This is a genomic window from Methylobacterium sp. Gmos1, assembly GCF_053764715.1.
Map to the genome: position 1 here is coordinate 168137 of NZ_JBSNCC010000008.1, position 55466 is coordinate 223602.

Below are 55466 nucleotides of genomic sequence, written 5' to 3' on the forward strand. Positions count from 1 at the left end.
ACTGGCTGTCGTTCTCGCCCAGCAGGTGCGGGCCCATCTGGCGCGAGGCGTCACCGCCGGTCGCGGCATTCTCGACCTTGATCACCTCGGCGCCGAGATCGGCCAGGAACATCGAGCCGTAGGGGCCGGCGCCGAACTGCTCGAAGGTGAGCACCCGGAGCCCGGAGAGCAGGCCCTCGCCGGGCGGCTCCGTTGGATCCGCCTTCGACGCGGAATGGCGGGCATCTGGCACCGCGCTCCTCCCTATTTGTATGTATGTCCGTACAAAGTTGCATCGGTGATGTAGGTTGTCAATCGATGATGGGACCGGTTGGTGACGGAACGACGCCGACCCGGCGTGCCGGCTGCCGCATGCGCGGAGCGAACGGGGGCCGCGTTCCGGCCGCGATTGACAGGCCAGGGCGGCTCGCGAAGCCTCCCGGTGCGGGGTGGCGCACGGCGACCGGCCCGCGTCCCGGAGCGGGGGCGATCCCGCCGATATGAGGACGGGCGAGACGATGCGAGCCACTGAGACCCTGAAGTCGATCCTGGCGCGCCGCGAGGCGGTGAGCGTGCCGGGCGCCGCCAACGCGCTGTTTGCCCGCGTCATCGAGGATCTCGGCTTCGAGGCAGTCTACGTGACCGGCGCCGGCGTCGCGAACATGCATCTCGGCGCCCCGGATATCGGGCTCACCACCGTCACCGAGGTGGCGAGCGCCGTCGCGGCGGTGGCGGACGCCGTGACCCTGCCGATCATCGTCGATGCCGACACCGGCTTCGGCAACGCCGTCAACATGGTGCGCACCGTGCGCCTGCTCGAGCGGGCGGGCGCCGCCGGCATCCAGATCGAGGACCAGGTCTTCCCGAAGAAATGCGGCCACTTCACCGGCAAGGACGTGATCCCGCCCGGCGAGATGGTGCAGAAGATCAAGGCTGCGGTCGATGCGCGGCGCGACGGCGACCTCCAGATCATCGCCCGTACCGACGCGAGGGCGGTGGAGGACCTGGACCGGGCGATCGCGCGGGCGCAGGCCTATGTCGAGGCCGGGGCCGACGCGACCTTCGTCGAGGCGCCGGTCTCGGTCGAGGAGTTGGCGCGCATCGCCCGCGACCTGCCGGTGCCGCAGGTCGCCAACATCGTGTTCGGCGGGCGCACGCCCGATCCCGGGCGCGAGCGGCTAGCCGGGATGGGCTTCTCGATCGTCCTCTACGCCAATGCGGCGCTCCAGGCGGCGCTCAAGGCCTCCTTCGACGTGCTCGGCGCGCTCAAGCGCGACGGCTCGCTCGCCGGCGTGGCCGACCGCCTCGCCTCGTTCGAGGAGCGCCAGAGGGCGGTCGACAAGGAGGCCTGGGACGCCCGGGAGGCGCGCTATCGGGCACCCTGAGCCCTGTTCGACTCGTGAGTCTCGAGCATTTTCCGACGAAGTGGAAACCAGTTCGTCCCGAAAAATGTGACAAATCAAAAATGTTTGAGGTTATCGAACCCATTTTTATCATATTATTATATAAATTGGATCTTTATTTAGAATGCCCGCAGCCGAGTCTGATGTTTTAAATTTTATCCGGTAATAAGTTGCTTTTTTTAGAGTGCTTTGCTGTTCATACCGACAGGCGTATGCTGGAGTGATGGGGATGCCTGAGAACCGCCAGCGGTACGACCGCAGCAAGCTTCGCTATCCCACCTATTCGACGGAAGGAATGGGCGCCTGTTGCTCCCCCTTCTTTCGCCGAACCGACGCGGAGGAAACAAACGGACGGTTGATCTGCGCGAGGTGGTCAATGACTTGATGCATGCCCTTGGCACGGGGTGCCAATGGCGCACCACTCTAAAATATCTTCTGCCTCGTTAGACGGTGAATGGCTTATTTAAATTATGGAATTATAATGGAACTCTCCTGTGCATCCGTCACGCCCTCTACGTCCTCTGCCGCGAACAGGCAGGACGTGAGGCCAGCCCTACCGCAGCGGTCATTGACAGCCAAAGCATCAAGAACGCGCAGACAGGGGGGCGCACGATCGACCCGTCCGCTACGATGCGGGCAAGAAGATCAAGGGCAGGAAGCGCCATCTCCTCGTCGATATGCGAGATCTGCTGATGCACGCTCTGGTGCATCCGGCTGACATGCAGGATCGTGATGGCGAGGTATGGGTCATGGCGACGCTGTTGAGTCTCCACCCGTTCCTACTGAAGCTGTATGCAGATGGTGACGACCAGGGATCGGTGTTCCGGGAGGCTGCGCGGTCGGGCGCTGCGCTCAGACGGCGCGATGGATGAACCGGCGGTCGAGCCACAGCAGCACGCCATTCGCCGCCACCGCGACGATCACCAGCATCAGGATCACCGCGGTCGTCTGCTGCACGTTGTGCAGGCTGATGCCGTTGACGATCAGGAAGCCGAGACCCGTCTGCGAGGCGAACATCTCGCCGACCAGCACCCCGAGGAGCGTCAGCGAGAACCCGACCCGCAGGCCCGTGACGATCTCGGGCAGCACGGCTGGGGCGAGAATCGTGCGGATCGTCGCGGCCTGGCTCAGACGCATCGCCCGGGCGGTGCGGATCAGCACCGGGTTGATGCCCTTCACCGCCGTCAAGGTGAACAGCGTGATCGGGATCACGCCGTGGATCACTCCGAACGCCACCTTGGCGCCGAGGCCGAGGCCGAAGACCAGCAGGATCACCGGGTACAGCGTGACCTTCGGGATCGAGTAGAGGCCGGCCAGGATCGGTTCGGCGACCTCGCCGGCGAAGCGGCGCAGGCCCAAGATCAGCCCGAGCCCGATACCCAGCAGCGCCGAGATCACGAGCGCCCCCGCGAAGGCGGTGAGCGTGGCGCTGGCATGCGACCAGAAGCCGGCACTCGCGAGAAGGCCCGACAGGTGCCGGAAGGCCGCGAGCGGCGACGCGATCGCCGCCTCGCCGGCATAGGCGTGGAGCCCCTGCCACAGGCCGAGCAGCACGACGACGGTGACGAGCCCATCGAGAAGCCACGGGCGGCGCGGGCCAGTGGCGGGGAGCGCGGCGGAGCCGCTCATGCGCGCGCGCGCCGGCGCATCAGGCGGCCCTCCCAGGCGTGCAGGGTCATGTTCAGTCCCGTGACCACCACGAGCACGAACAGCATCAAAGCGTACATCGTGCGGTTCTCGAAGCCGTCATAGGCATAGGCGATAGCGTGGCCGAGCCCGGCATCGGCCAGGATGAACTCGCCCGCGATGATGCCGATGAAGGCGTAGGCGAGTGCCAGCTTCACGCCGGTGAGCAGGTAGGGCAGGGCGCTCGGCATCACCACGTGGGCGAGGGTGGCGAGCCGCCCGAGCCGGTAGGATCGGGCGGTGCGCATGAGCACCCGCGGCACCCGGTCGAGCCCGTTGAGGGTGGCGAGGATCATCGCTGGCACCCCGAACGCCATGCCGAGCACGATCAGCGGCACGCTGTTGAGCCCGAAGATGGCGACGAAGAGCGGGTAGAAGACGAAGGTCGGGATCGAGTAGTACGAGGCCAGCAGCGGATCGAGGCCCTGCCGGACCCGCGGCAGAGCGTGGATCGCGACGCCCAGGGCGAAACCGATCGCCACCGCCAGCACCACGGCGATCGCCACGGTGGAGAAGGTGCGGGCGATGTCGCCGGCGATCTCGCCGGAGGCGAGCATCCCCCAAAGGGTCGTGGCCATTTCGCTCGGCGGGATCAGGGTGAGCGGGTTGACGAGGTGCAGGCGGCACACCGCCTCGAGCAGCACGACGAAGCCGGCGATCCAGGCGATGCGGGTCAGGGTGACGGCGCGCTCTCGCGTCATGGGGCGCTCTTCTTGCCGATCGCCTTCAGCGATTCCTCGCGCAGGTGCGACCACAGCCGGGCTGTGACGTGGCCGAAGCGCTCCTCCGCGACTATGCGGCTGTCGCGCTCGCGCGGCCAGCCGGTCTCGACGATCTCGATGAAGCGGCCGGGCCGCGACGACATCACGCCGATGCGGTCGGACAGCAACGCCGCCTCGTCGAGGGCGTGGGTGATGAGGAGTACCGTGGCGCCGGTCTCGCGCCACAGCCGCAGGAGCTCGTCGCCCATCAGCAGGCGCGTCTGCTGGTCGAGCGCCCCGAACGGCTCGTCGAGCAGGATCAGGCGCGGCTGCGTCACCAGAGTGCGGGCGATGCAGACCCGCTGGCGCATGCCGCCCGAGAGCTGCGCCGGATAGGCGCCCGCGAAGTCGGTCAGCCCCATGAAGCCGAGGGCGTAATCGACCCGGCGGGCGATCTCGGCCGGATCGGTCCCGGCCCGCCTGAGCCCAAAGGCAACGTTGTCGCGGACGGTGAGCCAGGGGAACGAGGCGTCCTCCTGGAACACGATGCCGACCCCGTCAGGCACGCCGGCGACCGGCGCGCCCTCGAAGGTCACGCTGCCGGCATTCGGCCGTCCGAGCCCGGACAGCACGTCGAGCAGGGTGGACTTGCCGCAGCCGGACGGGCCGACGACCGAGAAGAACTCGCCCTTGACGAGGTCGAGGTCGAGGGGGCCGAGGGCAGCGAGCCGGCCGTAGACGCGGGCGACCCCGCGCAGGGCGGCGTGGATCTCGCGGGTCTCGGCGGACATCCCACGGGGATCGGCGCTGAGGGCAACGACGGCCATGACGGCTCCCTACTGCGAGGCCTGGAGGTCTTTCGGCAGGAAGGACGTGTCGACGACCTGGCCCCATTCGACCGGCCCCTTGAGGCGGCCGACGAGCTTCATGCCGTCGAGCATGCGGTTCATGTTGTCGTAGTGCAGCCGGCCGTCGCCAAAATACTCGAAGCCGACGAAGTGCTTGAACACCTCGCGGAACACCTTCTGGTCGCCGCTATAGGCCTTGGCGACGATGTCGGCCGCCTCGTCCGGATGGGCCTTGATGTAGGCGACGCCCTCGCGCCGGGCCTCGATCAGGGCGCGCAGCTTGTCACCGCCGGTCTTGGCGAACTCGGCCGTGGTGATGCCTACGGTCTGGGTGAGCGCCGGATTCATGCAATCCTTGGCCCAGAACGCCGCCTTGACCTTGCCCTGGTTGCCCGACCACAGCGGCTCGCCCGACATCGCGGCGTCGACCGCGCGGTTGAGCACCGCCGACAGGTTGGCCCCGAGATCGCCCGCGGCCACGAGCTGCAGGTCCTTCTGCTCCAGCCCCGCCTTCTGCAGGCAGTTGAGAATGATCATGTTGGTGACGGAACCCGGCGCCGTGTAGGCGACCTTCTTGCCCTTGAGGTCGGCGAGCGAGCCAACCTTGCCGTCGGGCTGCGTGATCCAGAGGATGTCCTCGACGCTCTCGACGCCGCCGCTGATGATCTTGATCGGCTGGCCGGACTGGATCGCCAGGACCGCCGCCGGCAGCGCCACCTCGCCGAACGGCACCTCGCCGGCCAGCGTGTTGCGCACCGAGGTGCCGCCGCCCGCCGAGGTGAGGAAGCCGGTGATGTCGAGGCCGCGCTTCTTGAAGAAGCCCTTCTCGAGCGCCACCGCGTAGGGCGCGCCGTAGAAGGCCGAGCCCCAATGCGTGACCGTGATGGTCTCGGCCCGGGCCGGCGCCCCGGCGAGGCCCGCGCCGGCAAGCAGCAGGCTCAAGGCACCGGCCCGCAAGGTTCTCACGACCATCGCTTCTCTCCCGTCTCGCCAGCTCTATCCCGAAGTCGTCGTCAGGCGGCGGCCCAGATCCACGGCCGTGCGGCGCGGTCGCGCGCCTGCCACGCGGCGATCTCGTCCGCGCGCGTCAGCGTGACGCCGATCTCGTCGAGCCCCTCCCGCAGGGCCTGCCGGCGCTGCGGATCGACCGTGAAGGGAACGACCGCGCCGGACGGCGCGCGCACCTCCTCGGCGACGAGGTCGACCGTGACGGCCGTACCGCCCGTCGCCTCAGCGGCGAGCCGGTCGACCGCGTCCTTCGGCAGCACGACCGGCAGCACGCCGTTCTGGAAGCAGTTGTTGAAGAAGATGTCGCCGAAGCTCTCGGCGATGACGGCCCGCAGTCCCAGTCCCATCAGCGCCCAGACCGCGCCCTCGCGCGACGAGCCGCAGCCGAAATTGCGCCCGGCGATCAGGATCGGCGCGCCCCGGAAGGTCGGCGTGTCGAGGATGAAGGCGGGATCGCCCTCTTGCCCGTGCCGCAGCGCCTCGAAGGCGTAGCGGCCGAGATCCTCCCGCGGCACCCCTGTCAGGCGCTCGATGCGGATGATGACGTCGGTGTTGACGTTCGGCTCGAGGAACGGCGCTGCAGGGCCGGTGATGACGGTGAAGGGCTGCATCAGATACGCCTCACGTCGGTGATCGCGCCGGTGACCGCCGCCGCCACCGCCATGGCGGGGCTGGCGAGGTGGGTGCGCGCGCCCGGGCCCTGGCGCCCGACGAAGTTGCGGTTCGAGGTTGAGACGGCGCGCGCGCCCGGCGGCACCCGCTCGCCGTTCGCCGCAACGCAGAGGCTGCAGCCCGGCTCGCGCCAGGCAAAGCCCGCCTCGCGGAACACCCGGTCGAGCCCCTCGGCCTCGGCGTCGCGCTTCACACGCTCTGAGCCCGGCACCACCCAGGCGGTGACGCCGGGCGCGACGTGGCGCCCGCGGGCGAGGGCGGCGGCCTCGCGCAGGTCCTCGATCCGGGAATTGGTGCAGGAGCCGATGAACACCCAGTCGACCGGGGTACCGGCGAGCGGCCGGCCCGGCTCGAGGCCCATGTAGTCGAGCGCCGCCCGCCAGGCCTCGCGTCGCTCGGGATCCGGCGCTCCCTGCGGATCGGGGATCGCCGCGTCGATGGCGATGGCGTGCTCGGGGCTGGTTCCCCAGGTCACCGTCGGCGTCACCTCGGCGACGTCGATGACGATCTCGCGGTCGAACGCCGCGTCGGCATCGCTCGCGAGGGTGCGCCAATGGGCGACAGCCCGGGCGAGGTCGTCGCCCTTCGGGGCGAAGCGGCGGCCCTCGACGTAGGCGAAGGTGGTATCGTCGGGCGCGACGAAGCCGATCTTGGCGCCGAGCTCGATCGAGAGGTTGCAGACCGTCATCCGGCCGGCGACGCCGAGGCCCCGGATCGCCGAGCCGGCATACTCGACGGCGTAGCCCGTGCCGGCATCGGCACCGAGCCGGCCGATCAGGTGCAGGATCAGGTCCTTGGGGGCGATGCCCTGGCCCATCGCGCCCTCGAACCGCACCCGCAGGCTTTTCGGCTTCTTCTGGCGCAGGGTCTGGGTGGCGAGCGCGTGGGTCAGCTCCGACGAGCCGACGCCGAAGGCGAGCGCGCCGAGCCCGCCATGGGTGCAGGTGTGGCTGTCGCCGCAGATCAGGCTGACGCCCGGCAGGGTGATGCCGAGTTCCGGCCCCATCACGTGGACGATGCCCTGGCCGACTTGCCCGAGGTCGAAATAGTGCAGGCCAGCTTCCGACGCGCGCCTTCGCAGGCCCGCCCAGAGCGGCGCCCCCGGGGCATAGCTCTCGCCGGTCCGGCCGGGGGCGCTCGACACCGCGTGGTCGGCGGTGGCGAAGGCGAGCTCCGGGTTGCTCACCCGCAATCCCCTCGCCGCCAGGGCGTCGAGCCCGGCCGTGCCCGAGAGGTCGTGCAGCAGGTGGCGGTCGATATGGAGGAGCGACCAGCCGTCGCCGAGATCGGCGACGACGTGGGCGTCCCACAGCTTGTCGAGGAGGGTGCGGGCCATATCGGCGCCTACTCGGCCGCGACGGCGGGGGCGTCGCGCTCGCCGTCTCGGAACCGCGTCCGCAACTCCTCCCACTGGTCGGCGCCCAGCCGGCGGAATCGCTCGCGGATCGCCGGCGCCCCGGCCGAGCTCGGCGGGGCGTTGGTCTCCCTCAGCGTCGTCAGGGCCGCGTCGAAGGCCTCCATGGCGGCCCCGAACAGGAGACTCGGCAGGATCGCCAGCCGGTAGCCCATCGCCTGCGCGTCCGGCATGGCGATGTCGGGGGTCTTGCCGCCGCGCACCACGTTGAGAAGGCAGGGACCCTTCACCTGAGCCGGCACCGCCCGCATCTCGTCGAGGCTCTGCGTCGCCTCGACGAAGGCCATGTCGGCGCCGGCGGCAAGCGCGAGGTTGGCGCGCGCCACCGCCTCGTCGAAGCCGGCGACGGCGCGGGAATCGGTCCGGGCGATGACAAGGAAATCCGGGTCGCGCCGGGCCGCCACGGCGGCACGGATCTTCGCCACGAACTCCTCGCGCGGCACGATCTCCTTGCCGTCGAGGTGGCCGCAGCGCTTCGGGCTCACCTGGTCCTCGATGTGCAGGCCGGCGACGCCGCGCATCTCGTATTCCTGGATCGTGCGGGTGACGTTCAGCTCGTTGCCGTAGCCGGTATCGGCGTCGGCGATGACCGGCACATCGACGGCGCGGGCGAGGCTGCCGGCATTGGCCGCCATCTCGCTCATCGTCACGAGGCCGAAATCCGGGTAACCGAGGGCCGCGGCGGTGCCCGCCCCGGTCATGTAGACCGCCGGAAAGCCCGCCTGCGCGATGAACTTCGCGGTGATGCCGTCATAGGCGCCGGGCGCCACGACCATCTCGGGGCGCGCGAGGAGCGCGCGCAGCTTGCGGGCCTGACCCATCCATTCCTCCCTGGCCACCCCGCTGGAGCGAAGGGCTCGGGGCGCCTTTGCGGCGTCCCCATCCTGCATCGGTGCAGTTGTCCAGACAGGTTAGCCTTCGTTTCCGGTCTGTCAATGGCGATGTGGGGTGGCGTCAGGGCACGAGGGCCGGGGGGAGCCCGCGCTTTATCCTCGCACGACCCGCACGATCGGGAGCAGCCTCACGCCCGCCACTCTCCCCGCCGGATCCGCGTCGTGTAGCGGCACTCCTCGCCCGGGTGCCAGTTCACCGAGGTCAGCATGATGCCGCCGCTGACGTCGTAGTAGCGGCGCACGAAGCGCATCGCCGGGCTGCCGCGCGGGCGCTTGAGGGCGCGGGCGACCGGGGGCGGCATCGGGCGGGCGGTGATCTCCTGCAGGGCCTCGGCGATCAGCTCGCCCGAGCGCGCCTCGACGAGGCCGTAGACCGCGCCTCCCACCTCGCGCAGGTCGGCGAGCAGGGGGGCGAAACGGGCATGCACGTAGACGCTGACGAAGCAGATCGCCGCGTCGCGCGCGGCGGTCCAGCGCACGCCCTCCGCCTTGAGCCAGGACGTGCCGACCGGCGCCTGCACGAAGCCGGCGACCTCCGGGTCGATCTGGATCATCCCGAGCGTGGCGACGTCGAAGTGGGTGTCGCGGGCGTACTCGAACATGTCAGCGAGGTCGTCGAAGACCTGGGCGAAGCCCGGCTGCGCGCTCGTCGCGATTACCGTCGAGCCGGCGCCCTGGCGGCGCTCGACCAGCCCCTTCTCGACCAGCTTGCGCAGGGCCTCGCGCACGGTGAAGCGGCTCGCCTCGAAGCGGGCGCACAGGGCCGTCTCGGTCGGCAGGGTCGTGCCGACAGGGTGCAGTCCGGCGCGGATCTCCTCCTGGAGCGCCCGGGCGATCCGCTCGTTGAGCGGGCCCGCCTCCTCGGCGCCCGGCTCCCGTACTCCCATCGCCCTGCCGGACACATTTCCCTCCGAAGCCGGCGCTCACCACTTGTCCAGACAAATTTGCCAGATTAAGGTCTGGCGAACAAGAGGAACGCCCGATGAGCCAGACCACGGAACCTGCCCTTGCGCCAGCCCTCTCCGACCTGCGCGTCCTAGAGATGGGCCAGCTCCTCGCCGGGCCGTTCTGCGGCCAGCTGATGGCCGATTTCGGCGCCGAGGTGATCAAGATCGAGCAGCCGGGTGCCGGCGACCCGATGCGGGAATGGGGCCGCGAGAAGCCGCACGGCCAGTCGCTGTGGTGGCCGGTCATCGCCCGCAACAAGAAGTCGATCGAGATCAACGCCCGCGAATCGGCGGGCCAGGACCTGATCCGGCGCCTCGTCGCGCAGTCGGACATCCTGATCGAGAATTTCCGCCCCGGTACGATGGAGAAATGGGGCCTGGGCTACGACGAACTCTCGGCGATCAACCCGCGGCTCATCATGATCCGCGTCTCCGGCTACGGCCAGAGCGGGCCCTACTCGCAGAAGGCCGGCTACGGCGCAATCGGCGAGGCGATGGGCGGAATGCGCTACGTCGCGGGCGATCCCTCCAACCCGCCCTCGCGGGCTGGCATCTCGATCGGTGACACGCTGGCCGCTACCTTCGCCTGCGTCGGCGGGCTGATGGCTTTGCACGCCCGAACCCGGACCGGCCGCGGCCAGATCGTCGACAGCGCGATCTACGAGGCGGTGCTCGCCGTGATGGAGAACCTCGTCACCGAGTACGACAAGACCGGCTACATCCGCGAGCGTACTGGCGCGATCCTGCCCAACATCGCCCCCTCAAACGTCTACCCGACGAAGAGCGGCGTCTACGTGCTGATCGCCGCCAACCAGGACAGCGTGTTCAAGCGCCTCGCCGCCGCGATGGGCCAACCCGAGCTCGCGGCCGACCCGCGCTACGCCACCCATACCGAGCGCGGCAAGCGCCAGGCTGAGCTCGACGCCCTCATCGCCGCCTGGACGGCGGCCCTCGACCGCGAGGAACTCGGCCGCATCCTCGATGAGGCGGGCGTGCCCCGCGGCGATATCTACCGCGCCCCCGAGATGCTGGAGGACGCGCATTTCAAGGCGCGCAAGACCATCGTCGACGTCGCCCATCCGCTGTTCGGCTCGCTCAAGATGCAGAACGTGGCACCCCGCCTCTCGGCCAATCCCGGTCGGGTCGTCACCGCCGGCCCGGAACTCGGCCAGCACAACGACGAGATTTTCCGCGGGCTCCTCGGCCTCGCGCCGGCCGACCTCGCCCGGCTCGTCGCCGACAAGGTGATCGGCGGGTCGGCGCGGGACGCGGCGTGAGCCCGCGAAAGTGCGAGGGCTTACGTTCCGTCGTCAGCCCCCCCCTGTTCCGGATCTCCTTCCGCTTCGCTCCCGTCGTTCGGGAAAGGGGAGTGTGTGCAAAGGAAAACATGACATGACCGCACAGCGCCCCGCCTCCCTCACCGTCGTCGAGGTCGGTCCCCGTGACGGGCTGCAGAACCAGGACCGGCTGCTCTCGACCGACACCAAGGTCGAGATGATCCGGAGGCTCGCGGCCGCGGGCCTGAAGCGGATCGAGGCGGCGAGCTTCGTCAACCCGAAGCGCGTGCCGCAGATGGCCGATGCCGAGGCGGTGCTGGCGCGGGTCGTCGACCTACCGGGCCTCAGCGTCTCGGGCCTCGTCCTCAACGAGCGCGGCTTCGAGCGCGCGCTGGCCGCCAACCTGCGCGAGATCAGCTTCGTGGCGGTGGCGACCGACACGATGGCCGCCCGCAACCAGGGGACGACGGCCCGCGGCCTCGTCGAGGCCTGGGACCGCCTCGCCGGGCGGGCGAAGGCGGCCGGCCTGTTCCGGTCGGTGACGATCGCGGTCGCCTTCGGCTGCCCGTTCGAGGGCGACGTGCCGCTTTCCCAGGTGATCGAGATCGCCCGGGCGCTCGCCGAGGCTGGCGTCGACGAGATCTCGCTCGCCGACACGATCGGCGTCGCGACGCCCGCCATTGTCGAGGAGCGCTTCGCCGCCCTGGCGCAGGCCGTGCCAAGCCTGCCGATGCGAGCGCATTTCCACAACACCCGCAACACCGGCTACGCCAATGCCGACGCGGCGCTCCGCTCGGGCGTCACGGTCTTGGATGCGAGTCTCGGCGGCCTCGGCGGCTGCCCGTTCGCGCCGGGCGCCACCGGCAACATCGCGACCGAGGACCTCGTCTCGATGCTGGAGCGCGACCGGGTTGCGACCGGGATCGCGCTCGCGCCCTTGCGCGACGCGACCCTCTGGCTCGAGGGCGAGATGGAGCGGCGCCTGCCCGCCCACGGCGCCCATGTCTCGGCCTGGCCCGAGATCCTGGCGGCCTGACCATACGGCCTGACGACGAACGATCCGCCCGCGATGGGCGCCAGCCGGGCGGTAGAGCCCGGCCGGGAGAGGGAAGGGGACCCGACGATGGCGTCAACGATCTCGGCCGGGGCGCGCCTCGACCGCCTGCCGATCTCTGGCTTCCACCGCCGGATCCTGTGGCTGATCGGCGCCGGGATGTTCTTCGACAGCTTCGACATCTACCTCGCGGGCGGCATCCTGGGCGCCCTCGTCAAAGATGGCTGGTCGGACCTCCGGCTCAACGCCGCCTTCCTGTCGGCGACCTTCATCGGGATGGTGGTCGGCAGCTTCTCGGCCGGGATCCTCGGCGACCGGTTCGGGCGCCGGTTCACCTACCAGGCGAACCTGATGATCTTCGGGCTCGCCTCGCTCGCCGCCGTCTTCGCCCCCGACATGTGGACGCTGATCGTCCTGCGCTTCTTCATGGGCGTGGGGCTCGGGGCCGAGATCGTCATTGGCTATGCGACGATCGGCGAGTTCATCCCGCCGGCGCAGCGCGGGCGCTGGGCCGCCTACCTGTCGATCATCACCAACACGGCGCTCTTCGCCGCGACGCTGGTCGGCTACCTGGTGATCCCGACCTTCGGCTGGCGGATGATGTTCGCGATCGCCGGCATCGGCGCGCTTGCCGTCTGGTACGCCCGCAAGAGCATGCCGGAGAGCCCGCGCTGGCTCGAATCCGTCGGCCGGACCGAGGAGGCCGATCAGGTGCTGACGGGGATCGAGGCTTCCTACGGCCGAACCCTGCCGGCGCCGCAGCCGGTCGCGGTGGCAGGGCCGGTGCGGGACCCCGGCCTCGGGGTGCTGTTCGGCCGCCCGGTGATCCGCCGCACGCTGGTGGCGACCGTCATTAATGTGATGATCAACGTGTCGATCTACGGCTTCGTCGCCTGGGTGCCGACTTTCCTGGTCAAGCAGGGCCTCAGCGTCGGCTCGTCGCTCGGCTACACCACCTTCATGTCGCTCGGCGGTCCGGTCGGGGCCTGCCTCGGCGCGGTGATCGCCGAGCGCCTCGGGCGGCGCAACGGCCTTACCGTCGCGTCGGTCGTCGCGGCGCTCCTCGGCATCGCCTACACGCTGGCGCCCTCGATGGCGCTGGCCACCGTCGTCGGCTTCGGGCTGTTTACCTGCATTTACCTGATGGTGGCGCTCGGCATCGCCGCCTACATCCCGGAGCTATTCCCGACCGAGTACCGCCTGCGCGGCACCGGCGTCGCCAGCACGGCGGGGCGGATCGCCGGTATCTTCATCCCGCAAGGCGTCGTCTGGCTCTACGCCGAGGGCGGGGTCGTACCGGTGCTGGCGATGCTGGTCGGCGCCCTGCTGCTCCAGGCCGTCTGCGTCGGGTTGTTCGGCATTGAGACCCGCAACCGCAGCCTCGAGGCGCTGCGGCCCGACGCGGCGAGCCCGGGTCGGGACCTCGCGGCCGCGCCGGCCGAGCGCTGAGGGGCCGCCACCCGACACGATCCGCGCCCAAGCGCAATCCCGCGCCGCCCGGCGGGTTGAGCCCGGCCGGACGAGCAAAGCAGTCCCGAAGGAGACACCCGACATGTCGGCCCAACGCCGCGTCGTCGTCACCGAGTTCGGCCCGCCCCAGGTCATGCGCCTGGAGAGCGGGCCGCTCCCCGCCCCGGCAGCGGGCGAAGCGCAACTGCGCCAGACCGCGATCGGCTTCAACTTCATTGACATCGACTAGCTGTTTGGTAGCGAAACGTTGTTGGCACGCGGCGCGTTGGGCGATTGAGGAGCATGCCTGGCGCTTCGAGCCGACACACCGCTCCTCCGCCCGGAGGGCGCGCTGATGCACGCGATCCACCCCAACGCCCGTACCACTCCCGCCGTGCGCGCCGACATCGCCCGCTCGCGCGAGCCCTCCGGCGTCCTCGCCCGCCGCTATGGCGTCTCCACCGAGACCATCCGCAAGTGGCGCAAGCGCGGACCCGCGGACTGCCAGGACCGCTCGGCCCGGCCCCACACCCTGCCCTGGAAGGCCAGCGAGGAGGAGCGCGCCATCGTCTGCGCCCTGCGTCGCTCAACCGGCTTTCCTCTCGACGACCTCACCTTCGTGGTCACCCACTTCCTGCCCCACCTCAACCGCGACGCCGTCTACCGCATCCTCAAGGCCGCAGGTCTCAACCGCCTCCCGCCCGCAACTCCGTCCCGCAGACCCGACGGCGAGTTCAAGGAGTACGAAGTCGGCTTCCTGCATATGGACGTGAAGCACTTGCCCAAGTTGCACGACAAGGACGGATCAACTCGGAAACCCTACTTGTACGTCGCCATCGATCATGCCTCACGCTTCGTTCATCTTGCGGTCAAGGACGACGAGACGACGGCGTCAGCTGCCACCTTCCTGGATGAGGCCGTCGCGGCTCTGCCGTTCCGGGTCACGCACCTGCTGACTGATCGCGGATCCTGCTTCACGGCCGACGCCTTCGAAGCCGCTTGCCGGCGCCACGCGATCGAGCACCGCAAGACCAGATCCTACACCCCGAAAACCAACGGCATGGTTGAGCGCTTCAACGGTCGCGTGCAACGTGAGGTGCTCGGCATTACCATCTACAGCCATCAGGATCTGGAAATCCTGCTGGCGGGCTTCAACGTGGCCTACAATGGTCGTCGACAGCGTGCCCTGAAAGGTCTCTCGCCCGAGATGGTCCTGCACCAGCGTCTGAAGGACAAGCCTGCCCTGGTTCGCACGGCAGCCAAGATGGCCGATCCCGCCGCTCTGGATCGCGCGCTCAAGGTTGTTGCTGACGCCAAGGAGGTCTCACAACCAGACAGCTAGGGCTCTACGGCGCCTGCCTGATTGCTCGCGTCCCGATCGAGCGGACGGTACGGCCGATTCTGGGCTACCTCGGCCGCCTCTTTGCCTGCCTGCTGCTGATCGCCTTCGTGCCGGTCATTAGCACCGGGCTGCCTCGTCGAGCGCGTGCTCCACGAGGGCGACGTCGCCCTGGACGCAGACTACTTGGTCGCAGCCGCCGCCGGGGTCGACCTTGTCGTCTCCGACCGGCTCACCCGCGGTTGCGACCACCAGGATCCACGTCCTCGCCGACATAGTCCGCCGCCCGGGCGTCATCCGCCTCCCGCCCGGCAACGCCAATGCCGTGAAGACCGCGCCCGCCGTGCTGGCCGGGGCATCGGTGTGGTCATGCCCGGCACCCGCGCCCGCAAGCGCGAGATCCGCCTCGACAAGCGGCGCTATCGTGACCGCCGGCGGTGCGGGGGGTGTTCTGCGACCTCGCGGATTTCAGTCGCATTGCCACCCGCTCCGACAAGCACGACCGCAACTTCGCCTCGGCCCTTGCTCTGGCTGCCGTCATCATTCTTTGGAACTGATTGGGTCTCCTGCCTAAGCCGACGGACGCAGCCTGCATCCACTCACCGACGAGCGGGCCGGCATGAACCGCGGGATGCAGTGCGCGGAAGAGCGCGACCCGGCAGCATCCCTACTCACGCCCGGCACGGCAATCCGGATTGCGCTCCTAAAGACAGCGTACATGCGATGTCCTTGTTTTTTCATGATGCTGAAAACGACGCAAATCACATCCATGGTCGGGAGATCTCGTCAGACTGATTGACACGTGACAGGTCCTCACTCAGGCTCAGAAACAACAAATCATCGAGAAAACGATCCCGGGGAGGATGCAGGATGAAAGCTTTGATCGCGTTTGTCTTGATCGCGACCGGCCTGACGGCGTCGCACGCGCAGGCTCAGACGAGGCCAGTCAAGATCGGCGTGCTGAACGATCAGTCCGGGCAATACGCGGATGCCTCGGGCCCGGCATCGGTCGAGGTCGTCAGGATGGCTATCCAGGATTTCGGCGGAAAGCTGCTCGGCCTGCCGATCGAAATGATCTCGGCCGACCACCAGAACAAGCCGGATATTGGGTCCGGCATTGCCCGCAAATGGTACGATACCGAGAACGTCAACGTTGTTCTGGATCTCTCCAACTCGGCTGTCGCGCTTGCCGTCTCGGAGATCACACGCGAGAAGAACAAGATTATGATCGCGTCCTCGGTTGGGACATCGGCGCTCACCAATGAGAAGTGCTCACCTAACAGCTTCCAATGGTCGTACAATACTTACGCTCTCGCCCGCAGCACGACGAAAGCTCTCGTCGAGCAAGGCGGAAAAGAGTGGTTCTTTCTGGCGGCCGACTACGCCTTCGGCCATGCGCTCGAGAACGACGCTAGGTCTGTGGTGACGCAACTCGGCGGGCATGTGCTCGGCGCCGCCCGGCATCCCTTCGGCACGAACGACTTCTCGTCTTTCCTTATCCAGGCACAGAACTCCGGGGCGGGCGTGCTCGGGCTGGCCAATACCGGCCTCGACGTTTCCACCGCCCTGCGGCAGGCGCATGAATTCGGCGTCCTCGGCAAGAGCAGCAAGATGAAAGCGGCGGCCCTGCTCCTCCAGATCACCGACACGCACGCGGCCGGCCTCGCCAATGCGCAGGGCCTCTACATGTCGGAGGCGTATTACTGGGACCGTGACGACGATTCCCGCCGGTTCGGCAAACGGTTTTTCGAGAAGATCGGACGCATGCCGACCATGGTGCAGGCCGGTCTCTACTCGGCGACGATGCACTACCTGAAGGCCGTCCAAGCTGCCGGCACCTCGGATACCACCAAAGTTCTTGATAAGATCCATTCGTTGCCAGTCAAAGATTTTTTCTCGAAGAATGGGCATGTGCGGGAAGACGGGATGCACATTCATGATTACTATTTGCTTCGGGTGAAGAGCCCTGAAGAGTCGAAGTTTCCCTGGGATTATTATGAAATTATATCAACTATCTCCGGAGAGGATGCAAACATTCCTCGCGCGGAGAGCAAGTGCCCGCTGATGAAGAGGTCGTGATGGATCGGTCCCTCTGCGGTCCTGGATCCGCTTCGAGAGGGCAAGGTCGACACGTGTCATGCTCGCCGCGACGCCCGATCCGCGTTGCCGAAGCACCGTCAGAGAGCCGCGTCATCGTCCCGATCGCGCAGCGCATGCGGGTGCACCGTGCTCCGCACAGGCATGCAGCGCGGCAGCGGGCGACGAGCGCTTCGACACACCCGGGATCCGGCGCGGTCGGTCCGGCTCCCAGGGATCACCAGCAAACCGCCAGGACATCACGATGACCGATACGCAGATCCGTCTCCCCGACGGCAGTTGCGACTGCCACTTCCACATCTACGGACCGTTCGAGCGCTTCCCCGCCGGCTCGGAGGGACGATTCACGCCCGCTCGGCCCTTCACGATCGAGGACGCCTTCGCGCTATGGGACCGGGTCGGCGTGACGCGCGGCGTGATCGTGCATGCGGTCGGAGCGGGGGAGGACAACGCGGTCACGTTCGATGCGCTGCGCCGCTTCCCGGACCGGTTGCGGGCGACCGCCATCCTGCGACCGGACGTCTCCGACCGTCGGCTCGACGAACTGACCGATGCGGGTTTCAAGGCCGTCCGCGTCACCATGATCCGCCAGGACGGCAAGCCCGTCTCGACGCTGGGAACAAGCTTCGACGACCTCGTCGAACTCGCCCCCCGTCTCGCGGAGCGCGGCTGGCACGCGCAGATCTGGATCGAGAGCTCGGACCTGGCGGCAGCCGCCGAGGGCCTGGAGCGACTGCCCCTGACCTACGTGATCGATCACATGTGCCGGACGATGGCCGACAAGGGTCATCGGCATCCCGACTACGTCGCCTTCACGGAGCGGCTGAAGACCGGTCGCTACTGGGTCAAGATCTCCGGTGCCGACCGCAACACCCGCACGGGCCGGCCCTACCGGGATACCGCGCCCTTCATGCAAGCGATCGTGGAGGCGGCGCCGGACCAGGTCGTGTGGGGCAGCGACTGGCCGCATGTCGGACACACGGACGAGTCACGCCCGGACATCCAGGATCTGCTGCGCCTCTTCTGGGACTGTGTTCCCGACGAGGCTGTTCGACGCAAGATCCTAGTCGACAATCCAACCCGCCTTTACGGCTTCTGAGAGAAGCCGAAATCCACATTGCGCAGCAATTCATCAGATTTGGCATGACGGCATCGACGAAGGCGATACCCATGAAGACGCTGCCGCTCGAAGGCATCACGGTCCTGGATCTCGGTCAGGTCTACCAGGGGCCCTATGCGGGATTTCTGCTGGCGCAGGCCGGCGCGACGGTGATCAAGATCGAGCCTCCGCGCGGCGAGCCGGTGCGCCATCGCGCGCTCATCAGCAAGGGCAACGCCGTCCCCTTCGCGATGCTCAACGCCAACAAGCGCAACGTCAGCCTCAACCTGAAGTCGCCGGAGGGTGTAGAGCTCTTGAGGTCGCTCGCCGCGAAGGCGGATGTGCTGCTGGAGAACTATGCCCCCGGGGTGCTCGACCGGCTGGGTGCCGGCTACGACGCGCTGAGCGCGCTCAACCCGCGCCTCATCTACGCGTCGGCGACGGGCTACGGCCTGTCGGGACCGGACCGCGACAACCTCGCCATGGACCTGACGATCCAGGCCGTGTCCGGAATGATGAGCGTCACCGGCTTCCCGGACGGACCGCCCGTAAAGGCCGGTCCCGCCATCTCGGACTTCCTCACGGGCATCCATCTCTACGGTGCGATCATGACGGCGCTCTACAGCCGCGAGAGGAGCGGCCGGGGACAGCTCGTTGAGGTCGCGATGGTCGAGGCCTGCTACCCGGCGATGGCCTCGAACCTCGCGGATGTCTTCAACCGCAAGGCCGCCGCTCCCCGCACCGGCAACCGCCACGGCGGTCTCGCCGAAGCGCCCTACAACGTCTACCCGGCCTCCGACGGCTACGTGGCAATCATCAGCGTCAACGAATCTCACTGGGTCGGGCTGGCAACGGCCATGGGCCGCGAAGATCTCATCGCCGATCCGCGCTTTGCCACCGTGCGCGACCGCCTGCGGCACATCGATCTGACGGACGAGATCATCGGCCGATGGTCCGCCGCACGCACGCGGGAGGAAATCACGCAGGCCTGCCGCCGCAACAAGGTGCCGTGCGCCCCGGTCCGCGACCTCCTGGAGGTGACGCAGGATCGCCATCTCCACGATCGCGGCATGCTGCGCGCGATCGACCACCCCGAATACGGCGAGATCCTCGTCCACCGGACGCCGCTGATCCTGCACGGTGCCGGTGCGCCGGACTACGTCCCCTCCGCCCGCCTCGGCCAGCACAATGCCGAGGTGCTCGGCGAGTATCTCGGGCTGCCCGAGAGCGAGATCAGCGCGCTCCACGATTCCGGCGCGCTCGCCCGTGCCTCCGCGTGACGACGTCCATGCCGGGCGCTCTCCTTGTCTCCTTCGCGCGGCGCCCGCCCCGACACGTCGGCCATCCTCGCGGCTGCAGGCGAGCGCGCTTTGGCGCGCCGCCGGCGGCGGCGATCTCGATGGGCGGGAGGCCGGGTGCCGCCGGGGCCGAGCCCAGGCGCCCCGCTACCCGTCCCCGTCCTCTGGGGCGGCCGGACGCAGGAGGCTTGCGAAGGTTACGCCGAGGCGCGGTCGCGGCGGCGTGAGACGGCCGCTCTCGCTGCGCGTGCGGGATTGTCTGCCAGGCATCGCGCGCTTCGTTCCCAGGCTCGATGACACCGAGGCTCAGATGGTCAAACTGTTCGAGAAGGTCTCCTTGCGAGGTCTTGAGCTCAAGAACCGAATCGTCGTCTCGCCGATGGGCATGTACTCGGCCGAGAACGGCTGCGTGACGCCCTTTCACCTCGTCCATTACGGCAAGTTCGCCATGGGCGGGGCCGGGCTCGTCATTGTCGAGCAGACCTCCGTTAGCCGGCACGGCCGGATCACCAACGGCGATCCGGGTCTATGGCACGATGGCCAGATCGACGGGATGCGGCAGGTCGTGCAAGTGCTCAAGGCGAACGGAGCCGCCGCCGGAATCCAGATCAACCATGGCGGCCGCAAGTCGGGCCAGCAGCGGGCCTTCCGTGGCAACGGGCCCCTGACGGACCGCGACATCGAAATGGGCGAGGAAACCTGGACGCCAACGGGTCCCTCGGACGTGCGGTTCGCCGACGGCTATTCTGATCCGGTCCCGCTCAGCAAGGACGGGCTCATCGGCACCCGAGACGCATTCGTGGCGGCCGCCCGGCGGGCGGTGCTGGCGGGCTTCGACCTCGTCGAACTGCACATGGCCCACGGCTACCTTCTGCAATCCTTCCTCTCACCGCTCGCGAATTTCCGGACGGACGAGTATGGCGGGGCGCGCGAGAACCGAATGCGGTTCCCCCTGGAGGTGACGCGAGCCGTCCGAGCGGCGATCCCGGTCGGGATGCCGCTCTTCGTTCGCATCTCCGCGACGGACTGGATCGAAGGCGGTTGGGAGATCGAGGACAGTGTCGTCTTCGCGCGCGAGCTCAAGGCGCTCGGCGTCGATCTCGTCGATTGCTCGACCGGTGGGAACCTGCGCGTCGGCTCGACCAACGCCAACCTCGCGCGCGGCCCGGGCTACCAGGTTCCCTTCTCCGATCAGATCCGGCGTGAATCGGGCATCGCCACAGGAGCTGTCGGCATGATTCGGACGCCCGACCTCGCCGAACGCATCCTGCAGGACGGCAAGGCGGACCTGATCTTCCTGGCGCGCCAGATGCTGTTCGACCCGTTCTGGGCGCATCACGCGGCCGAGCACTTCGGACTCACGGGAAACTTCGAGGCTTGGCCCGAGCAGTACGGATGGTGGCTCGCAAAGTGGGGACACGCGCTGCGCGCCAACCACGAGAACCTGCACGGCCTCGATCCGCGCGGGGGTGACGAAGGGTGAGCGGCCGTTTCGTCGCGACCGGCGCCGCCGCCGGCGGTCGCGGCGACGTCCCGGCGATCCGGAACCAGGCGACGTAGAGCGCCGGCAGAAAGACCGGCGTCAGCGCCGTCGCGACCGCGCCGCCCATGATCGCGCAGGCCATCGGCCGCCGGAATACCGTCGGGCCGATCGACATCATGCCGGGAACGGCGCCGGCCGCGGTGGAGCAGGATCGCGGACGGAAGCGGTGGCTTGCGGCCTCCGCCACCGCCACCTGGGGCTCAGGCCCCTGTGAAGGCCGGGGCCCGGCGCTCCGCCATCGCGCGCACGCCCTCCTTGAAGTCGGCAGTCGCGAAGTGCTTCTGCTGCTCGGCCAGCTCGTGCTCCGTCGCCGCGGCGATCGCGTCGGCAAGGCCGGCGCGGAGCGTCGCACGGGTCGACTGCACGGCGATCGGCGAGGAGACCGCGATCTCCTCGGCGAGCGCCAGGGCGGCGGGGCGGATCTCGTCGGTCGGGACGAGCAGGTCAACGAGGCCGATGTCGCGGGCCTGCGACCCGATGATCCGCCGCCCGGTGTAGAACAGCAGAGCCGCCTGCTGGGTGCCTACGACGCGCGGCAGCGTCACGCTGAGCCCAAAGCCCGGATGGAAGCCGAGTCGGCTGAAATTGGCCGTGAAGCGCGATTCCTCGGACGCCACCCGGAAATCGCCGACGAGCGACAGGCCGAGCCCGCCCCCAACCGCCGCGCCCTGCACGGCCGCGATCACCGGCAGCGGGCAGCGAAACAGGCGGACGGCCTGGCGGTAGAGGTGATCGGTGCCGCGGTCCTGCGCAGTCCCGACCGTGTCCGAGGCGGGGCGGGAGAAGTTCGCCCCGGCACAGAAGTTCTTGCCGGCGGCGCACAGGACGATCGCCCGCAGGCCGGCGGCCACGAAGCCGTCGAAGGCCTCGGCAAGGTCCCCGATCAGCTCCTTGTCGAAGAAGTTGTTGGGCGGCCGGTCGATCTCCGCGATCCCGACGTGACCCTGTTGCTCGAGACGGACATCGCTCATCGCAGACCCAAACCTCTCGCGATCATACCCCGGAGAATTTCCCGCGTGCCGCCGCGCAGCGAGAACGAGGGCGCGGTCAGGACCAGGTGCGCCAGGACGGAGGGCAGCACCTCGGCCGCCTCGTCCTCCGGCTCGACATCGGCGACGAGGCGGATGACCTCGACGGTCTCCTGCTCCAGCACGTTGCCGAGATCCTTGACCAGGGCGGCCTGGAGCGCCGGGTCCTCGCCCGCCTGGAGCATTCCGGCGACGGAGCGGGAGAGCCGGCGCAAGGCGACGATGTGGCTCGTCAGGCGCCCGAGCGCGACCGCGGCGCGGTCCGGCGCGTCGGGGCCCAGCGCCCGCACCGCCTCGGCGAGAAGCGTGAAGGACGACAGGAAGCGGTCGGGGCCGCTGCGCTCGTAGGCGAGCTCGCCCGTGACCTGCTTCCAGCCGTCGCCCTCCCGGCCGAGAATCGCGTCCTCCGGCAGGAACAGATCCTGGATCGCCACCTCGTTGAAGTGGTGCTCGCCGCGCATGTCGATGATCGGGCGCACCGTCATTCCGGCGCCGCGGGCCTTCGCCATGTCAACGAGGAACTGGCTCGCTCCGGCATGCCGGTCGGCGTCGGACTTGGCCTCGGTGCGGCAGAACAGGATCATGTAGTCGGCCTCGTGCGCCCCCGAGGTCCAGACCTTGGTGCCGTTGACGAGCCAGCCGCCCTGGACGCGCTGCGCCCGCGTGCGGGCCGCCGCGAGGTCGGATCCGGAATCGGGCTCGCTCATGCCGATGCAGAACGAGCACTCGCCGGCGGCGATGCGCGGCAGGATCGCGGCCCGCTGCTCCTCGGTGCCGTTGCGCAGGAGGTTGGGCCCGCTCTGGCGGTCGGCCACCCAGTGGTAGCCGACGGGCGCCCCGGCCGCGAGCATCTCCTCCAGGACGACGTAGCGCTCGAGCGCCGAGCGCTCGTGGCCCCCGTAGCGCCTCGGCCAGGTCATGCCGATCCAGCCCCGCTCCGCCATCTTGCGGCTGAAGGCGCGGTCGCGCCCGCTCCAGGAGGCGGCCCGCTGCTGGGGCGTCCGGTCGCCGAGCTCGGCGGCCACGAAGGCGCGGACCTCGGCGCGAAGCCGCTCCGTCGCCTCGGAGGGCGGGGGCGGGGGCGCGAAGGCGAGGGCGTTCTGCATGGGCGGAGTTCCTAGGGTCGGCGGAGTTCCTGGGGTCGCAGCGGGGGCGGTCCTCGGCGGGGCTTCGCGTCAGGCCGGGGCGACGACAAGGAGGGCGTCGGCGATGGTGCAGCCGCCGCCCTCCGGATGCACGATGACCGGGTTCAGCTCGAGTTCCGCGATCCGGGGCGCCGCGACCGCGAGCCGGGACAGATCGGCGATGAGGCGGGCGAGCGCTGCCGCATCGGCGGGCGGCGCACCGCGAAAGCCCGCGAGCAGGGGCGCGCTCCGCATATCGCCCAGCATCGCCGCCGCCTCGCCCTCATCGATCGGGGCGATCCGGTGGACGGTGTCGCGCCAGATCTCGGCCTGGGTACCGCCGGCTCCGACGGTGACGACGGGGCCGACGGCTGGGTCGCGCACCACGCTGACGATCACCTCCACTCCCCCCGGTGCCATGCGCTCGAGGAGGACGCCCTCGATCACGGCCTCCGGCGCGTACCGCGCCGCGGCCTCCAGGATGCCGCGATAGGCCTCCCGGAGCGCGTCCGGTCCGGCGACCCCGAGTCGGACGCCGCCGGCCTCGGTCTTGTGGGCGATCCCGGGCGAGACGACCTTCACGGCGAGCGGGTAACCGACCGCCTCCGCCGCCCCGTCGAGCTCGGCCTCGGTTCGCACCAGGCGCGACGAGGCGGTCGCGATCCCGCAGGCCGCCAGGACCGCCTTCGCGGCCGGCTCGGTCAGCGGCCCGACGGTGTCGAGGAGGGCGGCGGCCTCTTCCGGCAGGGCGGGGGTCCGCAAGCCTTCGCCCGGCAGGGTCTCGCCCGGCCGGGCTCCGACCGCGCCGATCTGCACCAGGGCACGGGCGGCGCCGGCCAGGAAACTCATTGAACGCATCACCGCGACGCCGGCCCCGGCCATCGTGGCGAGGCCGAGCGGGGAGGGGAGGGTGTAGGAATGGACGAGCACGGGCTTGCGCTGCGCCACGACGAGGGCGCGCAGATCCGCCCCGTCCAGGGGCACGCGGTGCGGGTTCGCCAGCGAGGTCACGATCACGATGATATCGATGTCGTCGTCCTCGAGCAGGAGGTTTGCCGCCCGCAACGTGCCGCCGCCCTGCGCGCCCTGGGCGGTGAGGTCGACCGGGTTGCGGGCCGTGCCGTAGCTCGGGATGAACGCCCGGATCTGCGCCTGCGTCGCCGCCGAGAGAGGCGCCACCCGAAGGCCGGCGAGGCCCAGGCTGTCGGCCGCGAGCGCCCCTGCGCCGCCCGACACGGTCAGGATCGCGACCCGGTCGCCGCGCGCCGGCGGGTTGGTGATCAGCGCGGCCATCACCGAGAGCGCCTCGTCGAGATCGCTCGCCGCGACGATGCCGAGCTGCCGAAACAGCGCCTCGTAGCCCGCCTGCCACCCCGTCATGCTGGCGGTGTGCGAGGCGGCAGCGGCGCTCCCAGCCTCCGTGCCGCCGACCTTGATGGCGACCACAGGCTTGGCCTTCCGGGCCGCCGCCCGGGCGGCGGCCCGGAAGGTCGGAAGGTCGCGGATGCTCTCAATGAACAGGAGGACGGCACCGGTCTCCGGATCCTCGGCCATGTGGCGAAAGAAATCCGCCGCCGATAGGTCGGCCTCGTTCCCGGTGCTCACGATCGACGAGAACGACAGGCCGAGCGCCCGCCCGCGGTTGTAGAGCGCAAAGCCGATGCCGCCGCTCTGCGCCACCACGCCGATGCGCCGGGACGAGACCGACGGACCGCCGACCGTCGGGTCTTCGACCGCAGGGCTGAAGGTCGCCGTCACCCGCCCCGGCTCGTTGTGGAAGCCCTCCGCGTTCGGGCCGCAGATCCGCATCCCGGTCCGCCGCGCCAGCGCGGCGATCCGGCCCTGGAGGTCGGGTGCGGCCGCCGCATCCTCGGCGAAGCCCGACGAGATGACTACGGCGTTGCGGATTCCCGCCGCGGCGCATTGCTCGAGGGCGGTCAGGACGGCCCCGGCCGGGATCGCCACCAGGGCGAGGTCGACGGGAGCGCCGATCGCCGCGACGTCCGGGTAGCAGCGCAAGCCGTCGATCTCGGGGTAGCTCGGATTGATCGGGTAGATCCGGCCAGCGTAGCCGTTGGCGCGCAGGAGATGGAGGAGGGCGCCGCGGATACGGGTGCGCTCGGGCGAGGCGCCGATGATGGCGACCGATTCCGGCGCGAGCAGCGACGTCAGAGAGGCGCTCATGTCAGGCGGCCTCCGTGATCATGGACCAGAGTCCGTCGGCGCCGGCTGCCAGGGCCCTGCGGCCGACGAGGGCGTTCCACTCGGCCTCGTTGCCGAACTCGTCCCGCCACGCCCACAGGCGGCGCGTCAGGTGGTGAAGCTCGTATTCCTGCGTGAAGCCGATCGCGCCGTGGACCTGATGCGCGATGGCCGCAGCGACCGAGGCGGCCTCCCCGGCGCGCGCCTTGGCGGCGCCGACTACGAACGGGTCGAGGCCGGCGGCGAACGCGTCGGCCGCCAGGTCGGCCGCGGCGCCGGCAGCGGCGGCCTGACCGGCGAGCACCGCCATGCTCTGCTGGATCGCCTGGAACTTCCCGATCGGACGCCCGAACTGCACCCGGGTTTGCACGTATGAGACGCAGACGGCGAGGATGCGCGACAGGGCCCCGGCCATCTGCGAGGTCCGCAAGGCGGCTCCGGCCGCCCGGAGCTGCGCGGGCGAGACCGGGGCGCGTCCCACCGTCACCGGAGCGTTGATGGAGACCGCGTCACGAGGTTCTTCGGCGACGTTGCGCCCCTCCGCGACCGTGAAGGCGCCGGCCGGGACGCACGCCACCATAGGACCCTCCGGCCCCTCCGCCACTATGGCGATCGCGGCGGCCCGGCGGCCCCACGGTACCCGCGCCGCCGTCCCGGCGAGGCGCCAGCCCCCGTCCGCCCTCGACAGGGCGAGGCTGTCGCGCCGCACCGGCGCGACCGTCAGGATCCCGGCGGGCACCGGCAGCCCGGCCCGGGCGAGGAGCCATCCCGCCAGCATCGTCTCGGCCAGCGGTACGGGCGCGGCATGGGCCGCCGCGACCCGGACCAGCCCGAAAGCCTCAGCCGCGCTCGCGCCGAACCCGCCGCTCTCCTCCGGGAGGAGGGCCGCCGTGAACCCGGCATCCTCGACCGCCGCCCAGAGCGCCGTCGGCCAGTGTCCGCCATCGGCGGCTTGCAGGACGGTCTTGCTGACCTGGGAGGCGAACAAGCGCTCGGCGCTGTCCGCAAGCTGATCGCTCATGGCGTGGTCTCTGACGTGTCCCCCGGGGCAGACCATCGGCCCGCGGGTGTGTGCCGGGCAAGCGTCGCGGCGCCGGGCCTTGCGCTTTCGCGATCGTGAAAACGCACGCGGACCGGAGAAAAGCCTTGCCTGGGAGAGGGATGAGCGTGCCCGTTCTAGGACAGGGTGGCTCGTCCTCGGCGCCGATTCCGCAGCACCTCAGGGTCGGTTTGAGTTGCGAGACCAGCCTGGCGAGGGAAATTTCAATCCCATCCGTGAACGCATCCTGAGAACCTGTTTAAGTCAATTTGACTACCGAAATCCGACAGTGAGGATGCGATATCTCACCCGCTCACCTCAGGATGAGGTGAGCGGGTGAGATATTCCAGATCATCTCAATTATTTATGATGCAATGCCGATCAAGCAGGCTCCGAGGCGCGAACGAAGTGATCCTCGAAGAAGGGCTCCGAATCGTTTAGAGAGTTTTGGATTTATCCTTCGAGCTTGGACGATTCTTAATTGACTGGTACCTCGGAACGGGATTGCGAAGAGTGTAGAGTGGGTCGAGCAGTCGAACAGGCTCTCAGACTTCGCGTTACCGCGCCCGCAGCCCGTCCCACCACGCGTCGTCGAAGCCGAGGAGCGCGGGCGTGTCGCTCTGCGCCGCTCCCGATAGCCAGCGCTTGCCGCCATCCACCACCATGCAGTCGCCGGTGACGTAGGAGGCGAGATCGGAGACCAGGAAGGCGCAGACCTCGGCCAGCTCCCGGTGCTCGCCGACCCGCGCCAGGGGAATGGTCCGCTCTGGCGTCGGTTTCTCGAGGCCCGGCGGCTGCAGCCCGGCCGCCGCGCCGGGCGTCGGGAAGGCGCCGGGGGCGACCGCGTTCAGCCGGATGCCGTGCCGGCCCCACTCGACCGCGAGGCTGCGCGTCATGGCAAGGACGCCCGCCTTGGCCATGGCCGACGGCGCCGCAAAGGCCGTGCCGCCGAGAGCGGAGAGGGTCAGGATCGACAGGACCGTGCCGGGCCGGCCGGCGTCGATCCAGCGGCGCCCGCAGCCGAGGGTGCAATAGGCGCTGCCGTGCAGGACGATGCCCAGCACCGCGTCGAGCGCGCGGGTGGACAGGCGGTGGCTCTGGGCGAGGAAGTTGGCCGCCGCGTTGTTGACGAGGATGTCGAGCGGGCGCTCCTGCCAGATCGCGTCGAGCATCGCCTCGACCCGGGCCGGGTCGCGCAGGTCGCAAGGAATCGCGTCGACCTGCCGGTCCGGATGGGCGGCCCGCAGGGCCGCCGCCGTCTCGTCGAGCACCTCCTTGCGCCGTCCGCAGATGACGAGGTCGGCGCCGAGCGCGAGGTAGCGCGTCCCGATCGCGCGGCCGAGCCCGGTGCCGCCACCGGTCACGAGGGCGCGCTTGCCGGCGAGGAGATCAGGTGCGAACATAGTGGTCTTGCTCCCGGTCGTCCCGTCCCAGCCCGAAATAGGCGCGGCGCAGGCCGTCGTCGGCCTGGATCTCGGCCGGCGTGCCGCCAAAGCGAATGCGGCCGCCCTCCAGGGTGAAGACCCGGTCGCCGAGTTCGAGGAACTTGACGTTCTGCTCCGCGATCAGCAGCGACAGGCCGCCGGCACGGCACGCCGCGAGGGAGCGGATCACGGTCGCGACGAAGAGCGGCGACAGGCCGGCCGAAGGCTCGTCCATGACCAGCAGCTTCGGGTCGCCCGCGAGCGCCTTAGCGATGCCGAGCATCTTGCGCTGGCCGCCCGAGAGGCCGCCGGCGGCCTGGCGCCGCTTCTCCTTCAGCACCGGAAACAGGTCGTAGAGCTCGGCCGCCCGGGTCCGCGCCCGGGTGCGCGGCGTGAACAGCGCGCCGAGGTCGATGTTCTCCTCTACCGTCAGGTCGGGGAAGACGCCGAGCTCGGACATGAAGGCGAGGCCGCGCTGCACCCGCGCCCGCGTCGGCAGCCGCCCGATCGGCTCGCCCCGGAACAGGATCTCGCCGCCGCGAAGCGGCAGCAGGCCGAGGAGGCATTTCATGAGCGTGGTCTTGCCGGCGCCGTTCGAGCCGAGCAGCACGACGGTCTCGCTCTCGCCGACGTCGATGTCGACGCCCCAGAGCACCTGCATGGTGCCGTAGCCGGTCTCGAGGCCGCGCGTCGCGAGAAGCCCGGTCATGCGGCGGCGGGCTCCGGCGCGCCGAGGAACACCTCGACGACTCGCGGATCGCGCACCGCGTCGCGCAGGCGCCCGCCGAAGATCTCCCGCCCGGCATTCATCACGACCACCCGGTCGGTGATGCTGTCGATGAAGCTCATCAGGTGCTCGACCACCACGAGGCCGATGCCCTCGGCGGCGAGCGCTCGCAGGCGCCCGGCGACCCGGTCGAGCTCGACCGGGTTCAACCCGCAGGCGAGCTCGTCGACGAGGAGCAGGGCAGGGCGGGTCACCAGGGCGCGGGCGAGGTCGAGCAGCTTCTGGCTCACGCTGTTGAGGTCGCTCACCCTCCGCCGCGCGTGAGCGTCGAGCTCGACGCTCGCCAGGACCGCGTCGATGTCGACGCCGTCGCGGGCGGCAACCTCCAGGTTCTCGCGCACGCTGAGTGAGGCGAAGGGCTTGGGCACCTGGAACGTCCGGTTCACGCCGGCCAGGCTGCGCTGATGCGGCGCGAGCCCGACGAGCGAGACCCCGGCGAGGCGGATCGTGCCGGCCTCGGCCGGCAGCAGGCCGCTGATCACGTTGATCAGCGTCGTCTTGCCCGACCCGTTCGGGCCGATCAGCCCGACGATCTCGCCGCGCCGGACCGTGAGGTCGACGCCGTCGAGCGCGGTGAAGCCGCCGAACCGCTTGACGATGCCCGAGGCCTCGAGGAGGGGAGAGGCGTCAGTCATCGCGGCGCCGCCACGGCATCCGGATGCCCGCGAGGCCATCGGGAAAGAACATCACCAGCGCCATGATCAATAGTCCGTAGATGAGCTGGAAGTATTGCGGCGCCGAGACGCCGATCGCCGTGTAGGTGCCGTACAGGACGGCGACCCCAATCACCGGGCCGAGCAGGGTGCCGGCGCCGCCGAACAGCGTGAACACGATCGAGAAGATGCTGAACGAGATGTCGAACACCGCGTCGGGAAAGAAGGTCGGCGCGCTCCAGGCGTAGACGGCGCCGATCAGCCCGGCGGCGGCGGCGCTGACGAGCCAGACGGTCAGGCGCCCGCGCACCACGTCGATCCCCGCGGTCGCGGCCGAGACCGGGTTGTCGCGCGCCGCCCGCAGACGCAGGCCGAAGCGCGAGTGGCGCAGGAAGGCGACCACCCCGAGCGTGAGGGCGAGGATCGCCAGGGCAAGCCCGTAGGTCAGGCGCGGCGCGTAGGGCACGTCGAGGCGCACGCCGTAGGGCCCGCCCGTCAGCGCCTCGAGGTCGGGATTGGCGATGGAGTGCCGCAGCGCCTCGGCGGCCGCCAGGCTGGCGAGGCCGAAATAGGCGCCCTGGAGCCGCAGGAGCGGAGCCAGGAGGAGGCCCGCCAGCCCGGCGGCTAGGCCACCGGCCAGGGCCGCCACCAGCGGCGGCGCCGCGGCATGCATGGTCGCGAGGGCGAAACCGTACGCCCCCGCCCCGAAGAACCCGACATAGCCGAAGGGCAGGTAGCCCGAGAAGCCGTAGGTGAGGTTCAGCCCCTGGGCCAGGATCAGGAACACCACCACGTTGAGCAGGAGCAGCTGGTTGTCGTAGGCGAGCGGCAGGACCGCGAGCAGCGCCAGGAGCGGCACGATCGCGAGGCTGACCTCCCGCACGAAGCCTCTGTGGATCGGACGCTCACGCATGGCGCACGCGCTTTCCGAGGAGGCCGGTCGGCCGCACCAGCAGGACCAGGATCAGGATGAGGTTCGGCAGGAGATCGGCGAAGCTGCTGAGATAGGTCCGCATCAGCATCAGGCAGACGCCGTAGATGGCGCCGCCCAGGATCGTGCCGATCGGGTTGCCGAGGGAGCCGATCACCACGATCGCGAACGAGACGAGGTCGATCGGCACTCCAATCGACGGCGTGAAGCTCCCGAGCATGAAGGGCGCGAACACCCCCGCCACCGCGGCGAGCCCGGTGCCGAGCCCGAAGGCGACGGCCGAGACGCGGTTGACGTCGACGCCGATCGTTACCGCCTCCTCGCGCTGGGCCATGATCGCCCGGGTCTGGCGCCCGAGGCGGGTGTGGTAGAGGTAGAGGTAGGTTGCGCAGAACAGGCCGACCGAGACCGCCGCCGCGCACAGCCAGGGGAACGGGATCGTCTGGCCGAGCACTGGCACGGGCCCCCCGCCGAGGATGCGGCTCGGGATCGACCGCTCGTTGTTGCCGAACAGTAGGCTCATCACCGCCTCGATCACCTGCGACAGGCCGAAGAACAGGATGAGCGACAGCATCTCCGGCTCGCGGGAGCGCTGCAGGCGCGGCACCAGCGCGTAGTAGACCGGGATGCCGACCGCGAAGAACAGCACGAAGCTGCTGATCACGGTCAGGACCGGCGAGACCGCCGCGACTCGCATCAGCCAGAACGCCGTGAAGGCGCCAAGCATCAGGACGTCGCCATGCGCGAGGTTGACGATGCGCATCACGCCGAAGACGAGGTTCATCCCGAGGCCGACGAGCCCGAAATAGAGCCCGAAGATCAGCCCGGTCAGAAGAGCGTAGGTCAGCATCTGCACTACGGCGCCGGATAGACGGGCTTGGCGGTGGCGAGATCCGCCGGCCAGACGATGTTGAGGCCCAGCGCGTCCTTCCCCGCGCCCTTCGCGCCGGCGGCGGGCGGCATGATCTGGCCGAGCGGAGCGATCTCGCCGCTCTGCGACCCGTCCGGGGCGAGGACGAAGGGACCGCACAGGGTCTCGAGGTTGCCCGAGAGCGTGAACACGGCGCGGCGCAGTTCGAGCTGATCAAGGCTCTCGGCCGCCGCGAGCGCCTTCTCGATCACCAGTCCGGCCTGGTAGCCGGCGATGGCGTTGTAGCCGAACTCGACACCCTTGACGCTCTTCTCCTTGAGCCAGTGCTCGTAGGCCTCCTCGAACTCGTGCCGCTTGAGGCCGTAATTGACCTTGAACTCGTACGATCCGGGACCGGCGAGCGCGAAGCTGTAGTGCAGCTGGTCGGCAAGGCCGTTGCTCCTGATCAGGTTCTGCTCGGTCAGGCCGTAGCCAGTGAACAGGAACTTGAACTTCGTCTCGTTGTCGCTGAGCGCGCGTAGGAACGACAGCTCGTTCGCCGGGTAGCCGAATTCTAGCACGGCGTCGGGTTTGGCCGCCGCCATGTTGTTGACGAGGACGGTGTAGTCGCTCGTGGCCTGCGGCACGCCGCGGTCGAAGACGAGCTTGAGCTCCGGCGTCTCCTTCACCGCCTTGCGCACGGCGGTCGCCTGGAAGGCGGTGTAGTCCGCCGTCACGTAGAGCAGGGCGACCGACTTGATGCCGAGCTTTGGCATTTCCTTGACGAAGTCAGCGACGGACTTCGGGTACCGGTCAGTCGCCGCGAGCGCCAACAGCACGATGTAGGGGTTGTCGGGGCTGAAGAAGTTCGGGCTCGATCCGGTGATGTCCCACAGAAGCATCTTGTGGGCGCGGGCGACCGGGACCGAGGCAGCGGTCATGACCGAGGTCGAATCGGCCAGCAGGATGTCGACCTTGTCCTGGGTGATAAGCTGGTTGGTGAGGTTGCCGGCGAGCGCTGGGGAACTCTGGTCGTCGTACGAGACCAGCCGGATCGGGACGCGCTTGTTAAAGCCCTTGACGAAGACGCCGCCTTGCTTGTTGAGCCCGTCGGCCCACCATTCGAGCGCGACGTGAAGCGGCATCGAGGTGCTCGCCATGGCGCCGGAGCCGGCATAGAGCGTGCCGATCCGGATCTCCGCCGGCGCGTCGGCCGCGCGGACCGCCGCGGCCTGGAGCGCGACCGCGGCGAGGCCGAGCGCGCCCGCCGCCAGCCTCCGCCACGCGCCCCTCCGCCCGCTCTCTCGCCTGGTCCACGCCATCGATTCCTCCTCGGCGGACGTTCGTCCTACTGTGTTCGGCCCGCGTAGCCCGGCGGGCTCGTGATCACCAGCCTTGCGCGCTCGCGCCCGCGTCGGTGTGGCCGGCTCCTAATCCGAACTCGGTGTTGTGCTCCCCGAGATGCGGGGCGCGGCGATGCACCGGCGGGCGGACCCGGTCGAAGCTGACGGGCAGCCCGACCGTGCTCAAGCCGACGCCTGGCAGGTGGCGCAGGAGGTCGAGCGCCGCGAGGTGCGGGTCGTCCCGGACCTGGTGCAGGTCGTTGATCGGCGCGCAGGGGATTCCCGCCCGCTCCAGCCGCTCGACCCAGGCCGCGGTGGTGTCGTCGAGGAGGATCCGGGCGATCTGCGGCACGATCGCGGCCTTGTTGGCGACACGCAGCGCGTTCGTCCGGAAGCGCTCGTCCGCGCCCCATTCGGGATGGTCGAGCGCGGCGGCGAGTTTCCCGAACAGCCGGTCGTTCGCCGCCGCAATCACGACTTCGCCGTCGGCTGTGACGAAGGACTGGAACACGACGACGCGCGGGTTGCCGCTGCCGTGGCGGGCAGGGTGCTCGCCAGTCGCGAGGAAGCCGGCGAAGTGGACGCTGAGCCAGCCGAGCGCCGTCTCGTAGAGGGAGGTATCGACGATGCAGCCTCGCCCGGTCCGGCCGCGCTCGATTAGCGCCGCCAGCGTGCCGAGGGCGGCCCACAGCCCGGTGCCGAGATCGAGGACCTGCATGCCGACCCGGGTCGGCGGTCCCCCCTCCTGGCCGTTGACGCTGAACATGCCGGCGGCGGCCTGGATCATCGGCTCGTAGCCGCCCCGGAGCCGCATCGGCCCGGTATGCCCGAAGGCCCAGAGCGAGCAGTAGATCAGCCGCGGATTCTCAGCCCGCAGCGCGTCGGCGCCGAGCCCGAGCTCCTCCAGGCTGCCCGGGCGCATGTTCTGGACCAGCACGTCGCAGTCGGCGAGATGCCGTTTCAGCCAGGCGATGCCGCCCGGATCCTTCAGGTCCAGGGTGACGGCGCGCTTGTTGCGGTTCACCGTGTGGAACGTGGTCGCCATCCCGTCGACGAAGGGCGGGCCCCAGCCGCGGGCATCATCGCCGCCCTGCGGACGCTCGATCTTCAGGACGTCGGCCCCAAGCATGGCGAGGATCTCGCCGGCATAGGGACCGGCGATGTTCTGGGCGATCTCGACCACCTTGATCCCGGCGAGGGGCAGCATGCTGGCGGTTCCCGGAGAGTTCAGGGATGGGGTTCGGCAACAGGTCCACAGATCCTTGCGCGCCGCCCTAGCGGCCGGTGAAGGCGGGCGGCCGCTTCTCGACGAAGTGGGCGACGCCCTCACGAAAATCCTCGGTGTCGCGGCAGCGGCGGATCTCGTCCTCGGAGGCGCGCACCGCCTCGCCGAGGCGCTGCGTCCAGGCTTCCTGCAATTGCCGCTTGATGATCCCGACCGAGCGCGGCGAGGTAAGATTCGCGAGGTCGGACGCGTAACGCTGGATAGCGCCGCGAAATCCATCAGCCGGCAGCTGGCGGGCGAGCCCGATCCGGTCGGCTTCCGCGGCTTCGATCACGCGGCCGGACATCAGCAGATCGGCGGCGTTCATCGGGCCGACGAGGCGTGGCAGCAGCCAGGCGCTGCCGTGCTCGGCCGCGAGCCCGCGCCGCGCGAAGGCCGTGATGAGCTTGGCGCCGGAGGCGACGAACCGCAGGTCGCAGTAGAGCGCGAGGCATAGGCCGACGCCTGCCGCCGCGCCGTTGATCGCTGCGACGATCGGCTTTGGAATGCCGAGGAGGTAGCTGTAGCGCTGCTCGAGGTCGGACAGGCCGCGATTCTCAGGCGTCGCCGCCGCAGCCCTCCCGAGAGAGGAGGCTTTCAGGGCATCCATGTCGGCGCCGGCGCAGAAGGCTCGCCCCTCGCCGGTCAGCACGATCGCCCGCACCTCTGCGTCGGCGGCGGCCGCCTCGAGCGCCGTGCGGAATTCGGTCTCCATGGTCGGCGTCCAGGCGTTCATCCGGTCGGGCCGGTTGAGCGCGATCGTCGCGACCCGCTCGGACCGGCTGACGAGGATCTGCGTGTACTGGCTCAAGCACCCCTCCGCTGCGACCTGCCCCGTGAGCCGTTGTCAGGAGATGTTGTACGGGCTGTGCCCCGGGGCTGCGAGCGAGGTGCGGCATTTTCATGGATGGAAAAAATGCACCGTTGCGCCGTTGGAGCGTAGATATTAGCTCGGATGTTCGCTTAGGATGCCGTCAAGATCGTGGTACAAGCATTCCACTCACGACTCCTCCCTGGGGTGCTGGCGATCCAAGATCGCGCCGCCGTGAGCCTCAAAGGAGAGCTCCCGATCGACCTGAACCTTCTTGAAAACTCTGCTTGAGAGGCTGGTCGATCACTGAGCGACTGACATCTCAGGATGAGGGCGTGGGTGGGGCTGACGGGACTGAGTGGTATCGCTCGGTCAGGCAGCCTCCGAGAAGGCGCCCTTGCACGCCCATCCCGCGACAGACTCAATGGACCGCCGCGCTCGCCTCGCTCCCCGCCGGGAAGGCGGCGCGGAGCTCCGAGACGATCAAGTCCTGCTTCTCCTCCAGCCGCTCGACCGGTGCGTGGACACTCATCGCGAGGCGGCGGCCGTCAGGGGCGTCCGGTATCAGGATGCCGATCATGCCGCCCCCGACGACGACCGTGTGGCGCGAGAACACGTAGCCGTCCGCCCGGACCTTGTTGATCCGCTCCATCAAGTCGGGCAGTCGCACCCGCTCGGAGCGGTCGAGGGTGTCGTAGTTGATCCGCCGGACGAAATGCTCGATGCGGTCGTTCGAGTGGGCGCTGAGCAGCAGCCAGCCGAGGCCGCTGCGGGTCAGCGGGCGCACCGTGAAGGGCTTCTGCCGGTAGGGCGCGGGCCGGTCGGAGCAAAGGCTGTGGACGTACTGGGCATAGAGGTCGCTCTGCGTGCCGAGGCAGACCGTCTCGCCGGTGACCGCGTGGATGCGCTGCATCGCCGGCAGGACGTTGTTGCCCGCGAACCGCGCCGGTTCGATCCAGTCGACCAGATTCGGCATGCGCAACGTCGGCATGTAGACGTGCGTGTCGCGGTCATAGTCGAGGTAGCCGAGCGTGACCATGCTCTTGAGGATGCTCGACGCGCTCGAGGCCGGGTAGCCGAGCCGATCCATGATGTCCTTGAGCGCCAGCCCGTGCCGGGCCTCGGCGAAGCACTCGAAGATCTCGAACACACGTCGGGCGGATTTCACAGTCTGATCGTGCACAGCCCATCCTCCCTGACCCGGTCCGTGGCGAAAGCTGCATCGGACCGTTTTCTTATCAGCCTATTCCAAATCACCGGATCGGCAAGCTGTCGCCGATGCGGCCGGGCTTCACGTCCGCACCAGCGGGCGCCCGACCTGCACGAGCGGCTTGCCGGCGCCCAGTCTTAGGATCTCGGTCACCAGGTTGCAGTCACTCCATCGCGCCCGAATCCTCGTTGACGCGCTGACGGAATACTTCGTCGCTGCCGCTATCGGTCTGTCGAGCGAGAGGCGGGCCTATCGAGAGTCCGACGAGGGTCGGTTGCGTTGGTTCGTGTCAGTGCAGCTGGCTTCTTACGCCGCCTTTACCTGAATTGCCGGGCGTATTGTTTGAATTCGACTTCGAGTGGCCGCTCCAGAATGTGGATTGGTTGTTCCGGCAGCACCAGTCGAACTTCCGGAAGTGGCGCAGTCTGGACCTGGTCACGGCGCATCAGGCGTCGTCTTGAACACCCTGCTGGGAGACCATGCCGTGCGAGGCGGCGCATCCGGCAAAGGCCTGCGATGGGTTCGATCGCCTTTCGCGAAAAACGCCTTGGTGATCAGGAGCCGACGCGCGTCTTCGCCAACTCCCCGTGAGCGCGATTGCCGAACGGCTCAAGACCGCGTGTTCCGGAGACATGCCGAACACGACGGGCCGGCTTGAAAGGCTGCGAAGGATCCGGGGATCGGGGTGGTCGTGTCGGGCGACCGCCTCGACCGGCCAGGATACCGTTCCGGGCACGTGTCTGTCACGGAACCCGGTCTGGGTGGCCTGTCGCGTTGGCAGGGAGCCGCTCGGGCATCACGACGGTGGCACGCGAGGGAACGAGGCTCAACGCCGAAGTGCACATCCTGATGCCGGGCATTTCGCACTGCGCACAATGACAGGCGAGGTCGCCTCGCTCGGCTTGGGCTTCCTCGGTCGCGTTACCACATCGGCATTTTCGTCATCTGTGCCGCGAGAGGGCCACGGCTGTTTGCGCCTCCTTCAGCGAGGCCCGTTCGTGAATGTCTCGTGATGATCGATGCTACGCCACGGGCTGGCGCAGCTGCTTGAGCGCCTGCGCCCAGCGGTGGAGCTCGCCCAGCATGGTCCTTGCGGAAGTCTGGTGGATCTCGAGCGGTGAAAACTGCTCGGCTTTCACGTGCTGGGTGACCATCTGGATCGTGACCGCCTCGACGATGGGCGCCATCTTGAGCGTCGTCAGGGTTTGCTTGGCAAGCTGTACGGCGCGCAATCCGCCCGAGATCCCGCCATAGCTGACGAAGGCGGCAGGCTTGTAGTTCCACTCCTTGTAGACGTAGTTCAGTGCATTCAGAAGCGCTGGCGGTGGTCCGAAATTGTATTCCGGCATGACGAAGACGAAGGCATCCGCCGTGTCGACGCTCGCGCTCCAGCGCCTCGTATGTTCGTGCTCGTATTGCTGTAGAACGGGGTGCTTCGGTTCGTCGTAGATCGGCAGGTTGAACTCGGCCAGGTCGACGAGCCTTGCATCGAACTTGCCCTCCTGCCGCGCGATGTCGTCGAACCATCGTGCGACGGGCTGGCCGACCCGGCCCGGGCGCGTGCTGCAGACGACCGTGTGGAGAACCAGTGACATCGTTGCGTATCCTCGGTGAAAATCAGGCCCTTCGGACGGCGCTAATCCCGTCTCCGAACGGGCACGGGGCCGCCCCTCTAGCTGCGCGGCAAGGCAACCTGGCGCATCCGGAACGCCGTGATCTCCACCCGGGCCCAGATCCCCGCCGCCCGGAACGGGTCGGCGGCGTGGAAGGCGTCCACCGCGGCCCGGTCGGGCGCCTCGACGATGAAGAGGCTGCCGATCATCGTCTCGCCGTCCTCGGCGAGGAGGGGGCCCGACACCAGGATCTGCACCGGGAGCGGACCGCCGAGATAGGTCTTATGCGCCTCGTAATGGACGAGCCGCCGCTCGAGCGCGCCGGCGTGATCGAGGGCGTGGATGGCGTAGTGGGGCATAGGAAATCTCCCGGTCACGCAGGCTCGCCGAGGCCGGCGCGGCGTTCGGTGGCGAGCAGGGCGGCGAAAAAGTCGAGGTCGCGCACGTCGGTGCCGGTCTGCTCGGCGTAGAGGTCGCGCACCAGGGCCGCCACCGGCATCGCGACGCCGGTCGCCTCGCCCGCCGCCACTGCGAGGCTCATGTCCTTGAGCATCTGGGCGATCGAGAAGGCAGGCGTGAAGTCGCGCCGCCGCAGAGGATCGAGCTTGTAGGTGATCAGCGGTGAGGCTGCGACGGAGGATCCGAGCACCGCCAGGATTGTCTCCCAGGCGACCCCGCCCTTGCGGGCGAGCGTCAGCGCCTCGGCGGCGACCTGCGCGGTCGAGCCGACGAAATGGTTGATCGCGAGCTTGAGGAAGCGCGCCTCCTCCCCCTGGCCGACGGCATGAAGGGTGCTGGCGAAAGTCGAGAGCAGCGGGCGGGCCCGCTCCAGGGCCGCCTCCGGTCCGGAGCAGAACAGGGTGAGGGCGGCGGCCTCGGCGGTCGCGGTCGAGCCCGAGACCGGGGCAGCGAGATAGAGCACCCCCCGGGCCTCGGCGGCCTCGCGCACCACCGCGCTCGTCTCCGGCGAGACCGTACTGGTCTCGACCAGCACGCCGTCCCGCGCCATCCGGGACAGGAGGCCCTCGGTTCCGAGGGCGACGACGCGCAGGCTTGCGTCGTCGGGCAGGCTCGTGATCACGACGCCGCAGGCCGCGATCCGGTCGAGGCCGGCGGCCTCAGCCCCCGGCACGGCGGCGAGCCGGCCGGGATCGCGGTCGAGGGCGAGGACGGGATGTCCCGCTGCCACGAGGTGGCGCGCCATGGGCGCGCCGAGTTTGCCGAGGCCGATCCAGCCGGTCTGCATGTGGTCTCTCCCAAGCAGATTTCGCAAAAGTGGTGGCGGGTTTTGCGAGACGAATCTGCGACCGAGCAAAAAAACAAGCAGGCTTGCGTTGGCCATTCAACGCAAGCCTGCTTGGTCACGCCGTCAGGGCCTTGCCCTTGGTTTCGGGCAGGAGGAACGCCGCGACCGCCATGGTGGCGTAGGCCGCGGCCGCGAACAGCCCGATCGCCTGGCCGAGCGGCATCGTGGTCGACATCACGCCGACCAGCGTCGGAAACACCGCCCCGATCGCCCGGCCGAAATTGTAGGCGAAGCCCTGCCCGACGCCGCGCACCCGGGTCGGGAACTGTTCGGTGAAGAACGCCCCCATGGCGCTGAAGACGCCGGACGCGAAGAAGCCCAGGGGGAAGCCGAGCACCAGCATGGCGGCGTCGCCGAAGGGCACCATCGTGTAGGTCGTCACCACCACGCCGGCCCCGATCGCGAAGACCAGGAAGGTGGCGCGCCGTCCGATCCGGTCGGCGAGGTAGGCACCCGCGAGGTAGCCGAAGAACGAGCCGACGATCAGCACCGCGAGGTAGCCGCCGGAATTCATCACCGACAGACCGCGCTCGGTGCGCAGGAAGGTCGGCAGCCAGGTCGTCACCGCGAAGTAGCCGCCCTGCGCTCCCGTGCTCATCAGCGCGCCGAGGAAGGTGATGCGCAGGAGCGGTGGCTGGAAGATCTCGAAGAAGGACGGCGTGTCGCCGGTCTCGGCGATCCTCGCCTGCGACTCGCGGTAGACCTCCGGCTCCTCGATGTAGCGGCGCAGGAAGAACACCAGAATCGCCGGCGCGATGCCGACGAAGAACAGGGCGCGCCACGCCGTCTCGGGCGGCAGGAGCGAGAAGAACAGGGTGTAGAGCAGGGCCGCCGCGCCCCAGCCGAGCGCCCAGCCCGACTGCATGGTGCCGAGCGCCTTGCCGCGATGCTCGGGCCGGATGGTCTCGCCGAGCAAAACCGCGCCCGCCGCCCACTCGCCGCCGAAGCCGAGGCCCATCAGGGCGCGGGCGACGAAGAGCTGCTCGAAGCTCTGCGCGAGGCCCGACAGGAAGGTAAAGCCGGCAAACCACAGGATCGCGATCTGCAGCGTGCGCACCCGTCCCCAGCGGTCGGCGAGGAAGCCCGCGAGCCAGCCGCCGATCGCGGAGGTGAGGAGCGCCGCGGTGCCGAGCGCCCCGGCCTCGGCTCGGGTCACGCCCCAGGTGGCGATCAGCGTCGGGATCACGAAGCTGTAGAGCTGGACGTCCATCGCGTCGAGCGCCCAGCCGCCGACGCAGGCGCCGAGCGTCCGCTTCTCCTTCGGCCCGAGTTCCGAGATCCAGCCTCCCCGGCCCTCGGCCGGGACGGCGCTCACAGCGCCGGTCGTTGCCTCGCTCATGGTGGTGTCCTCCCTGGTGAAATCGATGCGACGGCCCCGTTCCTCGGGGTCTTCGTCCGGGCGTCGGCCCCTGTCGGTCGACGGTTGCCGGATCAGGCGGCCTTCAGGCCGAAATCGTAGGAGAGGTGGCGGAAGGGACGCTCCATCGCCCGCCCGTCCGGGGCAAGGCCGGCCGGGTGCTCGGCGAATTCTGCGATCAGCGAGGTCTTCACCCCGAACACCGCGTCCGAGTCGAGCCACGGGCTGTCGGCGGAAAAGACGTGGGTGATGAGCGTCTCGTGGCCGGGCGCCGCGATCATGAAGTGCACGTGGGCCGGCCGGTTCGGGTGGCGGTGGGTGGCGTTCAGCATCTCGCCGACCGGCCCGTCGGCGGGGATCGGGTACCAGGCCGGCATGACGGTCCAGAAGTGGAAGCGGCCTTGCCCGTCGGTGCGGAACCGCGCCCGACCAGCGAGCCCGCCGAGCGCGTCGAGCTGCTGCACGTCGTAGGCGCCGTCGTCGTCGGCGTGCCAGACGTCGACGGTGGCGCCGGCGAGCGGCCGTCCGTCCGCGGAGGAGACCGAGCCGGTGACGAGGAGCGGCGTGCCCTCGAGCGGGCCGGCGATGTCGGCGCCGTTCGGCCGCTCGGGCGCCTCCTCGACGTAGAAGGGGCCGAGCACCGTGGTCTCGGTCGCGCCCTGCGGCATGCGATGGTTGATGGCGTCGACGAGCATCGAGACGCCGAGCGTGTCGGAGAGCAGGATGAATTCCTGCCGGTGCGCGTCGCAGGTCTGCCCGGTGCGGGTCAGGAAGGCGATGCCGGCCTGCCACTCCTCGAAGGTCAGGTCGGTGTCGCGCACGAAGTCGTGCAGGTGGCGCACGAGGCTCGACAGGACCGCCTTCAGGCGCGGATCCGGCGTCTCGGCGAAGCGATCGATCACGGCCTGCGTGATGGTGTGCTCGTTGAAGTCGCGCATCGACGCTTCTCCCATTCTTGGGCGTTGCCTCTCGGGCGCTGTCCCGCGCTCGACCATGATCTTTACGCCGCCGTGTCCGGACGGCGCCCGTGGAACGCGTCGTCGAGCAGCCGGCGGATCGCACCCCGCTCCAGCGCCCGCGGGTTCCAGTAGGGGTTCGCCACCGCCGCCTTGGCCGCCCGGTCGAGCCCCGCCTCCGGCATGCCGATCGCTTCCAGGGTCGTCGGCGCACCAAGCGAGGCGGCGAGGTCGTAGAGGCCTTGCGGCCCGTCCGCCGCCCCGAGCGCGCGGGCGACGCGAGCCATGGCCTCCGGCGCGGCCGGGGCGTTGTAGGCGGCGGCGTGGGGCAGCACGACCGTGTGGGTCTCGGCATGCGGGAGATCGAACGAGCCGCCGAGCACGTGGCAGAGCTTATGGTGCAAGGCCATGCCGACGGTGCCGAGGCAGGCCCCGGCGAGCCACGCGCCGTAGAGCGCGTCCGCCCGCGCCGCCCGGTCCTGCGGCGCGGCCGCGATCACCGGCAGGGCTCGGGAGAGGGCCCGGATCGCCTCCTCGGCCATCAGCGAGACGATCGGGTTGCGATCCTGGGCGTAGAGCGCTTCGACCGCGTGCGCGATGGCATTCAGGCCCGAGGTCGCCGTGAGGCGCACGGGCAGGCCGAGCGTCAGGTCGACGTCGTAGACCACCACCTCCGGCAGGATTTCTTTCGATTTCTGCGTCGTCTTGGCCCGCTGGCTCGGCTCGGCCCCGTCGCGGGTCTCGCCGAGGATCGGCGTCATCTCCGAGCCCGCATAGGTCGTCGGCACCACGATCTGGTCGAGGTCGGTGCGCAGCGCGATCGCCTTGCCGAGCCCCGTCGTCGAGCCGCCCCCGACCGCGACCACGCAATCGGCATCGAGGGCCCGCACCCGCGCCACCGCAGCCTCGGTCACGGCGACGGGCGTGTGCATCACCGCCTCCGCGATCACCCCGACCGCGCGATGTCCCAGCAGGCCGGCGAGCGCCTCGGCCTGTCCCCGCTGCTGCGGCGTCGAGAGCACGACCGCGCGGGAGCGCCCGAGGGCCTCCATCTCCCGCGGCACCTCCGCGAGGGTGCCATGCCCGAACACCACGCGAGTCGGCAGGCCGGGAAAGCGGAACGTCTCCATCGTCAGGCCCCCACCACGTAGTCGACCTGATACCGGCTGATCCGCAAGCCCTCGAGCTCCGCCCGCACCCGGCCGTGCTCCGGGTGATCGCGATACGCGTCGAGCGCCGCGGGGCTGTCGAACTCGGTGTAGAGGACGACGTCGCAGGCATAGTCGATCCGGCTCTGGTCGAGGCCGATTTCCAGGTGACGGAGCCCGGGGATCCGGCCGCGCAGGCCCTCGAAGGCGGCGCGCACCCGTTCGGCATTGCCCGCCTTCTCGGCCGGCGACGCACCGGCCATCCGCCACATCACGATGTGCTTGATCATCCGGCGTCATCCCGATCCGCAGCCAGCCTCGGCCGCCCGTGGCCAATTTTTAAGTTTTCCGCTGCCGGGGCATAAGATGGCCTGCGCGTGAATCAGTTTTGCAGGATCGGAGAAAATGGACCGTCTCGGCCAGCTCGACCTCTTCGTGGCGGTCGCCGAGACCGGCAGCATCAGCGGCGCCGCGCAGGCCCGCGGCCTGTCGATCGCTGCGGCGAGCCGCACGCTCGCGGCCCTGGAGGAGCGCCTGGGCGTGCTGCTGGTGCGGCGCAGCACCCGCACCCTCTCGCTCACCGACGAGGGCGGCAAGCTCCTGGTGCGCGCCCGCAGCATCCTGGCGGACGTGGCCGACAGCGAGGCCGAACTGACTGGCGCGGCGCTCGCTCCGAGCGGCCTGCTCCGGGTCAGCGCCTCCTTGTCCTTCGCGCTCCTGCACATCGCGCCGCGGCTGCCGGCCTACCATGCCCTCTACCCGAACGTTCGCGTCCACGTGGAAGTCTCGAACCGCTACGTCGACCTGGTCGATGCCGGGATCGACGTCGCGATCCGCACCCGCGAGTTTGAGCCCGACCGCGCGATCACCATCCGACGCCTAGCCGAGACCCGCCGAATCCTCACCGCCGCCCCGTCGTACCTCGCGCGCGCGGGCGTGCCGCTCCACCCCCGCGACCTCGCGCAGCACGCCCTGCTGCTCTACGTCTATGCCAACAACCCGAACGAACTCGGCTTCACCCGCGGGGCCGAGACGGTGCGGGTGCCGGCCCACGGCCTGCTCGAATCGAATGACGGCCAGATCCTGCGCGCCGCGGCCCTGAACGGCCACGGCATCCTGGTGCAACCGACCTATATCGTCCACGACGACATCATGGCCGGGCGCCTCGTGCCGGTCCTCGACGACTGGGACCTGCCGCGGCTTCGCATCAACTTCGCCTACCCGACCCGCAAGCACCTCTCGGCCAAGGTCCGGTCCTTCATCGCCTTCGTGGCCGCCGATTTCGAGGCCAACGCCTTCACCCACCGCTGGACCGGGGCGATGCAGCGGCCCGCCGCCGGAGCTCCGTAGTGGATAGGATGGTCGGAGCGTCGCGGCCTGCGCGAGACGGTCGTCGGGTCAGGCGTTGCGGGTGCATCAGTTGGATGTGGGCGGACGCAGCGGCACGCCGTTGCTCGTGCCTCCGGGATTCAGATATATGAACAGGATGAGCCGCGACGCCGATCACACACCTGCGACCGTCAAATCTGCAGACCGCGTTCTGACCTTGTTCGAGCTGCTCGGCGCCGGCAGCCGCGAGATGTCGCATACGGACATCGCGGCCGCGCTCGACATCCCGAAGAGCAGCCTGACGCAGCTCTTGAAGAACCTCGTCGGGCGCGGCTGGCTCGACTACTCGCCGACCACGAAGGGCTACTCTCTCGGGGACGCCTTCACCAGGTTGGCGCGCCGCGCCGGACGGGCGCGGGATCTCGTCGAGTGCGCCGGGCCGGTCCTCGCGGAATTGACGGCCCGCACCTCGGAATCGAGCGCGATGAACGTGCTCAAGGACGACACGGCCGAGGTGGTGGCGACGGTGCTCGGCCCGCAGCGGCTGGTGTCGCACATGCGGCTCGGCGACGTGGCTCCGCTCTACGCCACCTCCGGCGGAAAGGTCATCCTCGCCTACCTGTCGCCGGAACTGCAGGAGCAGTACCTGAGCCGGGTGGCATTCGTCCGGGCGACCCCCACCACCATCCACTCCGCGCAGGCGCTCCGCGAGCAGCTGCACGAGATCAGGCGGCAGGGCGTCGCCTTCTCGTTCGACGAGTGGACGCCCGGGATCACCGGCGCCGCGCGCCCGATCCTGTCCCGGTCCGGCGAGGTGATCGCCTCGATCAACGTCGCGGTCCCGTCCGTCCGCTTCGACGACAAGCTGCGCAAGAAGATCGCCGCCGCTTTGCTCTGGGCCGTCGAGTCGGTGCAGGGTGAGTTACGGCAGGACGCGGCCTGACGGCGCGGTGACGGGTCTCGTCGAGGCTGCGTGTCTTTCAGCGGCTGAGATGGGCCAGCAGGCTCCGGCTGGCCGCGAAGGCCGCCCTCGCGCGCGCGGCGGGAGAAAGGCCGGCCGCGGCAGCCGATGGCGCCTCGACGGCGATGACGGCGTCCGGCGGCACGGCCTGGAGGAGGGCCATCAGCGGCAGCCCACCTTCACCTGGGAGCAGCCGGCCGCCCCGCGCCTCGTCCCGCAGCGCCGCGGGCGCCGGGATCGCGGCCGGGGCGTCGCAGAGATGGACGAGGCTGAACAGACCGGGATCGTAGCGGGCGAGATCGGACGGGCTGCCCCCCGACCGGCTCAAATGCAGTGCGTCGACGAGGATGCCTGCATCGGCCGGCTTTACCCGGGTCAGCAGCGCGTGGGCGTCGCCGAGCGTCCGGACCTGCGTGTAGGGCAGGAATTCCAGCATGACGCGCAGGCCGCACCGGGCGGCCGCCTCGCAGAGTTGCCCGAGATGGTCGATCAGGCGCGACGCGTCGGAGTCGTTGCCCGAGACGATGACTGAACCCGCGCCGAGCGCCGCAGCGACTTCCAGACTTGGCACCAGGTCCGCGATTCGGGTCTCGGGTGTGATCCAGATCGCCTCGACGTCCCGGAGCGCGACGGCGCGCGCCCGCAGCCGCTCCCGGATCGCGCGCTGCAGGGCCGCGTTGCCGACGACTGGAACGATGGGCGCCGCTCCGGGCGGTGCGACGAGCCGCAGGCCGACCCCGTCGAACCCGGCATTGGCCGCGGCATCGATCAGGGCGAGCGGATCGGCATCGATCACGGTGAAATGCGCGAGCGACAGCAAGGGCATCGGATCCTTCCTCCGAGAATATCGGACGATCGGCCTGGGGTTGGCATCGTGCGTGCGGGTGCCCGGATCCCCCGCCTCGAAGGCCACCTCGGCTGCGGGAGCGTCAGAGCGCCAGCGGCTCGCCCCGCAGCCAAGCCTCACCATGGCGGTAGAGCGCCGCGACCTCCGGTCCGGACAACCCCGGCATGCTCCGCTTGACCGTATAGCCGATGCGCGTCTGCAGGTAGGCGAGGTGGCGGTAGCCTTCCGGAAAGCTCGCGAGCAGCGCGTGATCGAGAACCGGCACGGCACCTGGCGTCACCGGGTCCATGCGATCCTTCTCGTAGATCGGCTGACGCAGGACGATCCCCCAGCGCCCCTGCCGCTTGCGCAGGAAATCGTAGAAGCGGCCGGTACAGACGACGTCGACCAGCACGCCCTCGACCTGGGCGCGTTGCGAGATCGTCATCTTCGTCTGTGAGATCGCGCGTTCCCCTACGAGATTGATCGAGATCCCGCCGAGAAAATGCAGGATATTGACGCCCTTGGCGAAGCCCGCCTGGCTCATGGCAATGAATTCGTCGGCGGTGCCCTGCGTCCAGGTCGCCATCATGCGGCCCTCCGGGTCCCACACCGTGCGGAACCGCTCCCAGTCGCCCGCATCCCGCCAGACGACCCAGTCCTGCAAGAGGTCGCGGATCCGACTGCGGTCCGTCGCCTCGCTCCCGGGCCCGTGCTCGACGTCGCTCATCCGCTCGTCTCCAAGTTCTTATATAAGAACTATTTCTGTGTATGATCACCACCGACGCTCCTGTCAATGCTCCGGAGCCCGGCAAACGACCGTTCCACCGAGCGGCGAGCCTCCCTTCTGATTCGAGGACGTCGGGCAGGGTGACGAGGCGGGCGCGCCAAACGTGGACCCCATCGTTCCCGCCCCTCCAGGACCGCTTTACGGCAGGTTTCCGAGCCCATCTTGACGGGTAGTTCTACCTATGAAACAGTTCATAAATAGAAACTTGCGTTATGGTCGGGTTGCCGCGCCTCAGCGAGGCGGCAGACGGCTCCGAGACACGCCGACAGGGCTTGCGCCGCGCCACCCGGCCCTTGCCTCGGTCCACGCCCGGCCGCTGTAGCGCCGTCATCGAGAGGGAAACGTCACGTGAGGACGCCACGCACGCTTCACATCGGCATCGTCGGACTCGGCGCGATCGGCCGAACCCATGCCAGGGTCCTGCGCACCGCGGATCCGACCATCGTCCTGTCGGCCGTCGACCCGGGCGAAGGGGCCGCGGCGACGGCCAAGAGCCTCGGCATCACGCATTACAGCGACCTCGACGGTATGCTCGACGCTGGGCGGCCGGATGCCGTGGTGGTGGCCGCCCCGACCGACGACCATCTGGCGATCGCGTCGGCATGCATCGCGCGGGCTGTTCCAGTCCTGGTCGAGAAGCCCATCGCCGCGAATGTCGCCGATGCCACGCTCCTGACGCGCCGCGCCGCCGAGGCGGGTGTGCCGCTCCTGGTCGGCCATCACCGCCGCTACAATCCCGTCGTGCAGGATGCGGCCCGTCAGGTGGCCCGCGGCGAGATCGGGCGCGTCACGGCCGTGACGGTGATGTACGCGTCGCGCAAGCCCGACACGTATTTCGACATCCCGTGGCACCGCGAGCCGCAGGGCGGTGGTCCGATCCTGATCAACCTGATCCACGAGATCGACCAGTTGCGCTTCATCCTGGGCGAGATCGTCAGCGTCCAGGCCATCGCCTCGTCGGGTGTCCGCCACCTGCCGGTCGAGGATACCGCGGTTGTGCTGCTGCGCTTCGCCTCGGGGGCGCTCGGAACGATCTCGCTCTCCGACTGCGTGGCGTCACCCTGGTCCTACGACCTCGTGTCGGGCGAGTTCGACCTGATCGCGGATCGTCCCGGACTGATCGGCCGCGGGAGCGACGACACGCACTTCATCATGGGAACCGAGGGCTCGCTGACCCTCCCGCGGCTGCGGCGCTTCCGCTTCGGCGGTGAGCCCGGGTGGCATCATCCCCTGGAGGTGCACGAGGCGGGCCGGGTCGGCGCCAACGTCTACGCCCTTCAGGCCGCGCATTTCCTCGACGTCGTGATGGGCGCTGCCACGCCCCGCGTCACGGGTGAGGACGCGACCCGCTCCCTCGCCGTGACGCTGGCGATCAAGGAGGCGGCCGCGACGGGCCGCGAGATCCCGGTGCCCGACGGCCTCTTCCCTTCGGCCTGACCCGCGTCACGCCGATGGCGACGGCACAACGGCGCTTCGGTCGGCGTGCTCACGCATGCGGTGGTCCGGTCCCGCCGGTTCTCAGAATAGATTGGGAGGAGAGTCTGTCATGGCGGCATCAGCTCGCATCGACATCCAGGATTTCGTCGACCAGCGCCGTGTCGGGCGATTGCAGTGGCGGGTCTTCGCCCTGTGCCTCGGCGTGCTCGTTCTCGACGGGCTCGACGTCGCGGCCGTCGGCTTCATCGCGCCCGCGCTCACTCACGCGTGGGGCATCTCGCGCGAGGCCCTGGGACCGGCTCTCGTCGCCGGGCTGCTCGGCATGGCCCTGGGCGCGATTGCCGGCGGCCCCGCGGCCGACCGCTTCGGGCGGCGACGCGTCATCATCGCCGCCATGCTGGTCTTCGGCGCGATGAGCCTGGTCTCGGCCCTGAGCACCGGTGTCTGGGAACTCGCCCTGTTCCGCTTCCTGACGGGGCTGGGCCTCGGAGCGGCGCAACCGAATGCCGCGACGCTCGTGGCGGAATACGCCCCGCAGCGGCGGCGCTCCCTGTTCGTGTCGCTCCTCTACAGCGGCCTCACGCTCGGTGCCGCCGGCGGCGGGTTCCTCAGTGCCGCGCTCGTCGGCCATTACGGCTGGCAGTCCGTGTTCGTGGTCGGCGGGATCCTCCCGGTCCTGCTCGGGATTGCCTGCTTCGGGCTCCTGCCGGAATCGATCCGGTTCCTGGTGCTGCGCCCCGAGCACCGTGCGGCCCTGGTGGCCGTCGTCAACCGCATCACGCCTGGCGCCGCGGACGAGCGGACGGTCTTCGTCGTCTCCGAGCCGGCCGGCAGGCGGCGGAACGCGGTCGCCCTTATCGTCGCGCAGCCCAACCGGCTGCCGACGCTGGCGCTGTGGGTCGGCTTGTTCATGAACCTGCTGACGGTCTACTGGCTCAACAGCTGGCTGCCGATCATGGTCCGGGATTCCGGGTTCAGCCTGTCGGAGGCGGCCGTGATCGGCGCCATGATGCAGGTCGGCGGGACCCTCGGGAATCTCACGATCGGGTGGGGGATGGACCGTTTCGGGGACCATGCGGCGCTCGTTGGGATGCTGTGCGGCGCCGGGCTCTTCGCCCTTCTGGTCGGCGCGGCGCCGGCCGACGGCCACGTTCTGACGACCCTGCTGTTCGGTCTGGGATTCTGCATCAACTCGGCGAATACGGGCTGGACCGCGCTCGCGGCGGCGTTCTACCCGACCGAGATGCGGGCCACCGGGATGAGCGTGATGACCGGCATCGGCCGCTTCGGAGCGATCTTCGGTGCCACGGTCGGGAGCCTCATCCTCGCCGGCGGCTGGAGCTTCGGCCAGATCTTCCTGGTGCTGACCGTGCCGATCGCCCTCGCGGCCGTGGCGGCGGCCACCAAGGCGCGCACGACCGGTCATGCCCCGGCCGCCACGGGCACGGTCGCCATCGGCTCGACCCGCTGATCCCCGCAGACGGGAGGGGACCGACGACGCCGGTCTCCCCCGGGGATGGCGTCGGGCCGGCCAGCCTTCAGTCCTGCGCGGAGGGGCGGCTGCTGCGCGCGCCCTTCCGCCCGCGCGGGCCGGAACCGGCCACACCGTCCCGTGAAGGACGCGCTCCGATCCCGGCCATGACTTGCGCGACAATGCCCTCGAGCGCGGCGCGGTCGGCGCCGTCGCGGGCCTGCACCGCGAAGCCCTGCAGCACCGTGGCGAGATAGCTCGCCATCGCGCCGGCCTCCGGCTGGTCGATCCAGCGGGCGAGGCTCCGGGCGATGGCGTCCCTCATCGCGCGCCGCCGAGCTAGGAGATCGCGCGCCAGGTCGCCGTGCTCGGCCGCGCACTGAATCAGGCCGGACGAGACCATGCAGCCGCGCTCGCCGTCCGGATCGCTGACCGCCCGCACGGCCGCCCGCAGGAGCCCGCCGACCGCCTCCTCTAGGGTCCTCGCCCCGTCGAGTCCGTCGAGGGCGCCCGGGCGCAACGCGTAGCGGTCGACCGCCTCGCGGAAGAGCCCGGCCTTGCTGCCGAAGGCGGCGTAGAGGCTCGGAGGCGCGATCCCGATCGCGGTGGTCAGATCCGCGACCGAGACGCCCTCGTAACCGTGTCGCCAGAACAGGCGCATCGCCGTCTCGACGGCGCCGTCCCGGTCGAAGCTGCGCGGGCCCCTTCGCCCGTCGCGAACCTTTCTCTCCATAGCGATCACTAAAGACCCCTTGACCAGACCACACAAGCGGATATCGTTTAGCGATCACTACAAACAAGAGGCGACGATGGTCCCTTCACCCAGCGGCGGGCGCTTCGCCGTCCGCACCGTCGACGGGCTCGAAATCGTGGCGGAGCGTCACGGCAATCCGTCCGGTCCGGAGATCGTCCTGGTTCACGGGCTCGGCCAGAGCTGTCTCAGCTGGTCGCGGCAGACCGAAGGGCTCCTGGCGGAGACCTGTCACCTCGTGGCCTACGATCTGCGCGGGCACGGGAACTCGTCGAAGCCGGCCAGCCTCGCCGCCTACGAGGATGCCGCGCTCTGGGCTGCCGATCTCCACGCCGTGATCGAGGCCGCCGGCTTTCGCCGCCCGATCGTGGTCGGCTGGTCCCTCGGCGCGCTCATCGCCGGTCACTACCTGCAGCGCTACGGCAACGACCGCGTCGCGGCGGTCAACGTCGTCGGGGCGGTCACGAAGCTGGCGCCCGAGCTTCTCGGCGTCGCGGCCCTCGCGCATCGCGATCCGCTCGCCTCGCCCGACCTGGCGACGCGCTGCGACGCCGTTGCCAGCTTCCTGTCGGCCTGCTTCGCCGTGCCGCCGCCCGAAGCCGAGTTCCGCCGCATGCTGGCCTTCAACGCCATGGTGCCGCGCGAGATGCACCAGGCGGTGGGACGCATCGGCGACGAGGGATTGGACGAGGCCTGGGCCGCGGTGCCGCGCCTGTTGGCGACCTGGGGCGACGAGGACCGGCACGTGCGTCGCGAGATGTCGACCCGCCTGCTCGCCCTCAACCCGGCCGCGCGCCTCTCCGTCTACGAGGGCGTCGCTCACGCTCCCTTCTACGAGCGGTCGGAACGTTTCAACCGCGAGCTCGCCGCCTTCGCCGCCGGCTGAGCGCCGGCGGCCGAACGGCACCTCCGCGACCAGTGGCAGTGCCGTAGCTCGCGCCGTCCCGCCGACCCCGGCCCCCAGTCGCGCTCCCGAGCAGGATCTCACGCCGATGCGTCCGTCTGCCGACACCTCTCCCGCCTTCTTTCCCGAGTTCCGCCGCCTCGACGTCGAGGCCGGCGAGGTCCGCTTTGCTGGTGCGATCGGCGGTCACGGGCCGCCGGTGCTGCTGCTTCACGGCTATCCGCAGACCCATGTCGCATGGCGCAAGGTCGCTCCGGCCCTGGCGGCCCGCCACACGGTCGTCGTCCCGGACCTGCCGGGCTACGGCGCCAGCCGGCCGCTGAGGTCCGCCCCACGCTGGACCAAGCGGCGGGTCGGGGATGCGCTCGTCTCGCTGATGCGGAGGCTCGGCCACGATTGCTTCGGCCTCGTCGGTCACGATCGGGGGGCGCGGGTCGGCTACCGCCTCGCCTTCGACCACCCGGGCCGCGTCACAGCCTTTGCGTCCCTCACGGTCGTGCCGACGCTCGATGCCCTGGCGGGCGTCGACCATTGCTTCGCCGCGCGGAACTTCCACTGGTTCCTATTCGCCCAGGAGGCGGACCTGCCCGAGCGCCTGCTCGCGGCCGATCCGGACGCCTTCCTCGATCGCGCCCTGGACCGGATGACGGGCGGACGTGACATCATCGAGGCGCCCGCCCGCGAGGCCTATCGGAGTGCGTTTCGCGACCCCGTCGTGCGGCACATGATCTGCGAGGATTACCGGGCGGCCCTCGACGAGGATCTCGCCCTCGACGCGGCGGACCGGGCCGCGGGACACCGGCTGTCCTGCCCGGTGCGGGTGCTGTGGCCGGAAGCCGAGGCGCTCCCCGGGCGTCCGTCCCCGGTCGAGATCTGGCGCCGCTGGGCCGACGACGTCGATGGCCGCGGGATATCAGGCGGTCACCTGCAACCGGAGGACGCGCCGGACGAGGTGCTGGCGCAGATCGGCCCCTTCTTCGACAGACGAGAGACGCCGACAGCCTGATCCCGGTTACCGACGGCGAAACGATATCTGCTCACGCTCGTGATCGGCGCGACGGCGGATCCGCACGCCTTTCCGGCAACCCGGCGCATCGCGGCGGCGGTTCACCCGTGCGATGGGCGGTCGGAGCAAGGCCGGGGTCGCACGTTTACCCTGGCCGGCACAGCAATCTCCCTCACCACAACGGAGGACCATCCGACCTCGGACGCCAGCCATCGGCCTAGAGCGCTTCACGATCGCGTTGCAAACGCGAAGCGCTCTAGGCCTTTGATTTTGCCGCATTTTCTGCGGCGAACTGGCATCCACTTCGTCGGAAAAAGCTCTAGTGATGCTCGCCAGACATCTGATCGGCGCCGCACCCACTCTTTGGGTGCAACCGTATCACGCCTGACGTGACGCGCGGAGGCTTGGCGGCCTGGTCCGTCCCAGGAGCTGACTTCACCCTCCGCCCTGTCGGCCGGCGGCGCGTGCGGTGACCAGGGCGCGGATCTCCTCGGCAACGGTGACTGCTACCGGATTGTAGACGAGCATGCCGAGATCGGGCCGTCCATCCACCGCGAAGGCCGAGTATTCCAGCTCGATCTCGCCCAGTGTCGGATGCTGCAGGCGCTTGACCCCGTCACCGTGGACCCGGACGTCGTTCTCCCGCCAGAGCGCCTCGAATTCCGGGCTAGTACGACAGAGCTCCTCCACCAGCCGGCCGACCTCCGAGGTAGCGCCGGCCCTCGCTGCATCGGCCCGGAATGTGCTGACCACGAAGCGCGCTACACTTTCCCAGTCGTGCTGCGCACTCCGCATCCGCGGGTCGCCGAACATCCGTCGCAGGATGTTGCGCTCGGGGAACGGAAGCGTATCCCAGTCAGTCAGCACCACGGCGGCGGCCGCGTTCCAGGCGACGACGTCCCAGGTGGCGGTCTTCACCAGCGCGGGACTCGCCTCAAGCGTGTCGAGGAGGCGCTGAAGGCGCGGCGTCACGCCTTCGACCGGCTTGTAGCGGACCTCGGGCGGACGACCGAGCCCCAGCATGAACAGGTGCTCGCGTTCCGGCTCCGTCAGCATCAGTCCGGACGCGATCCGATTGAGCACGTCGGCCGAGGGGGCCCCGCCGCGTCCCTGCTCCAGCCATGTGTACCAAGTCGCGCTGATGTTCGAGCGCTGGGCGACCTCCTCCCGGCGTAGGCCCGGCGTCCTGCGACGTCCGGAGAACCCGAAGGCGGCCGGGTCGAGCCTCGTCCGTCGGTCACGGAGGTAGGCCCCGAGCAGGTTCTCCGAGGTGGAGGGCATAGCGATCCTGTTAGCGATTATACTCGGATAACATCACTACTTTAACAGGATGCGCGGGGGAGCGACAATGAGCTTCCACGCAACTTCAAATAGGCACCCCATGCGCGTATTCCTCACCGGGGCAACCGGCTTCATCGGCTCGGCCATCATTCCCGAGCTCCTCGCCGCCGGCCATCAGGTTCTCGGGCTGACCCGCTCGGAAAGAGGAGCCAGGGCGCTGCGCGACGCCGGGGCCGAGCCGCACCTCGGGAACCTGGAGGACTTGGAAAGCCTGCGCAGCGGCGCTGCCCGGGCGGATGGCGTGATCCACACCGCTTTCGACCATGACTTCACGAACTTCGTCGCCAATTGCGAGAAGGACCGGCGCGCCATCGAAGCCCTGGGCTCCCCCCTCAAAGGCTCGGATCACCCCCTGCTCATCACCTCCGGAACCGGCTTCGGTAGCCCCGCCCCGGGCTCGCCGGCGACCGAGGACGTCTTCAACGCCAAGCATCCGAACCCTCGCGTCGCCTCCGAGCTGGCGGGCGCCGCGCTGCTGGAGGTGGGCGTCAACGTGTCTGTGGTGCGGCTCCCCCAAGTGCACGATACGGTCAAGCAAGGCCTCGTCACCTATCTCGTCGACCTGGCCCGCCGGAAGCGCGTTTCGGCGTATGTCGGAGACGGAACGCACCGTTGGTCGGCAGCTCCCGTACTCGACGTCGCTCGCCTTTACCGGCTGGCCCTGGAGAGGCGGGAAGCGGGTGCGCGCTACCACGCGGTAGCCGAGGAAGGCGTCCCGGTACAGGCCATCGCGGAGGCGCTCGGCCGGGGACTGAACGTGCCGGCCGCGTCCGTGTCTCTCGAGGCGGCGGACCAGCATTTCGAGTGGCTTGCCACATTCGTCGGCACGGACATGTCGGCGTCGAGTGAATGGACCCGAGCCCAGCTAGGATGGCAGCCGACCGGGCCAGGCTTGATCGCCGACCTGGAAGCGATGCGGTACCGTGACGTTGTTTGCTGAGCGCGCCTCGGGGGGACCAAGGCCAACGTCGATTTGGCTGGCCGGGCAGCCGGCCTACCGCCGTCAGCTCCTGGGCACCTCCATGCCGCGCTTGACTGCCGGACGCTCGCCGACCCGCTCTAGCCAGGCGTGCACGTTCGGCACCGAGCCAAGCGTGCCCGCGAGTGGCTCCTTCAGGAACGACGCCGCCGCCAGCGTCCAGGCGTAGCAGGCGATGTCGGCGATGGAGTAGTCCGAGCCTGCCAGGTACGGCCCTTCGCCCAGGCACTTGTCCATCACCCGCAGCAGCCGGTCGGCCTCGTCGGTGAACCGCCTGATGGCCGGCGGCACCTTCTCGTCCGAACGTACCGCGAAGAAGCCGAGCTGGCCCAGCATCGGGCCCAAGCCGCCGACCTGCCAGTGCAGCCATTCCAGGGCCTTGTAGCGGGCCGGGCCGGATGGGGCGAGGAAACGCCCGGTCTTCTCGGCGAGGTAGGTGAGGATCGCCCCGCTCTCGAACACGGACACGGGACCGCCCTCCGCCTCGTCGTCGACGATGGCCGGGATCTTGTTGTTCGGCGAGACCTTCAGGAACTCGGGCGCGAACTGCTCGTCCTTGCCGATGTTCACCGGCACGACCGTGTACGGAAGCCCGCACTCCCTCAGCATGATCGGGATCTTGCGGCCGTTCGGTGTCGACCAGGTGTAGAGCGTGATCATGGCGGATGCCTCGCGATCGGGCAGGGTGCAGGCTACGTCCCAGCCTGAACTAGGGCGGCGGGCGGCATTCCGACCATCCCGGTCCGGCCTCGGTTGACAGAGGTCCGCCTCATGCAACATTATAAGTTTCATGAGACGGGATGGCAGATTGTCGGGCGTGCTGCACGTCCTCCTCCACATGGCGGAGGCCGACGGACCGGTGACGTCCGAGCGGCTGGCCATGATGATGGGAACCAACCCGGTCGTGGTGCGCCGAACCATGGCGGGCCTGCGCGACCTGGGGCTCGTCGCCTCCGGGAAGGGGCATGGCGGCGGCTGGACCATCGCTTGCGATCTCGACCAGGTGACCCTCCACGACGTCTACGTCGCGCTCGGCTCCCCGGAGGTGTTCGCGATGGGGCACCGGAGCGAGGACCCGGCCTGCCTCGTCGAGCAAGCGGTCAACGCCGCCCTGGCGGGTGCTTTCCGGGATGCCGAGGCCCTGCTGCTCTCGCGTCTGGGTGACGTCACGCTGGCGCGTCTCAGCGCCGATTTCCACGCGCGCTTGGCCAAGCGCGGACCGTGCGGGCGGGAGGCCCTATCCGATGACGCATAGCGCGCAGCTTGAACCGATGAACTTCGTGGCTGCCTTCTCAGACCCGACGGCCGCCGCACGGTATGCCGACGGGCCACCCCGCTTCGTACCGGGATTCGAGGCCCTGCACAGGATGACCGGTATCCTGCTGGCCGAGCACGCACCGGCCGACGCGCAGGTGCTGGTGCTCGGAGCCGGAGGGGGACTGGAACTGCGGGCGCTGGCCGAAGCGCATCCCGGCTGGACGTTCGTCGGCGTCGACCCGGCGGGCGAAATGCTCCGCCAGGCGGAACGCACGCTCGGGCCGCTGATGGATCGGGTGACCCTCGTCGAGGGCTACATCGACGACGCGCCCGTCGGCCCCTTCGATGCGGCGACCTGCTTGCTCACCCTGCACTTTCTCGACCCGGCCGCGCGCGAGGATACCGTCCGCGCCATCCACCGGCGGCTGAAACCGGGCGCGCCGTTCGTCGCGGCGCACGGAAGCTTCCCGCAGGACGACAGCCGTTCGCGGTGGATCGCGCGGTACGAGGCCTATGCCGTCGCCTCCGGCGCCGGACGCGACCAGGCGGCGAAGGCGCGGAGGGCCGTGGAGGCCCACCTGCACACCCTCGCGCCCGAGACGGATGCCGCCGTGCTACGGGCGGGCGGCTTCCGGGATGCCGACCTCTTCTTCGCTGCCTT

Annotated in this window: 54 protein-coding genes and 2 pseudogenes (2 of these 56 running past the window's edge); 21 read left to right on the forward strand and 35 right to left on the reverse strand. The window is 69.4% G+C overall.

Annotation, left to right across the window (positions count from 1 at the left end; genetic code table 11):
• On the reverse strand, window positions 1-232 hold the start of the coding sequence (locus ACS5PV_RS17620) for a CaiB/BaiF CoA transferase family protein (RefSeq protein ID WP_455396637.1). 977 nt of this gene lie to the left of the window's left edge; the window shows 232 of its 1209 coding nt (coding positions 1-232); it begins with the start codon at window positions 230-232; its stop codon lies beyond the left edge, outside the window.
• A gap of 265 nt (window positions 233-497) precedes the next feature.
• Here ACS5PV_RS17620 and ACS5PV_RS17625 point away from each other — a divergent pair, with 265 nt between their 5' ends.
• Together ACS5PV_RS17625 and ACS5PV_RS17630 are read left to right on the forward strand one after the other, a co-directional pair.
• The gene (locus ACS5PV_RS17625; protein WP_455396638.1) at window positions 498-1364 is read left to right on the forward strand and encodes an isocitrate lyase/PEP mutase family protein; all 867 of its coding nucleotides are present in this window, start codon (window positions 498-500) and stop codon (window positions 1362-1364) included.
• A gap of 241 nt (window positions 1365-1605) precedes the next feature.
• A pseudogene (locus ACS5PV_RS17630) lies at window positions 1606-2215 on the forward strand (transposase); the annotation flags it as partial.
• Between the two features lie 19 nt (window positions 2216-2234).
• Here the strand turns inward: ACS5PV_RS17630 and ACS5PV_RS17635 are convergent.
• From ACS5PV_RS17635 to ACS5PV_RS17670, 8 genes are all read right to left on the reverse strand, one after another.
• On the reverse strand, window positions 2235-3011 hold the full coding sequence (locus ACS5PV_RS17635; protein WP_455396639.1) for an ABC transporter permease: 777 nt from the start codon (window positions 3009-3011) through the stop codon (window positions 2235-2237).
• A complete protein-coding gene (locus ACS5PV_RS17640; RefSeq protein ID WP_455396640.1) occupies window positions 3008-3769 on the reverse strand; it encodes an ABC transporter permease in 762 nt (253 codons plus the stop codon). The genes ACS5PV_RS17635 and ACS5PV_RS17640 overlap by 4 nt, the downstream gene beginning before the upstream one ends.
• The gene (locus ACS5PV_RS17645; protein ID WP_455396641.1) at window positions 3766-4596 is read right to left on the reverse strand and encodes an ABC transporter ATP-binding protein; all 831 of its coding nucleotides are present in this window, start codon (window positions 4594-4596) and stop codon (window positions 3766-3768) included. The genes ACS5PV_RS17640 and ACS5PV_RS17645 overlap by 4 nt, the downstream gene beginning before the upstream one ends.
• 9 nt (window positions 4597-4605) lie before the next feature.
• On the reverse strand, window positions 4606-5589 hold the full coding sequence (locus ACS5PV_RS17650) for an ABC transporter substrate-binding protein (protein WP_455396642.1): 984 nt from the start codon (window positions 5587-5589) through the stop codon (window positions 4606-4608).
• Between the two features lie 41 nt (window positions 5590-5630).
• A complete protein-coding gene (gene leuD, locus ACS5PV_RS17655; RefSeq protein ID WP_455396643.1) occupies window positions 5631-6236 on the reverse strand; it encodes a 3-isopropylmalate dehydratase small subunit in 606 nt (201 codons plus the stop codon).
• Window positions 6236-7633, reverse strand: a complete 1398-nt coding sequence (gene leuC, locus ACS5PV_RS17660; RefSeq protein ID WP_455396644.1) for a 3-isopropylmalate dehydratase large subunit — start codon at window positions 7631-7633, stop codon at window positions 6236-6238. Before leuC ends, leuD begins: the two co-directional genes overlap by 1 nt.
• 8 nt (window positions 7634-7641) lie before the next feature.
• On the reverse strand, window positions 7642-8532 hold the full coding sequence (locus tag ACS5PV_RS17665) for an isocitrate lyase/PEP mutase family protein (RefSeq protein ID WP_455396645.1): 891 nt from the start codon (window positions 8530-8532) through the stop codon (window positions 7642-7644).
• A 200-nt stretch (window positions 8533-8732) separates the two neighbouring features.
• Entirely contained in the window at window positions 8733-9506 is a 774-nt protein-coding gene (locus tag ACS5PV_RS17670; protein ID WP_455396646.1) for a GntR family transcriptional regulator, read from the reverse strand.
• 80 nt (window positions 9507-9586) lie between these two features.
• On the opposite strand from ACS5PV_RS17670, the gene ACS5PV_RS17675 reads away from it, so the two are divergent.
• The 5 genes from ACS5PV_RS17675 (at window position 9587) to ACS5PV_RS17695 (ending at window position 14673) form a co-directional block, all read left to right on the forward strand.
• Window positions 9587-10828, forward strand: a complete 1242-nt coding sequence (locus ACS5PV_RS17675) for a CaiB/BaiF CoA transferase family protein (protein WP_455396647.1) — start codon at window positions 9587-9589, stop codon at window positions 10826-10828.
• Window positions 10829-10943: 115 nt separating this feature from the next.
• Window positions 10944-11864, forward strand: coding sequence for a hydroxymethylglutaryl-CoA lyase (locus ACS5PV_RS17680; RefSeq protein WP_455396648.1), 921 nt, complete (start codon window positions 10944-10946; stop codon window positions 11862-11864).
• An 87-nt stretch (window positions 11865-11951) separates the two neighbouring features.
• The gene (locus ACS5PV_RS17685) at window positions 11952-13331 is read left to right on the forward strand and encodes an MFS transporter (RefSeq protein ID WP_455396649.1); all 1380 of its coding nucleotides are present in this window, start codon (window positions 11952-11954) and stop codon (window positions 13329-13331) included.
• A 103-nt stretch (window positions 13332-13434) separates the two neighbouring features.
• Window positions 13435-13581 (forward strand): hypothetical protein, encoded by a 147-nt coding sequence (locus tag ACS5PV_RS17690; protein WP_455396650.1) that lies wholly within the window; start codon window positions 13435-13437, stop codon window positions 13579-13581.
• Between the two features lie 105 nt (window positions 13582-13686).
• Window positions 13687-14673: an IS481 family transposase gene (locus ACS5PV_RS17695; RefSeq protein WP_455396651.1), complete on the forward strand. Its 987-nt coding sequence runs from the start codon at window positions 13687-13689 to the stop codon at window positions 14671-14673.
• 117 nt (window positions 14674-14790) lie between these two features.
• Here ACS5PV_RS17695 and ACS5PV_RS17700 read toward each other — a convergent pair whose 3' ends face one another.
• Entirely contained in the window at window positions 14791-14922 is a 132-nt protein-coding gene (locus ACS5PV_RS17700) for a hypothetical protein (protein ID WP_455396720.1), read from the reverse strand.
• On the opposite strand from ACS5PV_RS17700, the pseudogene ACS5PV_RS17705 reads away from it, so the two are divergent.
• From ACS5PV_RS17705 to ACS5PV_RS17725, 5 genes and pseudogenes are all read left to right on the forward strand, one after another.
• Window positions 14918-15227 (forward strand): annotated as a pseudogene (locus ACS5PV_RS17705) (IS5/IS1182 family transposase); the annotation flags it as partial. The gene ACS5PV_RS17700 and the pseudogene ACS5PV_RS17705 overlap by 5 nt on opposite strands.
• Before the next feature lie 313 nt (window positions 15228-15540).
• Window positions 15541-16749: an ABC transporter substrate-binding protein gene (locus ACS5PV_RS17710; RefSeq protein ID WP_455396652.1), complete on the forward strand. Its 1209-nt coding sequence runs from the start codon at window positions 15541-15543 to the stop codon at window positions 16747-16749.
• 262 nt (window positions 16750-17011) lie between these two features.
• On the forward strand, window positions 17012-17866 hold the full coding sequence (locus ACS5PV_RS17715; RefSeq protein ID WP_455396653.1) for an amidohydrolase family protein: 855 nt from the start codon (window positions 17012-17014) through the stop codon (window positions 17864-17866).
• A gap of 71 nt (window positions 17867-17937) precedes the next feature.
• The gene (locus ACS5PV_RS17720) at window positions 17938-19146 is read left to right on the forward strand and encodes a CaiB/BaiF CoA transferase family protein (RefSeq protein WP_455396654.1); all 1209 of its coding nucleotides are present in this window, start codon (window positions 17938-17940) and stop codon (window positions 19144-19146) included.
• 328 nt (window positions 19147-19474) lie between these two features.
• On the forward strand, window positions 19475-20647 hold the full coding sequence (locus ACS5PV_RS17725; RefSeq protein ID WP_455396655.1) for an NADH:flavin oxidoreductase/NADH oxidase: 1173 nt from the start codon (window positions 19475-19477) through the stop codon (window positions 20645-20647).
• A 260-nt stretch (window positions 20648-20907) separates the two neighbouring features.
• Here ACS5PV_RS17725 and ACS5PV_RS17730 read toward each other — a convergent pair whose 3' ends face one another.
• From ACS5PV_RS17730 to ACS5PV_RS17825, 20 genes are all read right to left on the reverse strand, one after another.
• On the reverse strand, window positions 20908-21678 hold the full coding sequence (locus ACS5PV_RS17730) for an enoyl-CoA hydratase/isomerase family protein (RefSeq protein ID WP_455396656.1): 771 nt from the start codon (window positions 21676-21678) through the stop codon (window positions 20908-20910).
• Complete coding sequence (locus ACS5PV_RS17735; protein WP_455396657.1) at window positions 21675-22841, reverse strand: acyl-CoA dehydrogenase family protein; 1167 nt, start codon at window positions 22839-22841, stop codon at window positions 21675-21677. Before ACS5PV_RS17735 ends, ACS5PV_RS17730 begins: the two co-directional genes overlap by 4 nt.
• 69 nt (window positions 22842-22910) lie before the next feature.
• Window positions 22911-25043, reverse strand: a complete 2133-nt coding sequence (locus tag ACS5PV_RS17740) for an acetate--CoA ligase family protein (protein WP_455396658.1) — start codon at window positions 25041-25043, stop codon at window positions 22911-22913.
• Window position 25044: 1 nt separating this feature from the next.
• Complete coding sequence (locus ACS5PV_RS17745) at window positions 25045-26082, reverse strand: acyl-CoA dehydrogenase family protein (RefSeq protein WP_455396659.1); 1038 nt, start codon at window positions 26080-26082, stop codon at window positions 25045-25047.
• A 575-nt stretch (window positions 26083-26657) separates the two neighbouring features.
• Entirely contained in the window at window positions 26658-27503 is an 846-nt protein-coding gene (locus ACS5PV_RS17750) for an SDR family oxidoreductase (RefSeq protein ID WP_455396660.1), read from the reverse strand.
• Window positions 27490-28233 (reverse strand): ABC transporter ATP-binding protein, encoded by a 744-nt coding sequence (locus ACS5PV_RS17755; RefSeq protein ID WP_455396661.1) that lies wholly within the window; start codon window positions 28231-28233, stop codon window positions 27490-27492. The genes ACS5PV_RS17750 and ACS5PV_RS17755 overlap by 14 nt, the downstream gene beginning before the upstream one ends.
• Window positions 28230-28946 carry an ABC transporter ATP-binding protein gene (locus tag ACS5PV_RS17760; RefSeq protein WP_455396662.1) on the reverse strand — a complete coding sequence of 239 codons (717 nt, stop codon included), beginning with the start codon at window positions 28944-28946 and terminating at the stop codon, window positions 28230-28232. Before ACS5PV_RS17760 ends, ACS5PV_RS17755 begins: the two co-directional genes overlap by 4 nt.
• Window positions 28939-29877 (reverse strand): branched-chain amino acid ABC transporter permease, encoded by a 939-nt coding sequence (locus ACS5PV_RS17765; RefSeq protein ID WP_455396663.1) that lies wholly within the window; start codon window positions 29875-29877, stop codon window positions 28939-28941. The genes ACS5PV_RS17760 and ACS5PV_RS17765 overlap by 8 nt, the downstream gene beginning before the upstream one ends.
• Window positions 29870-30745 carry a branched-chain amino acid ABC transporter permease gene (locus ACS5PV_RS17770; protein ID WP_455396664.1) on the reverse strand — a complete coding sequence of 292 codons (876 nt, stop codon included), beginning with the start codon at window positions 30743-30745 and terminating at the stop codon, window positions 29870-29872. Before ACS5PV_RS17770 ends, ACS5PV_RS17765 begins: the two co-directional genes overlap by 8 nt.
• 5 nt (window positions 30746-30750) lie before the next feature.
• Window positions 30751-32067, reverse strand: coding sequence for an ABC transporter substrate-binding protein (locus ACS5PV_RS17775; RefSeq protein ID WP_455396665.1), 1317 nt, complete (start codon window positions 32065-32067; stop codon window positions 30751-30753).
• 64 nt (window positions 32068-32131) lie between these two features.
• Complete coding sequence (locus ACS5PV_RS17780) at window positions 32132-33295, reverse strand: CaiB/BaiF CoA transferase family protein (protein WP_455396666.1); 1164 nt, start codon at window positions 33293-33295, stop codon at window positions 32132-32134.
• A 67-nt stretch (window positions 33296-33362) separates the two neighbouring features.
• Window positions 33363-34163 carry an enoyl-CoA hydratase-related protein gene (locus ACS5PV_RS17785; protein WP_455396667.1) on the reverse strand — a complete coding sequence of 267 codons (801 nt, stop codon included), beginning with the start codon at window positions 34161-34163 and terminating at the stop codon, window positions 33363-33365.
• A gap of 421 nt (window positions 34164-34584) precedes the next feature.
• Window positions 34585-35346: an IclR family transcriptional regulator gene (locus tag ACS5PV_RS17790; RefSeq protein WP_455396668.1), complete on the reverse strand. Its 762-nt coding sequence runs from the start codon at window positions 35344-35346 to the stop codon at window positions 34585-34587.
• Between the two features lie 1049 nt (window positions 35347-36395).
• On the reverse strand, window positions 36396-36968 hold the full coding sequence (locus tag ACS5PV_RS17795; RefSeq protein WP_455396669.1) for an NADPH-dependent FMN reductase: 573 nt from the start codon (window positions 36966-36968) through the stop codon (window positions 36396-36398).
• Window positions 36969-37045: 77 nt separating this feature from the next.
• Window positions 37046-37345 (reverse strand): YciI family protein, encoded by a 300-nt coding sequence (locus ACS5PV_RS17800; RefSeq protein ID WP_455396670.1) that lies wholly within the window; start codon window positions 37343-37345, stop codon window positions 37046-37048.
• Between the two features lie 14 nt (window positions 37346-37359).
• A complete protein-coding gene (locus tag ACS5PV_RS17805) occupies window positions 37360-38232 on the reverse strand; it encodes an NAD(P)-dependent oxidoreductase (protein ID WP_455396671.1) in 873 nt (290 codons plus the stop codon).
• Window positions 38233-38347: 115 nt separating this feature from the next.
• The gene (locus tag ACS5PV_RS17810) at window positions 38348-39631 is read right to left on the reverse strand and encodes an MFS transporter (protein WP_455396672.1); all 1284 of its coding nucleotides are present in this window, start codon (window positions 39629-39631) and stop codon (window positions 38348-38350) included.
• 92 nt (window positions 39632-39723) lie between these two features.
• Window positions 39724-40587: an intradiol ring-cleavage dioxygenase gene (locus ACS5PV_RS17815; RefSeq protein ID WP_455396673.1), complete on the reverse strand. Its 864-nt coding sequence runs from the start codon at window positions 40585-40587 to the stop codon at window positions 39724-39726.
• Between the two features lie 62 nt (window positions 40588-40649).
• Window positions 40650-41735, reverse strand: coding sequence for a maleylacetate reductase (locus ACS5PV_RS17820; RefSeq protein ID WP_455396674.1), 1086 nt, complete (start codon window positions 41733-41735; stop codon window positions 40650-40652).
• A gap of 2 nt (window positions 41736-41737) precedes the next feature.
• On the reverse strand, window positions 41738-42043 hold the full coding sequence (locus tag ACS5PV_RS17825) for a Dabb family protein (protein ID WP_455396675.1): 306 nt from the start codon (window positions 42041-42043) through the stop codon (window positions 41738-41740).
• A 115-nt stretch (window positions 42044-42158) separates the two neighbouring features.
• Between ACS5PV_RS17825 and ACS5PV_RS17830 the strand changes: the two genes are divergently transcribed.
• Window positions 42159-43103: a LysR family transcriptional regulator gene (locus ACS5PV_RS17830; protein ID WP_455396676.1), complete on the forward strand. Its 945-nt coding sequence runs from the start codon at window positions 42159-42161 to the stop codon at window positions 43101-43103.
• 61 nt (window positions 43104-43164) lie between these two features.
• Window positions 43165-44025 (forward strand): IclR family transcriptional regulator, encoded by an 861-nt coding sequence (locus tag ACS5PV_RS17835; RefSeq protein WP_455396677.1) that lies wholly within the window; start codon window positions 43165-43167, stop codon window positions 44023-44025.
• Between the two features lie 37 nt (window positions 44026-44062).
• Here the strand turns inward: ACS5PV_RS17835 and ACS5PV_RS17840 are convergent, their stop codons facing one another.
• Window positions 44063-44863: a sugar phosphate isomerase/epimerase family protein gene (locus ACS5PV_RS17840; RefSeq protein WP_455396678.1), complete on the reverse strand. Its 801-nt coding sequence runs from the start codon at window positions 44861-44863 to the stop codon at window positions 44063-44065.
• Window positions 44864-44972: 109 nt separating this feature from the next.
• Window positions 44973-45599 carry a nuclear transport factor 2 family protein gene (locus tag ACS5PV_RS17845; protein ID WP_455396679.1) on the reverse strand — a complete coding sequence of 209 codons (627 nt, stop codon included), beginning with the start codon at window positions 45597-45599 and terminating at the stop codon, window positions 44973-44975.
• 408 nt (window positions 45600-46007) lie between these two features.
• On the opposite strand from ACS5PV_RS17845, the gene ACS5PV_RS17850 reads away from it, so the two are divergent.
• Together ACS5PV_RS17850 and ACS5PV_RS17855 are read left to right on the forward strand one after the other, a co-directional pair.
• On the forward strand, window positions 46008-47096 hold the full coding sequence (locus tag ACS5PV_RS17850; RefSeq protein ID WP_455396680.1) for a Gfo/Idh/MocA family protein: 1089 nt from the start codon (window positions 46008-46010) through the stop codon (window positions 47094-47096).
• Window positions 47097-47205: 109 nt separating this feature from the next.
• A complete protein-coding gene (locus ACS5PV_RS17855; RefSeq protein ID WP_455396681.1) occupies window positions 47206-48567 on the forward strand; it encodes an MFS transporter in 1362 nt (453 codons plus the stop codon).
• 67 nt (window positions 48568-48634) lie between these two features.
• Here the strand turns inward: ACS5PV_RS17855 and ACS5PV_RS17860 are convergent, their stop codons facing one another.
• Complete coding sequence (locus tag ACS5PV_RS17860) at window positions 48635-49300, reverse strand: TetR/AcrR family transcriptional regulator (protein ID WP_455396682.1); 666 nt, start codon at window positions 49298-49300, stop codon at window positions 48635-48637.
• A 76-nt stretch (window positions 49301-49376) separates the two neighbouring features.
• Between ACS5PV_RS17860 and ACS5PV_RS17865 the strand changes: the two genes are divergently transcribed.
• The gene (locus ACS5PV_RS17865; protein WP_455396683.1) at window positions 49377-50204 is read left to right on the forward strand and encodes an alpha/beta fold hydrolase; all 828 of its coding nucleotides are present in this window, start codon (window positions 49377-49379) and stop codon (window positions 50202-50204) included.
• A 106-nt stretch (window positions 50205-50310) separates the two neighbouring features.
• A complete protein-coding gene (locus tag ACS5PV_RS17870) occupies window positions 50311-51228 on the forward strand; it encodes an alpha/beta fold hydrolase (protein WP_455396684.1) in 918 nt (305 codons plus the stop codon).
• Window positions 51229-51663: 435 nt separating this feature from the next.
• Here ACS5PV_RS17870 and ACS5PV_RS17875 read toward each other — a convergent pair whose 3' ends face one another.
• Window positions 51664-52509 carry a helix-turn-helix transcriptional regulator gene (locus ACS5PV_RS17875; protein ID WP_455396685.1) on the reverse strand — a complete coding sequence of 282 codons (846 nt, stop codon included), beginning with the start codon at window positions 52507-52509 and terminating at the stop codon, window positions 51664-51666.
• A gap of 100 nt (window positions 52510-52609) precedes the next feature.
• Between ACS5PV_RS17875 and ACS5PV_RS17880 the strand changes: the two genes are divergently transcribed.
• Entirely contained in the window at window positions 52610-53509 is a 900-nt protein-coding gene (locus ACS5PV_RS17880) for an SDR family oxidoreductase (protein ID WP_455396686.1), read from the forward strand.
• 63 nt (window positions 53510-53572) lie between these two features.
• On the opposite strand, the gene ACS5PV_RS17885 is transcribed toward ACS5PV_RS17880, so the two are convergent.
• The gene (locus ACS5PV_RS17885) at window positions 53573-54208 is read right to left on the reverse strand and encodes a glutathione S-transferase family protein (protein WP_455396687.1); all 636 of its coding nucleotides are present in this window, start codon (window positions 54206-54208) and stop codon (window positions 53573-53575) included.
• 130 nt (window positions 54209-54338) lie between these two features.
• On the opposite strand from ACS5PV_RS17885, the gene ACS5PV_RS17890 reads away from it, so the two are divergent.
• Both ACS5PV_RS17890 and ACS5PV_RS17895 read left to right on the forward strand, forming a co-directional pair.
• Window positions 54339-54803 carry an Rrf2 family transcriptional regulator gene (locus ACS5PV_RS17890; protein ID WP_455396688.1) on the forward strand — a complete coding sequence of 155 codons (465 nt, stop codon included), beginning with the start codon at window positions 54339-54341 and terminating at the stop codon, window positions 54801-54803.
• Window positions 54793-55466: the 5' portion of a class I SAM-dependent methyltransferase gene (locus tag ACS5PV_RS17895; protein WP_455396689.1), read on the forward strand. Its footprint extends 31 nt past the window's final position; the window shows 674 of its 705 coding nt (coding positions 1-674); its start codon is at window positions 54793-54795; its stop codon lies off the right edge, out of view. The genes ACS5PV_RS17890 and ACS5PV_RS17895 overlap by 11 nt, the downstream gene beginning before the upstream one ends.

Bases quoted from the DNA above. Each gene is read 5' to 3' on its own strand.
- ACS5PV_RS17680 (WP_455396648.1), top strand. From the start codon at position 10,944: ATGACCGCACAGCGCCCCGCCTCCCTCACCGTCGTCGAGGTCGGTCCC.
- ACS5PV_RS17635 (WP_455396639.1), bottom strand. From the start codon at position 3,011: ATGAGCGGCTCCGCCGCGCTCCCCGCCACTGGCCCGCGCCGCCCGTGG.
- ACS5PV_RS17640 (WP_455396640.1), bottom strand. From the start codon at position 3,769: ATGACGCGAGAGCGCGCCGTCACCCTGACCCGCATCGCCTGGATCGCC.
- ACS5PV_RS17885 (WP_455396687.1), bottom strand. From the start codon at position 54,208: ATGATCACGCTCTACACCTGGTCGACACCGAACGGCCGCAAGATCCCG.
- ACS5PV_RS17740 (WP_455396658.1), bottom strand. From the start codon at position 25,043: ATGAGCGCCTCTCTGACGTCGCTGCTCGCGCCGGAATCGGTCGCCATC.
- ACS5PV_RS17880 (WP_455396686.1), top strand. From the start codon at position 52,610: ATGCGCGTATTCCTCACCGGGGCAACCGGCTTCATCGGCTCGGCCATC.
- ACS5PV_RS17625 (WP_455396638.1), top strand. From the start codon at position 498: ATGCGAGCCACTGAGACCCTGAAGTCGATCCTGGCGCGCCGCGAGGCG.
- ACS5PV_RS17820 (WP_455396674.1), bottom strand. From the start codon at position 41,735: ATGGAGACGTTCCGCTTTCCCGGCCTGCCGACTCGCGTGGTGTTCGGG.
- ACS5PV_RS17695 (WP_455396651.1), top strand. From the start codon at position 13,687: ATGCACGCGATCCACCCCAACGCCCGTACCACTCCCGCCGTGCGCGCC.
- ACS5PV_RS17675 (WP_455396647.1), top strand. From the start codon at position 9,587: ATGAGCCAGACCACGGAACCTGCCCTTGCGCCAGCCCTCTCCGACCTG.
- ACS5PV_RS17890 (WP_455396688.1), top strand. From the start codon at position 54,339: ATGAGACGGGATGGCAGATTGTCGGGCGTGCTGCACGTCCTCCTCCAC.
- ACS5PV_RS17735 (WP_455396657.1), bottom strand. From the start codon at position 22,841: ATGCAGAACGCCCTCGCCTTCGCGCCCCCGCCCCCGCCCTCCGAGGCG.
- ACS5PV_RS17770 (WP_455396664.1), bottom strand. From the start codon at position 30,745: ATGCTGACCTACGCTCTTCTGACCGGGCTGATCTTCGGGCTCTATTTC.
- ACS5PV_RS17765 (WP_455396663.1), bottom strand. From the start codon at position 29,877: ATGCGTGAGCGTCCGATCCACAGAGGCTTCGTGCGGGAGGTCAGCCTC.
- ACS5PV_RS17720 (WP_455396654.1), top strand. From the start codon at position 17,938: ATGAAGACGCTGCCGCTCGAAGGCATCACGGTCCTGGATCTCGGTCAG.
- ACS5PV_RS17780 (WP_455396666.1), bottom strand. From the start codon at position 33,295: ATGCTGCCCCTCGCCGGGATCAAGGTGGTCGAGATCGCCCAGAACATC.
- ACS5PV_RS17710 (WP_455396652.1), top strand. From the start codon at position 15,541: ATGAAAGCTTTGATCGCGTTTGTCTTGATCGCGACCGGCCTGACGGCG.
- ACS5PV_RS17665 (WP_455396645.1), bottom strand. From the start codon at position 8,532: ATGGGTCAGGCCCGCAAGCTGCGCGCGCTCCTCGCGCGCCCCGAGATG.
- ACS5PV_RS17800 (WP_455396670.1), bottom strand. From the start codon at position 37,345: ATGCCCCACTACGCCATCCACGCCCTCGATCACGCCGGCGCGCTCGAG.
- ACS5PV_RS17795 (WP_455396669.1), bottom strand. From the start codon at position 36,968: ATGTCACTGGTTCTCCACACGGTCGTCTGCAGCACGCGCCCGGGCCGG.
- ACS5PV_RS17745 (WP_455396659.1), bottom strand. From the start codon at position 26,082: ATGAGCGATCAGCTTGCGGACAGCGCCGAGCGCTTGTTCGCCTCCCAG.
- leuC (WP_455396644.1), bottom strand. From the start codon at position 7,633: ATGGCCCGCACCCTCCTCGACAAGCTGTGGGACGCCCACGTCGTCGCC.
- ACS5PV_RS17845 (WP_455396679.1), bottom strand. From the start codon at position 45,599: ATGAGCGACGTCGAGCACGGGCCCGGGAGCGAGGCGACGGACCGCAGT.
- ACS5PV_RS17645 (WP_455396641.1), bottom strand. From the start codon at position 4,596: ATGGCCGTCGTTGCCCTCAGCGCCGATCCCCGTGGGATGTCCGCCGAG.
- ACS5PV_RS17860 (WP_455396682.1), bottom strand. From the start codon at position 49,300: ATGGAGAGAAAGGTTCGCGACGGGCGAAGGGGCCCGCGCAGCTTCGAC.
- ACS5PV_RS17855 (WP_455396681.1), top strand. From the start codon at position 47,206: ATGGCGGCATCAGCTCGCATCGACATCCAGGATTTCGTCGACCAGCGC.
- ACS5PV_RS17750 (WP_455396660.1), bottom strand. From the start codon at position 27,503: ATGTTCGCACCTGATCTCCTCGCCGGCAAGCGCGCCCTCGTGACCGGT.
- ACS5PV_RS17825 (WP_455396675.1), bottom strand. From the start codon at position 42,043: ATGATCAAGCACATCGTGATGTGGCGGATGGCCGGTGCGTCGCCGGCC.
- ACS5PV_RS17865 (WP_455396683.1), top strand. From the start codon at position 49,377: ATGGTCCCTTCACCCAGCGGCGGGCGCTTCGCCGTCCGCACCGTCGAC.
- ACS5PV_RS17810 (WP_455396672.1), bottom strand. From the start codon at position 39,631: ATGAGCGAGGCAACGACCGGCGCTGTGAGCGCCGTCCCGGCCGAGGGC.
- leuD (WP_455396643.1), bottom strand. From the start codon at position 6,236: ATGCAGCCCTTCACCGTCATCACCGGCCCTGCAGCGCCGTTCCTCGAG.
- ACS5PV_RS17760 (WP_455396662.1), bottom strand. From the start codon at position 28,946: ATGACTGACGCCTCTCCCCTCCTCGAGGCCTCGGGCATCGTCAAGCGG.
- ACS5PV_RS17650 (WP_455396642.1), bottom strand. From the start codon at position 5,589: ATGGTCGTGAGAACCTTGCGGGCCGGTGCCTTGAGCCTGCTGCTTGCC.
- ACS5PV_RS17730 (WP_455396656.1), bottom strand. From the start codon at position 21,678: ATGAGCGATGTCCGTCTCGAGCAACAGGGTCACGTCGGGATCGCGGAG.
- ACS5PV_RS17870 (WP_455396684.1), top strand. From the start codon at position 50,311: ATGCGTCCGTCTGCCGACACCTCTCCCGCCTTCTTTCCCGAGTTCCGC.
- ACS5PV_RS17830 (WP_455396676.1), top strand. From the start codon at position 42,159: ATGGACCGTCTCGGCCAGCTCGACCTCTTCGTGGCGGTCGCCGAGACC.
- ACS5PV_RS17725 (WP_455396655.1), top strand. From the start codon at position 19,475: ATGGTCAAACTGTTCGAGAAGGTCTCCTTGCGAGGTCTTGAGCTCAAG.
- ACS5PV_RS17805 (WP_455396671.1), bottom strand. From the start codon at position 38,232: ATGCAGACCGGCTGGATCGGCCTCGGCAAACTCGGCGCGCCCATGGCG.
- ACS5PV_RS17775 (WP_455396665.1), bottom strand. From the start codon at position 32,067: ATGGCGTGGACCAGGCGAGAGAGCGGGCGGAGGGGCGCGTGGCGGAGG.
- ACS5PV_RS17755 (WP_455396661.1), bottom strand. From the start codon at position 28,233: ATGACCGGGCTTCTCGCGACGCGCGGCCTCGAGACCGGCTACGGCACC.
- ACS5PV_RS17690 (WP_455396650.1), top strand. From the start codon at position 13,435: ATGTCGGCCCAACGCCGCGTCGTCGTCACCGAGTTCGGCCCGCCCCAG.
- ACS5PV_RS17715 (WP_455396653.1), top strand. From the start codon at position 17,012: ATGACCGATACGCAGATCCGTCTCCCCGACGGCAGTTGCGACTGCCAC.
- ACS5PV_RS17875 (WP_455396685.1), bottom strand. From the start codon at position 52,509: ATGCCCTCCACCTCGGAGAACCTGCTCGGGGCCTACCTCCGTGACCGA.
- ACS5PV_RS17685 (WP_455396649.1), top strand. From the start codon at position 11,952: ATGGCGTCAACGATCTCGGCCGGGGCGCGCCTCGACCGCCTGCCGATC.
- ACS5PV_RS17815 (WP_455396673.1), bottom strand. From the start codon at position 40,587: ATGCGCGACTTCAACGAGCACACCATCACGCAGGCCGTGATCGATCGC.